This window comes from Asanoa sp. NPDC049573, assembly GCF_040676615.1.
GTDB lineage: Bacteria > Actinomycetota > Actinomycetes > Mycobacteriales > Micromonosporaceae > Asanoa.
Map to the genome: position 1 here is coordinate 733,844 of NZ_JBFAPI010000001.1, position 45,673 is coordinate 779,516.

A 45,673-nucleotide genomic window follows, 5' to 3' on the forward strand; every position below is an offset into this window, starting at 1 on the left:
TCACCGACGGCCAGCAGGCCCGCACCGACCTGGTGCACGCGCAGCTGGCCTTCGTCGCCAACCGGGGCAACGATGCCCCGGTCCTGCTGGTCCAGGCCGCCCAACGGCTCGCCCGGGTCGACCCGGCGCTGTCCCGGGCGACCTACCTCGACGCGCTGTCCGCCGCGATCTTCGCCGGTCGCCGGGCCGCACCGGGCGGCACCGTCCGCGACGTGGCCCGGGCCGCGCGTGCCGCGCCACCCGCGCCGGACCCGGGCGTCGCCGACCTGCTCATCGACGGCACGGTGGCCGCCTACACCGACGGGTACGCGGCCGGCCTGCCGGCACTGCGCGAGGCAATGCGCGACCTCGGCACCGGCCGGTCGGCGGCGGAGCTCGACGTGCTCTGGATGGCCAGCACCACCGCGCTGCGGATCGCGGACGACGAACGGTGGGACGTCCTGTCGGCCCGGCATCTCGAACTGGCCCGGGAGCGGGGCGCGCTCAGCGAGTTGCCGTTGGCCCTGACGAACCGCGCCTACCTGCTGTTGTTCACCGGTGACCTGGCCGGCGCGGCGTCGCTGACGGCTGAAGCGATGGCGGTCACCGAGGCGACCGGCAGCAACCTGGCGCCCTACAGCGCGCTGGGTCTGGCGGCCTTCCGCGGCGACGGTCCGGCGGCGGTCGCGCTGGTCGACGCCACCCGGACCGACGTGACCCGGCGCGGCGAGGGCATCGGGATCACGTTCGCGGAATGGGCGAGCGCGCTCGTGCACAACGGACTGGGGGACTACCCGACGGCGCTGGAGGCCGCCGGCCGGGCCACCGCCTACCAGGCCGACCAGGGCGCGGGGATCTGGGCATTGGTCGAGCTGATCGAGGCCGCGACCCGGTGCGACGCGGCCCCGACGGTGGCCGACGCGTTCGACCGGCTGGCGGAGATGATGACGGCGAGCGGCACCGACTGGGCGCTCGGCATCCAGGCCCGCTCGCAGGCGCTGCTGACCGGCGGTGACGCCGCCGACGGCCATTACCGGACCGCGATCGTCCACCTCGAACGGACCCGGCTGCGGGTCGACCTCGCCCGGGCGCACCTGCTCTACGGGGAGTGGCTGCGCCGCGAGCGCCGTCCCACGGACGCCCGCGAGCAACTGCGCAGGGCACACGACATGTTCGACGCCATGGGTACGGCCGCGTTCGCCGAGCGGGCCGCGCGCGAGCTGCGGGCCGCTGGTGGGAACAGCAACCCGCGGGTGCCGGCGCCGCAGGGCGAACTGACCGTGCAGGAGGCCCAGATCGCCCGGATGGCCGCCGACGGCCTGTCCAACCCCGAGATCGCCACCCGGCTGTTCATCAGCGCGCGCACCGTCCAATATCACCTGCGCAAGGTCTTCACGAAGCTCGGCATCACCTCACGCAGCCAACTCGACCGGGTCCTACCCGCCGGCTGAGGTTGAGTGACCACGGACTACTGCTGGAGTCGGGAAATGATGTCGGCGTGAAAGGTCAGCGTGTATTTTCCGATCCGGAGTTGGTCGTTGGGGGTGAGGAGAAACTGCTCGCCGACGACCAGGCTCTTGGCATTCAGATACGTGCCGTTGGTGCTTCTCAGATCCTCGATGGTGAAGTTGACTCCGGTGCGCGAAATGCGCGCGTGGCTGCGCGAAACCGATTCGTCGGTCAGCTGGACACGAGAATTGTGATCGCGGCCGATGGTGATCGGCGTGTCCTCGAAATCCCAGCGTGCACCCTTGCCGGGCCCCCGGGTGACCTCGAGGGTCGCGCGTGCCAGCATGAGATCCTCGTGCATCGGCGTCGCGAGGCCCTTTCCGCTGGTCTTGACGACCATGTCCTGGACGCGCGAGAGCAGTTGGCTGACGTCTGCCGCGGTCCATTTGGTGTGTAGTTGTTCGACGGTCTCATCTGGATCGACGCCGTCCGCCCAGGTGGCCATCATGTGAATGAGCCGTTCCGCGATGGACCACGGCAGGAGATGCTCGCCCCGCAGCGCCTGGAGCGCGAAATTGCCGGCGATCGTCGCGGCCGGGTCATCCTGACTGCCCAGCGCCAGGTTGAGATAGAAAAGTTTCGGCGAACCCGACTGCCGATAGAGGTCGCGAACCGCGGAGGTGAAGTCTCTTATTCCTTCTGGCAGGTCATCAAGAGGCGGCAATGGCGGCTCTGGTCCCACCGCACCTCCTTCATGATCGAGCCCGTCGATCCGTGGCAGTGAACATATTAGACTGTCGCAGGAGACGCTGCTCCACCGGAAAAGCCGATCTTTGCCCCGTTTTGGGCCCGTTCCATCACCGTGTTCAATCAGGATCGCCGGCCCCAGAAAGGATCGTGGCGATGTTTGACGTGGCGATTGCGGGGCTTGCGAAGGGGATCGCGACCCGCGCGGTCGGCGACTGGCTCAAGCAGCGAACGGCGCGTGCGCGGCAGGGCCAGAGTCTGACGAGTCTCATCGAGATCACCTTTATCGATCGATACGCGCGCAAGGACTTTCAACGCCAGTTCGAGGCGATCTGCGACCAGGTCGAGCAGCGACTGCTGTTGACCTGGGACGGCAAGTTCCAATACCTCGACGCCACCGAGCGGCGCGCATGCGTGCTCGCGGTCACCGACATCGTCGCGCGGCAGAGGGTGACCGACCGCACGCTGATGGCCGCTGATATGGACGCGGTGAAGCTCGCCGCCCAGCTTCGGGAAAATGGCAAACCTCTCGAGGGCTACGGGCTCAGCGCCGAGGGCGACGCTTTTGCCGCGCGGTTGCTCGTCGACAGCTGCGAATATCTCATTCAGCTCGCGCAGGTGCTTCCCGAGTACGCGGCGCGGGTCGACGCGCAGATTCTTGCCCGCCTGTCGACCCTCTCGGAGCAGGTGCGGCAGATGTTGGAGCGGATGCCGCGGTCCGTCCGCGACGATACGCCCGATGACGACGCGGAGTTCCTGCAGAAATATCTGGCGTTCATCAGCAAGGACCTCGATTCGCTCGACCTGATCGGCGTCGATGTTCCGGACGCCATCAACAGAGCGACGCTCAGCGTCGCCTACCTGAGCCTGACCGTGTCGAGTGCGGCCACGCGTTCGGTGATCGGCGGGTCGGAGAGCAGCGGGCGTGCGGCGGACGCGAGCCTCGTCGCCAGCCGGCGGATCCGGGTCGAGGACGCGCTGGCGAAGAGCCGGCGGTCCTTGATCATGGGCGAGGCCGGCTCCGGCAAGACGACCTTGCTCAGGTGGCTCGCGGTCACGGCTGCCCGGTCCACCTTCACCGACAAGCTCCGCGGTTGGAACGACCAGATCCCGCTACTGGTCCCGTTGCGCCACTTCGACAACACCGGCCTGCCGGCGCCGTCTGATCTGTTGCGCCTCTGCTCACCGGCGATCGCGGCGGGCGAGCCATCGGGCTGGACCATGCGCCAACTCGCGTCCGGCAGGGTCCTGCTGCTGGTCGATGGAATGGACGAGTTGGGTCCGACTCAACGGCGGAACGCGGCTTCCTGGTTGCGACAACTGTCTCACCTCCACGATCTCAACATCGTCGTCACGAGCCGCCCGGCGGCCGTCGCCGCCGATCGGTTGAGCGACGCGGGCTTCGAGAGCGTGATGCTGGAGCCGATGAACCGTGAAGACGTGCGGGTTTTCGTGCGGCAATGGCACCAGGCGGTCTGGCACGCGGGTCGCGAGCGTGCGTCGGCGCCCGATCGCGCCACCATGGACGTCGCGGAGCGCAGCGTTCTCGGACAACTGGACGCCCGCCCCCACCTACGCAGACTCGCGACCACACCGCTGCTGTGCGCACTGGTCTGCGCGTTGAACATCTCGCGCCACAGCCGGCTGCCGCGCGATCGGATGGAGATCTACAAGGCGGCCATGGAGATGCTCGATCGCCGCGAGGTGGAACGGGGCCTGACCAGCGCGAGTGCCGCGCTGCTCTCGCCACGCCAGCGCCAGTACCTGTTGCAGGGGCTGGCGTGGCGGCTGGCCGAGCGCGCCAAGTCGGAGATGCCGAAGGGCCGCGCTGTCGAGTGGCTGGCCAACCGGCTGCGGCATCTGCCGATGGCGAGCCAGGCCCCATCGGCCGAGGAGGTGCTCGACGACTTCATCGCCCGAAGTGGAATCATCCGGGAGCCGGTCGCTGGACGAATCGATTTCATCCACAAGTCCTTCCTCGAGTTTCTGGCGGCGAAGGAGGCCACCGACGAGCTTCATGTCGACATCCTCATCGACAAGGCGCATCTGGATTGGTGGCGCGAGCTCGTCGTCATGGCCGCCGGCCACGCCAGCACCAAGGTGCAGGCCGAACTACTGGATGGCGTGCTGGGCCGGGCCCGGAGCGAACCGCGGCGCTCGCGACAGCTCGCGCTGGTAGCGATCGCCTGCATGGAGACGTCGACCTATCTCTCCGCCGAGATACGCGAAGACCTGGACCGGGCGATCGACGCGGTGCTGCCGCCCCGCAACATCGCCGAGGCGCGGTCACTGGCGTCGGCGGGCGGGCACGTGTTGAAACGCCTGCCGACCGACCCGGCCGAACTCTCGGCCTCGTCGGCGGCCGCGGTGGTGCGCACCGCCGTATATGTCGGCGGCTCCGACGCGATCGCGTTCCTGCGTCACTTCGGCCATGACGAGCGCCCGGCCGTCGTTGCCCAACTCGTCGCCGGATGGGATTACTTCGACGCGGACTCCTATGCCGCCGAAGTGCTGGCGCCGTCGCCGCTGATCAACGGTTCGATCGAGATCGCCGACGTTCGGCAGCTGCATGCCGCGCGCCACCTCCGACACCTCGAGCGGTTGGCCGCCGTTGCCGAACCGGCGGAGATCGCTGAACTCGCCGACGTCCCCGAACTGTCCGCTCTTGTCATCCGTCGCCGGCCGGAGGTCGCCGCCACCAGCCTTTCGCAGGTCGCGAAGCTGACATCGCTGCGAACCCTCGTGGTCGAGCCCGCCATCGCGGCGGACGAACTCGCGCGCCTGGGAGCGTTGACATCGCTGCAGCAATTGCACGCGGTGTTCACGGTCTCGCCGTCAAGCCTCGACTTTCTTGCCGAGTTCTCCGACCTCAGGTCGGTCGGCCTGCGCGTGCTCGACCAGGTGGGCGACCTGTCGGTGCTCACAGCGCTGCCACACCTGCGTGAGATCGCCCTCTGGCACCTCAGCGTTGATGCCACCCTGCCCGCCGCCGAACTCGCGCGAACGCTGGAGGATCTCACCCTCGTCGAGTACTACGGTGACGAGGTCGCGACGATGATCTCCTCCTTGTCGGCGCTGCGACGGCTGCGGGTCTTCCAGAGCGACGGGTTGACGTCGCTCCGGCCGCTGACGTCGTTGCCTTTGCTGGAACTCTGGCTCAGAGACTGCGGTGGGCTAAGCGATCTCGACCAGCTGAGCGAGATCAAGACACTGGAAACCCTGGTGTTGATCGATTGTCCGACCGGGGACCTCGGATTCCTCGCGAGGCTGCCCAGGCTGCGGGACCTCTATCTGCGCGTCGACGATCCGTTCGACCTCGCCGATCTGGGCGAGCGGGCCCGTCGCCTGCGGGTGCACCTCATCGGCGGGCAGCAGCTCGCCGGCCGGTTCGACGACCGCAGGGCTGGTCCGGTCGAGGTGCGCAGGGCGTGGAACGTCCTGCCCTCGTGGGACCGGATGCGCGGTTGGCAGGCCCGCACCGCATAGCCGGAACACGACTGCGGATAGACGTCGCGTGCGGTGCCTACGCCCTGGGCAGGTGTTCCTGGCGGCCGACCCGGTAGGCCGCGGCCAGCAGGACCGCGAAGGCCGGGTCGAGGTCCGCCGGCGCCCTGAGGCGGAAGGCGTGCAGCACGTTGCGGGCCGAGAGGACATCGACTCGGTGGATCGTCGGATGCGCGGCCGCGCGGGCCAACACGAGGTGGCCGTCCGGGCCGTGCCGACGCGGCATGAAGGCCGCGAAGCTCACGGCGGCTCTGGTCTTCTCCGGCAGCATCTCGACCGGCCCGCGGGCCTCGACCACCGCGCACGAAGAGATCGCAGCCCGCGAAATGGGTCTGATTCGCGGGCTGCGAAGGTGCGGCCGCTGGTGGGCAGGCCTACAGCGGCCGGTCGCTCATCGGGCCGCGGTGTCCTTGGTGAAGCACTTGCTGATGTTCTGCTCGCCCGGGCGGCCCAGGAAGTCCATCGGCGACTTGCTCGACGGCTTGGCCTTCGGGTCGGCGTCCAGGTTGATCATCCAGAAGTAGATGCCGCCGAGGTCGCGGTCTTCCATCACTCGGCAAGCGGCGTCGAACCAGCGTTGCTGGATCTCCGGCTTGATCGAGCCGTTGGTGTGCGGCGACCAGGGCTCCTTGTAGGCGCCGGGGCGGGCGCCGATCGCGACCTCGGCCAGCACCAGGTCGGAGAGCTTGCCGTCGCCGCGGCCGTCGTCGAGCCAATCGTTCCAGCCGTCGACCAGCTTGGTCACCGTGGCGGTGTCGCTGACCCGGATCGGGGGGTAGGCGTCGACCGACAGCGTGATGCCGGTCGCCGGGCCGGTCTTCTTGAGGCGGTCGTGGTTGGCGCTGTAGTCGATCTCGCCCGAGAAGGCGGCCTTGACGCCGGTGGCGACCGTCTTCCAGCCCGTGGTGTTGCTCTCCAGCGAGGTCAGTTCGGTGCCGACGACGAACGTGGCGACCTTGGCGGCTGCGGCGACCTTGGCGTATTTGACCAGCATGTCGCGGTAGGAGGCGAACCACTTGGTGCGGTCGGCGGGGCGGATCGAGCCGCGCCACATGTCGGGGTCGTCCTTGGTCAGGTTGCGCTCGTTGAGCATCGGCCGGATGTTGGTGCGCAGGTCGCGCTTGTTGGCCTCGTCGAGCACGAGCGCCAGCCGGGCCGGCGACGGGGTGATCGGGTCGTCCATCCGGACCGCGTTGGCGTAGGCCGAGTCCATCACGAACGAGAACGAGATGGAGACCGCGTTGGCGCCGAGCGACACCACGTGGTCGAGGATCTTCTGGGCCTTCGCGCGTACGACCTGGTCGGTGTCGTTCGGGTTGTTCTCCCAGTAGATCGCGATGCCGTGCTGGCGCATCCCGGGCTGCCACGGGTCGCGCACCTTGGCCACCGTCGGCGCGTCGGGAGCGCCCGAAGCGGTCGAGCCCCCCGGGGGCGCCTGCGACAGCCGGGTCATCGGGTCGCCGCCGCCGGACGAGCAGCCGGCCGCCAGCAGCACCGCGGCGCAGCCGGCCGCGGCCCACCCGCGCACGAAGGCCCTCATATCGGCTTCGCGATGACGACGAACTGCTGCTGGCCGCCGCGCAGGTAGCGGATCAGGCCGCGGACGGCGCCGATCCCTTCCATCAGCGAGAAGATCGGCACCAGCAGGATGACCGCGATCCCTTCCCACCACCGGTATTTGGCGCGCCGGGAGACGCTCACGTTGATCCGTAGCCCCTCGGAGTAGAGCCAGATGGCGTAGGCCATGTTGAGCGCCCAGATCGGCAGCACCAGCAGCGTGATCGGCACCGTGTCGAACGAGCCGAGCACCCAGCCGATCAGCAGGATCGTGCCGATGTGCTGCAGCGGGCTGATCACCCAGGTGAACGTCGAGTAGCCGATGTAGAGGCGGTCGCGCAGCGGGATCCGCTCGTCGAGCGCCAGCCCGATCAGGCCCCAGGCCCATCGCTCGCGTTGGCGGAAGAAGTCGCGCACGGTCGCCGGTGAGGCGCCGTAACAGCGGCCGGCGAACCAGGCGCTGCGGCCGGGGTAGCGGCGGCTGAAGACGAGCGCGAACTGGGCGTCTTCGACGATCGCCTCGGGACCGAAGTCCCAGCCGATCTCGGCCTCCACCGAGGCCCGCACGAGCAGCAACTCGCCGTGCACGCCGCCGAGCGGGTGGCCACTGCCGGTGAACGCCGAGTAGACCGTGACGTCGGCGATCGGCCGGCTCGCGTCGGCCAGCCAGGTCAGCTTGCTGCGGGCGTGCTCGCGGGGGTAGGTCAGGATGCCCTGCGCGAGGTGGCAGGCCTTGTCGCCGAGGCCGCGCTGCTGCTCGATGAGGCGGGCGATGGCGATCGCGGTGTCGAGGCCGACGCCGGTGTCGTCGTCCATGTGGAGCACCCAGACGTCGTCGCGGTCTTCGTGCTGGGCGATCCGCAACTCGTGGGCGTAGTTGTTGGCGCGCGACTTGAACTTGGTGCGGTTGACCGTGTGGTAGCTGCGCGGCACGGTGACGACCCGGATGTAGCGGCTGATCTCGCCCAGCTTGTGGATCTTCTCAGCGGCCTCGCAGCCCTCTTCGATGACCACGTCGACGCGCAGCTTCGGGAAGCACTCGGGCAGGTAGGTGATGTAGGAGTGGACGACCCGGTCGAGGGCCGGGTAGGTGTCGTTCCGGCCGATCGTCGGCACCACCACCACGAGCCGGTCGCGCGAGCGGATGACCGTGCCGTCCGCGGCGGTGAGCCGGTCGCGGCGCAGCCGCCGCCGGGTGACCAGGGCGCCGACCAGCCCGACGATCGTGCCGATCACCGGGTAGGTCCAGAGGATCGTCACCACGGCGCCGAGCGGGCCGGTCGAGTGGACGCTGAGCAGCAGGGTGATCGTCAGCACGGCGACGAACCAGACGGCGAGCGGCCACATCCGCGGCAGCCACCCGGCGTGCCGCTGCGCCATCGTGGTCGCCCGGGTCGTGATCGGCATCCGGACGGCCGGCATGACCTGTGTCTCGCCGTGGTGGGGGTGCTGCTGCTGGCGCGGGATGATCTGGGTGCGCTCACCCGGGTCGTCGCTGCGGGTGGCGGCGACGTGCGTGGTCACGAGGGGTCCTTCCGGGTCAGCAGCGCGACGGTGTAGCCCGTCGTCCACCAGCTGCCGGCGACATCATAACGTTCCTGCAGGACGGCCTTCTTGGTTCCGTCGAGCTCGTCGAGCGGCTCCTGGTAGTCGCCCAGCCGCAGCACCCAGATCCGCTTCGTGTCGCCGAGGCGGGCGGCCACGTCCTGGTGCTCGCTGGAGACCATCCAGCCGTCGGTACGCATCGGGCGGTCGACCAGCAGGTCGGTGGGGCGCTTCCCGGGCGGCAGGTAGTGCGCGATGACGTCGCGGTTGAGCACACCCGGGCCGCGGTCGGTGAGCCCGTAGACGATCCCGTCGCCCTGCTCGTAGTCGTGTTCGATCAGCGCGACGACGGCCTTGGTGTCCTGGTAGCGGAACGCGGGCTTGCGCACCTCGACCTGACCCGGCAGGGCGAGCACGGCCAGCGCGGCCATCGTCGCGATCGCCGTGACCAGCCCGCGCTTGGCGAGCAGGATGCCGACCAGCACGGCCCAGCCGACGATCGTGTAGAGCACGTAGCGCTGCTGCCAGATGTGGGTGACCGAACCGAGCGCCATCAGCAGCGCCACCGGCAGCAGGCCGAGGCAGATCGCCACCACCGCGCCGCGCTCGCGGGAGATCGCCGCCATGCCAAGACCCATGATCGCGCCACCGATCAGCGCACCGCCGAAGAACTCCAGGCCGTAGGCCTCGATGCCGTGCAGGTCGGTGAAGGGGATCCAGCCGATCTGGGTGCCCTGTTGCCGCCGGCCGATCAGCACGATGGGAATCAGCGGTAACAGCCCGGCGAACGCGCTGGGCGTCCAGCGCCACAGCAGCTTGCGGTGGGTGATCAGCACCGCCAGGCCGTGCGCGGCGAGCATCAGCAACGCGACCAGGTGCATCAGACCGACGGCGGCAACCGCGGCGGCGTACGCGAGCGCGATGCCGAGCGTGAAGCCGCCGAGCATCCGGATCAGCAGCAGCGTCGCCACCGCCGCGAAGAAGGTGGCCAGCGCGTAGGGCCGGGCCTCCTGCCCGAACCGCGTGGTGATCGGCAGGATCGCGAAGGTGAGCCCGGCGAGCAGGCCGATCTTGTGCGAGCCCAGCCGGTTGCCGATCAGGCCGACGACCGCCGCGGCGCCGGCCATCGCCAGCGTCGAGGGCAGCCGCAGCGACAGGTCGGAGTCGCCGAAGACGGTCGTCCAGAGGCGGATCAGCACGTAGTAGGGGCCGATCGTCGCGTCGGTGCCCTTGAGCTGGAGCCACAACTCCGACCAGGAGACGGTGGTGTTGCCCCAGGTGGCCAACTCGTCGGCCCACAACCCGGCGCGGGTCAGGCTGATCAGGCACAGCGACAGGGTCGCGAGGGCCGGGGCGATCCAGGCGATCCGCGACTGCCAGGCCGCCCGGCGCCGGCGGCGCTCCTCTTCCTCCTGGCTCGGCGACTTGGGCAGCAACATGGTCGCGTCGGTCGGCGGGTCGAACGTGTTGACCATGCCGACCCGCCGGGGCAGCGGAATGTGCACCTCGCCGTTGGGCGTGGTCACCGGGAGCTGGGAGCGGGCCGGGCTAGTCATTCGGCCCACACGCGATGCCGTCGCCGTCGCGATCCAGGCCGTGCCGGTCGCGCCCGCCCGTGATCTTGAGCTGCTTGAACCCGCGGTCGCGGAGCCAGGCACATTTGTCGGTCACGCCGGACGGAAACTGCCATGGCACACAGACATCGCGGTCGCCGTAGGCGTGGTCACAGCCGTCGGTGCCCTCGGGGATGGTCACACCGGCGGTCGGCGACGGCCCGACCGCCCGCGGCTTCGCGTTGGGCTGGTCGGCGAACTCGTGGATGTAGGGCGGCGGCGCGCTGGCGGCGCCGGCCGGCTGCGGCTGGTCGCCGCCCGGGTCCGGCGCGGGGCCGCCCCCGGTGTCGGCGGCGGTGTCGTCGGCCGGCGCGGCGGCGGTGCTGCCGTCCCGCCAGAGGCCACCTCCGTCGCCACCGCCGGCCACGAGCAGGGCGGCGACGCCGACGACGAGCACCACCAGCACCGCCGCGATGCCGATGCGATCACGGCGGCTGCGACCCCGCACCCACCCGGCGAGGGCCTGGTACCAACGACTCATCCGAGCTTGACCCACTTGGCGACCGACGGCACACCGCTGGCGTTGTGGACGAAGAGCATGTACCACCCGGGCGGAGCCATGTTGGGGTTGCTCGTCACGTTCAGGTCGATGGTGTTGGTGCCCTTGATCGACAGCGGCAACTCGACGAACCGCTGGTTGGGGTCGGACGAGTGGGTCACGGCCGCCGGCCGGATCAGCGAGGCCCGGGTGATCGCCGAGTCGGTGGTGATCCGCTGCGTGCTGCCGTACGCCCAGTTGGTGTTGGCCACGGTCTTGATCTGCGGCCGGGCGCCCTTGAACAGGTAGGGCGGCGAGTAGATGGAGATCCGGGTGTCGAACGTGGCGTTGCCCGGGTTGTCGCCGACCGCCATCACCCGCCCGTCGGGCAGCAGGAACGCCGACGAGTGGTAGGTGCGCGGCACCGGGTCGGTGGCCATGCCGGACTTGAAGGTGTTGGTGGTCGGGTCGAAGATCGACGCCTCGAAGACGGGGTCGGCCCGGTTGTGCATGCCGCCGCCGGTCTCGAAGACGGTGCCGTCGGGCAGCGCCACCAGCGAGACGTACATCTTGCCCTGGTCACCGGTCTGCGGCGCGCCGCCGGTCAGCGTGCCCTGCGGCAGCAGCGGACCGGGCTGGTAGCGCGGGCTGGCCGCCTTCAGGTCGATGATGTCGGTCGACCGGCCGGCGGTGGCGCCCGTGTCGCCGTTGCCGCCGCCCACGGTGAGGACGCGCTGCTGCTGGGCGGGCGGGAGCAGCACGCTCATCGACTGGTCGCGCTCGTCCTTGTTCTGCAGGCCCGGGACGTCGGTGATGGTGCCGGCGCCGTAGTTGTAGATGGACGCGCCGGTGCCGGGCAGGCCGTTGCCGAACGTGTGGCTGCCGGTGTAGAACAGCCGGCCGTCCTGCATCAGCACCATCGACGGGTAGAGACCCCACCATGCCCAGGTCTGCTTCGTCTGGTCCATCGGCAGCCACTTCTTCTGGGCCGCGCTGAAGTAGTCGGTGGTCGTGGTGCCGGTGGAGTCTTCGCCGAGGCCGCCGAGCGAGATGATGTCGCCGTTGCCGAGCATCGTGGCCGACGGGTACCAGTGGCCGGCCAGCATGTCGTTGACCCGGGTGTATTTGTTGGTGGCCGGGTCGAAGATGTAGGAGTTCTTCAACCCCTTGTAGCCCACGGTGCCGTCGGCGCTCGGATAGTCCTTGTTGCCGCCCATCACCAGCACCTTGCCGTCGCTCAACTGCACGTGCCCGGAGCAGAACAGGTCGACCGGCGTGGCGACGTTGGTGAAGGTGCCGTTGGCCGGGTCGTAGACGGCGGTCTTGAACGTGCCCGCGGCGAACGCGTTGGGGTCGTTGCCGGAGCCGGCCACGAGCAGCACCTTGCCGTTGTTGAGCACCACCGAGTGGATGCCGCGCACGGTCGCCTGGTAGGGCATGACCGCCCATTTGCCCTTGGTGCACCCGGTGGCGTCGGTGCAGCCCTTGGGGGTGGCCGGCGCGGTGACCGCGCCGTACATCGCGTAGTCGTCGGTGATCAGCGTGCCGACGCCGTAGATGCTCACACCCCAGGTGATCTGGTCGGTGTTGGCCGGAATCGGGGGAGTGCGCACCGTTTTGTGGGCCCAGGCGGTGGTGGCCGGAAGCGTCGCCGGGTCGAGCCAGTACTGCCAGCCGGCCTGCGTGTCGTGACGGAACAGCGTCATCGCGTTGGCCGCGGTGGTCGACTTGTAATAGACCGAAAGGTCGTATTGGCTGCCCACGCTGACACGGGGCGCGCACTGCCCGTTCTCCAGCATCATCGCCTTGCGGTCACCCGAATTGAGGGCGGTGATGGCGATCTTCAGGGCCTTGCCGCCACTGTGCGCGTCGGCCGTGGTGCCGATCGTGAAGGCGTTGTCGCCCTGACCGGACTTCTCCCAGCAGGTGGGGAAGCCGTCGGTGCCGACCTGCTCCACGCCAGGGTTGGACACGAGATTGGTCACGGCGGCCTGCGCCGGTCTGGCGACCAGGCCGACGGTCAGCAGGAGAGTGAGGGCGAGCAGCCGGCCGAGTCCACGGCGGAGCTCCGGGCTGAACAGCGGAACGGCTCTAGCGGGAGGCACTGCGTCTCCTGTCGATCCTCGTCTACCTGGGCCGTTCCGCAGGTTACCGGTCATCGCCGTCCTGGCCAACATGGGTTTGTCTGTCGCATTCCGATGCACACAGCGGGTACGTCGTTGCCTCCGAACCGTTGCGTTGCAGGGCGATTGGTCGGTATTCGCCGGGATTGCGCGGGCTGGCCGTGGTCCGCGATCCGCGGCAACCTCGGCGCGCACTCTCTCCGTCCCTTCAGCATGAGGTGCAGATGAACCGGATGGCGGTCGCCGACGAGGCGGCGTTCCACGACCACGTGAGCGCGCGCATGCCCGGCTGGCGGCGCATGTGCCGCGACTGGCATCTAGCCGACGACCTCGTGGCAACCACTCTCTTCGGGGCCACCATCCGGTCCGAGCCGCCGCCACCATACACAGTGGACGCACTGTCCGCCCGGGCCGGATGTTGACGGTCGACCAGGTGCTGGCCGTCGCCACCGACCCCGGGGTGTCCTTCTACCCCTGAGCCGCCGCGAGCCGGGCGAGTTCCTCGTGGTCCCAGGTGAACGAGCCGTCGCGCAGGGCCGACAGAACGCCTTCGACCCAGGTCAGCTCGGCCTGGGTCATGGCGTGGCCGTATTCGGCCTCGATCATGACGATCCGGGGCAGCGGGTAGCCGCCCAGCTCGGCCTCGTGCTCGGCGAGCTGCGTGGCCAGCCGCTCGCGTCGCTCCTCCAGCAGGTTCATCGTGGTCTGCGGGGTGAGCATCAGCAGGAACGAGAGCGCGGCCGGGAACTCCGGGAACTCGTTGCGCGGGGTGGAGACGATCTCGGCAAGCCATTGCCGCGTGGCCGCCCGCCCCGCGTCGGTGATCTCGTAGGTGGTGCGCTCGGGGTAGCGCTCGTCGCGGTCGGTGCCGCTCGCGGTGATCAGCCCGGCCTCGTCGAGTCGCTCGATCATCCGGTAGAGGCTGGCGCGCTGGCCGACGTTGACGACCTTGTCCTTGCCCCATTGCTTGACGAGCCGCTGGATCCCATAGGGATGCATGGGTCCGTTTTCCAGCAGGCTGAGGATCGCGAGCGCCAACGGCGAGCGGCGGAAGGTCGATGTCACCGCTCCACGGTAGCAGTGAAATCAGTTTCATCAAGACTAGTTGCAGTGCAACTAGAATCCGTGCAACTATCTTCCCATGACGAACACCGCTAACGCGCCGCTGACGATGACCACCGGCTCGGTCGAATCACGTGACGGCACCCGCATCGGCTACCTCAAGGTCGGCCACGGCCCGGCCGTCATCCTGCTGCACGGCAGCATGGAATCCGCCCGGAGCCACACGCTGCTGGCCCAGGAGCTGGCCGCCGACTTCACCGTCTACCTGCCGGACCGCCGCGGTCGCGGGCTGTCCGGTCCGCACCGCCCCGACCACGGCATCGACACCGAGATCGACGACCTGGCGGCCCTGCTCGACGCGTCCGGCGCGGAGCGGGTGTTCGGCGTCAGCGCGGGCGGCGTGATCGCCATCGAGGCGGCCCGCCGGCTGCCGGCGATCCGCAAGGCCGCGCTCTACGAGCCGGCGCTGATCACCGACGGCGGCACCCGGCACACCGCCTGGCTGAGCCGCTTCGAGCAGGAGATGGCCCGCGGCGACGTGGCCGCCGCGATGATCACCAGCATGTACGGCCTGGAACTGGCGCCGCCGGTCTTCAGGATCATGCCGCGCGGGCTGCTGGCCGCGCTCACCACCAAGCTGATGAACGCCGAGGACAGGAAGGCGGCCCCTGACGACATCACGATGCGCAAGCTGGCACCGACCATCTACTACGACGGCGTGCTCCTGGCCGAGCTGTCGGGCGCGATCGACTCGTTCCGCGACGTCAAGGCCGACGTGCTGCTGATGGGCGGCTCCAAGGGCCTGGGCTGGCTCGCACCGGCCCGCGACGCCCTGGCCGCGACCCTCCCGCACAGCCGCCGCGTCGAGTTCCCAGGTTTCGACCACGGCGCGTCCAGCGACCCGAGCAACACCAACCAGAGCGGCAAGCCGGAGATCGTCGCCCGCGTCGCCCAGGAGATCCGCTCCTTCTTCGCGGGTTAGGCCGTGTCCTGTCGATCGTCGCGGCCTGCGACGGGCCGTCTCGGCTCACGATGATCGACAGGGCCTACTGCCTCCAGGCGCGCAGCTTCTCCGGGTTGCGGATCGCCCACAGGTGGCGGATGTGGTCGCCGGCGATGTCGAAGGCGACCACGGCCGCGGTGGCCCCGTCTACCCGGGCGACCAGGCCCGGCTGGCCGTTGACGGTGCGTTCCAGCAACGCCATGCCGGGCACCAGGGCGGCGATCTGGGCGGCATAGCGGATCACCTGGTCGCGGCCGTGGATCGGGCGGAGCACGGTGTTGACGAGGCCGCCGCCGTCCGCGACGACGGTCGCGTCTGGGTCGAGCAGGCCGACCAGGGCCTCGATGTCCTTGGCCTCCCAGGCCCGCCTGAACGCGCGGACGATCCCGGCCTGCCGGGCGGTCGGCGCAGCCGGGCCGCGCGCCGCGTCGACCCGGCGGCGGGCCGAGGTGGCCAACTGCCGGCAGGCGGCCGGGCTGCGGCCGAGGATCCCAGCCACTTCCCCGAACGGATAGCGGAACACGTCGTGCAGCACGAAGGCGACGCGCTCGGCCGGTGTCATCGACTCGAGCACGACCAGGAACGCCATGTGGACGGACTCGTCGAGGGTGACCCGGTCGGCCGGGTCGACCGAGGCGCCCCACTCCGGCAGCGGCTCCGGGATCCACTCGCCGACATAGCGTTCCCGGCGGGCCCGCGCCGAGCCGAGCAGGTCGAGGCAGACCCGGCTGGCCACCGTCGTCAGCCAGGCGGCGGGGTTCTCGATCGCCTCCTGCCGCGGGCGCGACAGCGCATACCAGCGGGCGTAGGTCTCCTGCACCACGTCTTCGGCGTCGGACAGCGAGCCGAGCAGCCGGTAGGCCAGGTTGATGAGCTGGCTCCGCTGGTCGGTCATCGCGTCCCCCACCGGCCAATCCTCACCAGCGAGGCCACCCGGTGCTATGTCCCAGGTCACCTACTCGTCTTCCGCGAACACCTCCTCGCGGCGCCTGCGGATCGTCGGCAGGATGGCGACCGCGAGCGCCGCGACGGCGAGGGTCAGCAGCACCGCGGAGATCGGGCGGGTCAGGAACACCGACGGGTCGCCGCGCGAGATGATCAGCGCCCGGCGCAGGTTCTCCTCGAGCAGCGGGCCGAGGACGAAGCCGAGCAGCAGCGGCGCCGGCTCGCACCCGCACTTGATCAGGATGTAGCCGAGGATCCCGAAGAAGGCGATCGCGTAGACGTCGTACGCGTTGAACGCCAGCGAGTACGTGCCGATCGCGGCGAACAGGATGATCATCGGGAACAGCACGTTGTAGGGGATCCGCAGCATCCGCACCCACAGCCCGATCAGCGGCAGGTTGAGCACCAGCAGCATCGCGTTGCCGATCCACATCGACGCGATCAGACCCCAGAACAGCGCCGGCTCGTCGTTGATGACGTTGGGCCCGGGCGTGATGCCGTGCACGATGAACGCGCCGACCATCAGCGCCATCACCGGGTGGGCGGGCAGGCCCAGGGTCAGCAGCGGGATGAACGAGGTCTGCGCGGCCGCGTTGTTCGCCGACTCCGGGCCGGCGACACCCTCGATCGCGCCGTGCCCGAACTCCTTCCTGCGCCGGGAGATGCGCTTTTCGACGGCGTACGAGGTGAACGACGCCAGCACGTGCCCACCGCCGGGCAGGATGCCGAGCGCGGCGCCCAGGCCCGTGCCGCGCAGGATCGGGCCGGCGCTGCGGCGCCGGTCCTCCTTGTCGGGCCAGAGGTTGCGCACCTTGCTGACGATGGCGGTGCGGCTCTGCTCGCTCTCCAGGTTGCGCAGGATCTCCGCGACGCCGAACAGGCCGACGGCGACGGAGACGAAGTCGATGCCGCCGTAGAGTTCGCGCTGCTCGAACACGAACCGCGGCGTGCCGGTGTAGATGTCCTGGCCGACCGTGCCGAGCAGCACGCCGAGCGCGATCATCGCGAGCGCCTTGAGCGCCGAGCCGCGGGCCAGCGCGATCGACACGATCAGGCCGAGCAGCACCAGCGAGAAGTAGTCGGCCGGGCCGAACCTGAGCGCGACGTCGGCCAGCGGCGGTGCGGCGACGGCCAGCGCGACGGTGGCGACCGTGCCCGCGAAGAAGGATCCGACGGCCGCGACGGCCAGGGCCGGCCCGGCGCGGCCCTGCTTGGCCATCTCGTGACCGTCGAGCGCGGTCACCGCGGCGGACGACTCACCGGGCAGGTTGATCAGGATGGCGGTGGTGGAGCCGCCGTACTGCGCGCCGTAGTAGATGCCGGCCAGCATGATCAGCGCGGTCACCGGCTCGAAGCTGAAGGTGATGGGCAGCAGCATCGCCACCGTGGCCGTCGGCCCGATGCCGGGCAGCACACCCACGGCCGTGCCGAGCAGCACGCCGACGAAGCAGTAGAGGACGTTCTGGACCAGGAAGGCGGTCGAGAAGCCCAGGGCGAGGTTGTCGAGAAGGTCCATGCCTCAATCCGGGTGGCGCGTCAGAACGGCAGCCACGGGCCCCATAGGGGGATCCGCAACTGGAGGCCGACGACGAAGATGAGCGTGCTGGCCAGGGTCAGCCCGACGGCGACGGCCGCGGCCGCCAGCAGCCGCACCTTGGCGCTGGCCAGCGTGGTGAGGAAGGCGGTGACCACGCAGGTCGGGATGAAGCCGAGCCCACGCACGGTGAAGCCGAAGAACACGAGCGCCAGCGCGATGGCCGCGACCGCCCGCCAGGGGACCACGCCGAACGCGATCACCTCGCCGGCGATGAGGCCCTTCACGACGATCCCGAGGCCGAGGGCGGCGACGATCAGGCCAACCGCGAGCGGGAAGAAGCCGGGGCCCATCCGCAGTGGGGTGCCCAGCCCGTAACTGAGCGACCCCACGGCGAACGCGCCACCGATCAGGACGAAGATTCCCCCGGCGAGAATGTCCGGGAGGGACCGGCGGCGTTCCACGTCAGGAGGCCGTAACCCCGGCGTCGGCGATGATCTTCGCCCAGGTTTTCAGTTGCTCGTCGAGCTTGGCCGTGTGCGCCTCGGGCGTCGCGTCGGTCGCGGGCACGGGCGCCGTGCCGAGCTTGGCCATCTCGTCGATGACGGTCTGGTCGGCCAGCGCCACCTTCAGCGCCTCGGACAGCTTCTGGACCACCTCCGGCGGCGTGCCCTTCGGCGCGTAGAGGCCGTGCCAGACGCTGACCTGGAGCGCGGGCAGCCCGGCCTCGGCCGTCGTCGGCACGTCGGGCAGGCTCTTGACCCGCTGCGGCGTGGTCACGGCGTACACCTTGACCTTGCCGGCCTTGATCTGGCCCGTGGTGTTGGTGGTCTGGTCGCACATGAAGTCGACCTGGCCGCCGACCAGGTCGGTCAGCGCCGGCCCGGTGCCCTGGTAGGGGACCTCCTGGAGCTTGACGCCGGCGGCCGACTGGAACAGCAGGCCGCACAGGTGGGACGCGGCGCCGATGCCGGCGTTGGCCAGGGTGACCTTGTCGGCGTTGGCCTTCACGTAGCCCTCGAGCTCGGTGAGGCTGGCCGGCGGGAAGTCCTTGCGCGCGACGATCGTCATCGGCACCTCGGTGACCAGGCCGATCGTCTCGAAGTCTTCGAGCGGCTTGTAGCCCAGGTCCTTATAGAGGGCCGGCGCCGTCGACATGCCGATGTGGTGCATCAGCACGGTGTAGCCGTCGGGTTTGGCCCGGGCGACGTCGCCCGCGCCGACGGTGCCGCCGGCACCCTCGACGTTCTGCACGACGATCCGGACGCCGAGCTTCTTGGCCATCGGCTCCGAGATCATGCGGGTGACGGTGTCGGTCGGGCCGCCCGCGCTGAACGGCACGATGATGGTGATGTTCTGGTTCGGGTAGCCGCGGGCCGCGCCTGTTCCCGCCCTGCCTCCGCCGGTCTCGGAACAGGCGGCGACGAGCGAAATGGCGCCGATCACGGCGATCGCCCGCACGGCCGACCGATGCCCGCTGAACGTTCCCATGTCGAGGTCTCCTCGTCAGCACGTGGATCAACGTCGATTTATACGCGGCACCAGTCTCGGCCGGTGGGCGCGGGAATGGTGTCAGAGGAATCCCAAGAAGTCGAGGCTCACGCATGCGTGGATCCGGACCGTACAATCCCGCGGTATGCGGATCACCGTCATCGAAGACGATGACCGCGTCGCGCGCGGTCTGGTGACCGTCCTGGCCCAGGCCGGTTTCGAGGTGCACCGCATCGCCACCGCCGCGGAGGCCGTGCGGGCCGCTCCGTCCGATGTGGTCCTGGTCGACCTGGGCCTGCCCGACGGCGACGGCCTCGACGTCATCCGCAAGCTGCGCGACCGGCCGGAGACCGCCGTCATCGCGGTGACCGCGCGGTCCGAGGAACACGAGCGGGTCCGCGGCCTGCGGGCCGGCGCCGACGACTACATCGTCAAGCCGTTCGGCGTGCCCGAACTGCTGGCCCGGATCGACGCCGTGCTGCGCCGCACCCGGGCCGCCCGGGCCCAGCGGCACGCCGGCGGGCCGCTGGTCGTCGGCCCGCTGCGGATCGGGATCGGCACCCGCGAGGTGAGCGTCGAGGGCACGCCCGTGTCGCTGACCCGCAAGGAGTTCGAACTGCTGTCGCTGCTGGCCCGGCGGTCGCCCGACGTGGTCAACCGCGACGTCATCCTCGACCAGATCTGGGGTGCGACCTGGGAGTCGTCGAGCCGCACCCTCGACACCCACATCGCGGCCCTGCGCCACAAGCTCGGGCCCGACGTGTTCATCCGCACCGTCCACGGGGTCGGCTATCGGCTCCTGGCCGACCAGCCGGAGCTGATCGGCTGACCCCGTGCACCGTCGCCTGCTCGTCGTGCTCGTACCCCTGGCCGTGCTGCTGGTCACGGCGCTCGGGGTGCCGCTCGGCGTGACCGTGGCCGAGCGCGAGATGCAGGAGGTCTACGTCGACCGCCTGGACGATGTCGGCCGGTTCGCGTCGCTGGCCGAGACCGCGCTGTCGACGGGCCGCACCGAGGCCCTGGACCAGGAGCTGACCCGCTACCACGCGCTCTACGGCATCCCGGCCGCGGTGATCGACACGTCGGGTGCGGTGCTGCTCGGGCCGGCCGGCGCCTACGAGGAGGCGGCGCGGGCCGAGCCGGACCTGGGTCGGATCGTGACCGCTGCGCTGGCCGGCACCCGGTCGGCACCGTCCGGCGAGTGGGCGCCCTGGGATGACGCCGCGCTGGTGGTCGCCGAGCCGGTCGGCCGGGACAGCGAGGTGGTCGGCGCGGTGGTCTCGATCTCCGACCTGTCCAGGACCCGGGAGCGCGTCCTCGTACGCTGGGCCCGGCTCGCCGGCCTCGGCCTGCTGCCGTTGCTCGGGCTGATGGCCGTCGCCTGGCCGGTGTCGGCGTGGGTGCTGCGGCCGGTGCGCAAGCTCGATGTCGCCACGGCGCGGATCTCCGCCGGCGACCTCAGCACCCGGGCCGACGCCGAGGCCGGCCCGGTCGAGTTGCGGCGGCTCGCGGCGTCGTTCAACACGATGATGGACGCCGTGGAGAACTCCGCGCAGCGGCAGCGGGCGTTCGTCTCCGACGCGTCGCACCAGTTGCGCAACCCGTTGACCAGCCTGCGGCTCGCGGTGGAGAGCCTGGAGCCGCACCTGCGGCCGGCCGGCGCCGGGCAGCAGGCCTACGACGTGGCCGTCGAGGAGCTCAAGGCGATGCAGCGACTGCTCAACTCGCTGCAGGCCAGCGCCCGGATGGAGAGCATGCGCACGGCGTCGCCGGTCGACCTGGACGCGGTGCTGGCCACCCGGGTCGAGCGGTGGCGGGCGTTGACGGCTGCGGCGGGCCAGACCCTGGCCGTCGACGTGCCGCCGGGGCTGCGGCTGCTGGAGCCGCCGGGCGGCCTCGGCAGCGTGCTCGACGAGCTGATCAGCAACGCGTTGCGGCTCTCGGGCGCGGGCCTAGTGGAGGTGTCCGCCCTGGCCGGGCCCGGCGACGTGGTCACGATCGCGGTCCGCGACGACGGCCAGGGACTCGACGCGGCCGAGCGGGGCAAGGCGCTGGCCCGCTTCTGGCGGTCGCCGCGCCACCAGAACGTCGCCGGCACCGGCCTGGGCCTGGCGATCTGCGCCGACCTGGTGGCGGGGGCCGGCGGCCACCTGCGGCTCGAGGAGGGCCTGCCCCGGCCGGACGGCTCCGGCCGCGGTTTCGCCGCGGTCGTGACGCTGCCGGTGGTCGCCTGACGCGCGTGGTCGCTCAGCGTTTGTGGTCGCGGAACCAGGCGGCCGAGCCAGGGTGCAGCGGGATGGCCGCGGTGGAGATGCCGGTGCGCACGTTGATCTGCCAGGCCTCTGGTATGGCGGCGGCGTCGTCGCGGCGGGCCGAGGTGATCGCGCCGGTGTGGGTGAAGATGGTGTCGGTGATCGCGTAGACCAGGTCCTCGGGCAGGTCGTCGCGCACCAGCAGCACGTTGGGCACGGCGACGGTGCGGGTGGCCGGCACACCGTCGTACGCCGTCGACGGGATCATCGCCGGCGCATACGGGCCCGGATAGGTCGAGCCGAGCGCGTCGGCCTGTTCCTGCAACGGGATCAGCCGGATCGGCCGGGACCGGGCCAACTCGGTGATGGCCGGTGTCGGCACGCCGGTCAGCGAGAACATCGCGTCGATGGCACCGTGCTCGAGGGCCGCCGCCGACTCGGCCTGGCTGAGGTTGCGGCCGTCGGCCCGCACGGAGCCGAGCGCCAGCGCCCGCAGCGCGGTGAACTGGGTGCCGGAGTCGCGGGCACCGAGGGAGACGCGCCGGCCCTCGAGGTCGCCGAACCGGGCGATCGCCGACGACGCCAGCACCACCAGGTGCAGGTGGCTGTCGTAGAGGCGGCAGACCGCCGAGATCCCGTCGGGCACGTTGCCGTCGGTGGTGATGACGGCGTCGAGACTGGACAGTCCAAGATGGACGTCGCCGGCCCGCAGCAGCCGGATGTTGTCGGTGGACGCTCCGCTCGGCACCGTCGTCACCGTGGCGCCGGGCACGTGCTCGGTGATGTGTGCGGCCAGCGCGCCGCCGATCCGCCGGTAGACCGCACCGGCCGGCCCGGTGGCCAGCCGCAGGTGGACCTCGGTGGGCTCGGGGTCGCGGGTGCATCCGGCGAGCAGCCCGCCGGCGGCCAGCAGCAGCGCGCGCCGGCGCAGCCTCACGTCCGGGTCGTGCCGCATGCGGAGATGATACGGACATCCGTCGATCGGAGGAGATGCCGCCGGCCCAGCGACCACTATCTTGATCCGGTCTGTGGCCAACGGGGCGGCAGCACACGAGTGCGCTAGAGGCGGCATGAACCCCTACCAACCTGACCCTGCCTACCCACCGCCGCCCGGCGAGGCGGGTGGTGTGCCGCCCGGTGGCTACCTGCCGCCGACGCAGTTCGGTGCCCAGCCCGCCGATCCGTTGGTGAGCCCCGACTACAGCGGCTGGTGGAGCCGGGCCACCACGATCGTCCGGCGGGGCTGGAAGCCGCTGGCCGGGCTCCAGGCCATCGGGCTGGTGTTCGCGCTGCTCCTGCAGGCGCCGGCCGGCATCTACGTGGCGTTCGCCTCCGACGACCTGCGCCAGTCGTTCCCCGAACCCGGCACCACGGGTGGTCAGGTCGACTTCACGCCGCTGCTCGTCGCGATCGGCCTGGGCGCCGCCGCGGCCCTGCTCGGCGTGCTGGTCACCTCGATGGTCACGCTCGCGGTCGTGCACGTCGGCGTGAGCGTCGCGATCGGCGCTCCGGCCCGGATCGACGACGCGCTGCGCCTGGCCGCCCGGCGGCTCTTCCCGCTGATCGGATGGCAGTTGCTGACGATCCCGATCTACCTGGTCGGGCTCTGCCTCTGCCTCCTGCCGGTGATCTACGTCGGTGCGGTCTTCACCGTGCTGCCGGTGGTGGTCGCGGCCGAGCGCACCAACGCCGTCGGCCGCTGCTTCACCCTGTTCCACCGCGACCTGGGCCTGTCGGTGGCCCGGATCGCCACCCTTCTCGGACTGAGTTTCGCCGCCGGTCTGGTCGGCCTCGCGTTCAGCGGCATCATCGAGGCGGCGGTGAACGCGGGTTCGAGCACCGCCGCGACGGTGGTCGGCGTGATCGTGTCGACGCTGGTCAGTGCCGTGCTGAGCGGGGCGGTGGCGATCCTGGGCGCGCCGTTGACGCTGACCGCCTACGCCGACATGCGGGCCCGGGTCGAGCCGTTCAACGCGATGGTCATCGCACAGGAACTCGGCGTCGTGCCGCCGGCGTCGCCATGGTCGGAGCCCTGGCCACCCACCGCGCAGGCGTAGGGCTCACGCTTCTCGCGGCTCGTCCGTGTCGACGTTTCGCCGGACACGGGCGAGCAGCGGCGGGGAGTACCACGCCGCCTCGCCACCGAACCAGCGCAGCAGCGCCGGCGTCGGCGGGCGCACGCCGGCGAGCGCGTAGAGCGCGATGCCGACCAGTCCTCCGAAGACGGACAGGCCGAGGCAGACCCACAGGGCCGTCCGGATGCCCGCGGTCGCGCTGCTCCCGACCGACATGGCGACGTAGAGCAGCACCGGCGCGATCATGAACGCCGCGACGGCGCGCATCAGTTCGATGATCGCGAACACCCGCTGCAGGGCGGCGTTGCGCAGCGAGAAGCCGGCGATGAACAGCGCGGGCGTGACCGACGCGCCGACGCCGACGCCGATCAGGCCGGTGGCGACCAGCGTGACGATCGTGCTGGGCGGGAGGGCGACGGCCAGCAGCGCGACACCCGCGCTCAGGCAGGCCAGGCCGATCAGCGCGAAGTAGTGCAGCGCCTTGGTGGTGAACAGCACCGCGAACAGGATCGCGGTGATGAACGCTCCGCCGAACTCGGGCAGATAGAGCAGGCCGAGCTTGAGCGGCGAGTAGCGGTCCTCCAGCAGCACGCTGCTCAGCGTGATCGCCGAGACCGAGGCGGCCGCCGCGCAGATCGCCACCACGATGCCGGACACCGGCATCGTGGTCGTGAGCGGACGGATGATCAGCAGCGGCCGCTTGGCGTGGTACTGCTCCACCAGCAGAGCGACGATCACCAGCACGCCGCCGATCAGCGGTCCCAGCGTCTGCGCCTCGATGCTCTGGTGGGTGAGCAACTGCGCGGAGCCGTAGAACGCGGCGACGCAGCCGACGGCGGCCAGCGTCACGGCCAGTGGCGAGCGGGTCGAGGTCAGGTCGGCCGGCGGCACGTCCTCGAAGGTGAGCAACACGAGCAGCAGCGCGAGGATCGAGATGCCGGCGACGATCCAGAACAGCGGCCGCCAGTCGTCGAAGTCGGCCTGGATGCCGCCGATCAGCGGTCCGAGGGCCACCGCGCCGAAGATCGAGAGGTTCAGGATCACCGCCGTGTAGCGCACCTTCGACGGTGGGAAGCCGGTGACCAGCGGCGGCACGGCCGCGATCAGCAGCAGGCTCGTGCACAGGCCCTGCAGGACGTGCCCGGTGATGAACATGATCGCCCCGGTCGCCGACGCCGCGAGCAGCGAGCCGGCCACCAGGACGGTGGCGTAGATGATCAGCATGCGGCGCTGTGGCAGGTGCTGGGCAAGTTGCACCGACAGCACCGTGCCCAGCGCGTAGCCGGCGTTGGCCAGGCCGGTCGCCAGGTTGGTCTGTTCGACGTTCATGCCCAACTGCCGGGCCAGGATCGGGGTGATGGGCCCGAGCGCCGCGGAGAGCACCAGGTAGGGGATCAACGCGGTGACCACCATCGCCGCCACCACCGCGTAGTGGCCCGCGAAGGGTCCCCGCCACGTCATTCCCCGGACCCGCGCCATCAGGGTGCTCGCCGAGCCCGCGACGCCGTATCCCATCGGGTACTCCTCCACGGCCGCGGCGCTGGCCAACGGATACCAGATTTGCCCCGATATAGGGGTCTCACCCAAATTACCGCCTCTTAGGAGGTCTACGAGCGGCATTGTCCATAAAGGTTTTCGCGTGCTGTAGATCACGAGAGGGGGCGCGACCCCGGGTCCGGCCGCTACAGTCCGACCGCTGGTTAGGACAGGCTTAGCTAAGGACTCGGGTGCGTCGTCGTTTGGTGCTGCTGGCCGGGGCGCTGCTGCTCCTGCTGGTCGTGTTGACCAGCCTTGCCGTGGGCAGCAATCCGTTGAGCCTGGCCCGCGTGTGGCACGCGCTGGTCGCGCCGGACGGCGGTGAAGCGGCCACTGTGGTCTGGGACCTGCGGGTGCCGCGCACGCTGCTCGGCCTCGTCGTCGGTGCCGCCCTCGCCGCCGCCGGTGTGCTCCTCCAGGCGCTGACCCGCAACCCGCTGGCCGAGCCGCGGATCCTGGGCATCAGCGCCGGCGCCTCGCTCGGCGTGGTGGTGGCCATCACCGTGTTCGGCATCGGATCGCTGACCGGCTACGTCTGGTTCGGCATCGCCGGCGCGCTCGGCTCGGGTCTGCTGGTGTTCGGCGTGGCCGCCCGTGCTCGCGAAGGCGCCTCGCCTGTCACCCTGGCCCTGGTCGGCGCCGCGCTGGACGCGAGCCTCGGCGCGGTCACCGCCGGCCTGCTCAGCGCCGACGCGCGCACGTTCGAGGAGTACCGGTTCTGGGTCGTCGGCGGGCTCACCGGCCGGGACTCCGCGGTGGCCCTGCAGGTGCTGCCGTTCCTGCTGACCGGCCTGCTGCTGGCCGCCGTCGTGGCCCGCGGCCTCGACTCGCTGGCCCTGGGCGACGACGTCGCGAAGGGCCTCGGCACCCGGGTCGGGCTGACCCGGATCGGCGGCGGCGTGGCCGCGGTGCTGCTGACCGGTGCCGGCGTGGCGGCCGCCGGGCCGATCGCGTTCGTCGGGCTCGCGGTGCCGCACCTGGCCCGCTACCTGGTCGGCTCCGACCAGCGCTGGGTGCTGGCCACCTCGGTGCTCCTCGGGCCGAGCCTGCTGCTGGCCGCCGACGTGATCGGCCGGGTGGTGGTGCCGCCCGGCGAGGTGTCGGCCGGGATCGTCACCGCGCTGATCGGCGCGCCGCTGCTGGCCGTGCTGGTCAACCGGGCCCGGGCGGTGGCCGCATGACCCTGCTGCGGATCGGTGCTCTGGCCCTGCTGGTGCGCCGCCGGGCCGTGCTCGTCTCGCTCCTGCTGGTGGTGCTGGTCGCCGCGGCGCTGGTGCTCGCGGTCTCGCTCGGCAGGCCCTATGTGGCACCCGGCGACGTGCTGACGTCGCTGTCCGGTGCCGGCACGCCCTACGACGTGGTCGTCCAGCGGCTGCGGCTGCCCCGGGCCGTGCTCGCCGTCGCCGTCGGTGTGCTTTTCGGCGTGGCCGGCGCGCTCATCCAGAGCGTCGCCCGCAACTCGCTGGCCAGCCCCGACGTCATCGGCATCACCCAGGGCGCCGGGCTCGCCGCGACCGTGGCCCTGACCAGCGGCGCCACCGCGGCCGTGATCGCGCCGGCGGCGCTCGCCGGTGGGCTGGTGGCGGCCGCCGCGGTGCTCGCGCTCGGCGCCCGGCACGGCCTGGCCGCGCAACGGTTCGTGCTCGCCGGTGTCGCCGTCGCCATCGCGCTGCGCGCGCTGACCGAGATCGTGATGCTCTCGGCCGAACCGATCGACGGGCAGCGGGCGCACATCTGGCTGGTCGGCACGCTGGCCGGGCGTGGCTGGACCGAGACCCTCGCGTTGACCGGCACCCTGGTGGCGTTGCTGCCGGTGCTCGTCTGGGCCGGCTGGGCGCTGCGCACCAGCGCGCTCGACGACGACACCGCCCGCGGCCTGGGCGTACGCCCGGTCGCCAGGCGGGTCGGCCTCGCCGCCGCCGGCGTGCTGCTCGCCGCGATGGTCACCGCGCAGGTCGGCGCCGTCGACTTCGTCGCCCTGGTCGCGCCGCAGGTGGCCCGCCGCCTGGTGCGGACCGAACACCCGCCGCTGGTCGCCGCGGGGCTCACCGGCGCGCTGCTGGTGGTGCTCGCCGACCTGGTCGGCCGGTTGCTGTTCGCGCCGACCCAGTTGCCGGCCGGGGTCGTCACCGCCGCGATCGGCGGCCCGTACCTGCTGTTCCTGCTCGTCCGGAGGAAGCCGTGAAGCTGACCGCGAAGGATCTCGCCGCGGGCTACCAGGACCGCCCGGTCTTCGCGGGGCTCGACCTGGAGCTGCCCGACGGCGCGTTCACCGTGATCGTCGGCCCGAACGCCTGCGGCAAGTCGACCCTGCTGCGCACCCTGGCCCGGCTGCTCCCGGCGCGCAGCGGCAGCGTGCTGCTGGACGGCACGGACATCACCACGCTGCCCACCCGCGAGGTGGCCCGCCGCCTGGGCGTGCTGCCGCAGAGCCCGCTGGTGCCCGAAGGCGTCACGGTGGAGGACCTGGTCGGTCGCGGCCGCCAGCCGCACCAGCGCTGGTGGCACCAGTGGTCGGCGGAGGACACCGCCGCGGTGGCCGGGGCGATGGACCAGGCCGGCGTCGCCGACCTCGCCACCCGGCCGGTCGACCACCTCTCCGGCGGCCAGCGCCAGCGGGTCTGGATCGCCATGGCGCTGGCCCAGCGGACCGAGACGCTGCTGCTCGACGAGCCGACCACGTTCCTCGACCTGGCACACCAGGTGGAGGTGCTCAACCTGCTCACCCGGATGCGCGACGGCGGTCGCACGATCGTCGCCGTCCTGCACGACCTCAACCAGGCCGCCCGCTACGCCGACCACCTGGTCGCCATGCGCGACGGCGCGGTGGTGGCCGCCGGACCACCCCGCGAGGTGGTCACCGTCGACCTCGTCCGGGAGGTGTTCGGCCTCGACTGCGTGGTCGTGCCCTGCCCGGTCAGCGACGCGCCGCTCGTCCTGCACATCTGACCGAAGGAAGTTCTCAGTGAACCGACGATCCGTACGCCTGCTCGCCGCTCTCGCCGTGACGGCGGCGGCCCTGACCGCGTGCTCCAGCGATCCGGTGCCCGCGGCGACCGGCGACGGCGGCACCCAGCAGATCACCCACGCGATGGGCACCACCACGGTCCCGCTGCACCCGAAGCGGGTCGTCGTGCTCGACACCGACAAGGTCGACACCGCGGTCAGCCTGGGCATCATCCCGGTCGGCGCGACCCAGCCCCCGGAGATCGACACGTTCCCGGCCTACCTCGGCGACCTGTCGTCGGTGAAGAACGTCGGCGAGATCTCCGAGCCCGACCTGGAGGCGATCGCCGCACTGCGACCCGACCTGATCCTGGGCAGCAAGTTCCGCCAGGAGAAGTTCTACGACGAGCTGTCGGCGATCGCGCCGACCGTGTTCACCGAGAAGGTGGGCATCACCTGGAAGGACAACTTCCTGCTCGACGGCAGGGCGCTGGGCCAGCGGCAGAAGGCCGAGGACCTGCTCGCCGGCTACGAGCGGCGGGCCAGGGACCTGGGCGCGAAGATCCCGAACGCGGCCGGCATCAAGGTCTCGATCGTGCGGTTCATGCCCGCCGAGATCCGGGTGTACGGCCCGGACGGCTTCTCCGGCATCGTCGTCGGCGACGTGGGCCTGGGCCGCCCCGAGCGCCAGAAGCTGGCCGGCAAGGACGACAAGCGGTTCGACAAGGTCAGCCCGGAGCGGATCGCCGACCTCGACGGCGACGTCATCTTCGTCACCGCGCAGGGGCCGACCGCCGAGGCGCAGCGGAAGAAGGTCGTCGACGGCAACCTGTGGAAGGACCTGTCCGCGGTCAAGGCCGGCAAGGCGTGGGACGTGCCCGCCGAGGTCTGGATGACGGGCATCGGCGTCACCGCCGCCAACAAGATCCTCGACGACATCCAGAGCCACTTGATCACCGCCTGAGCGCGGCCGGTACGGTGCAACGATGAGCGCGTCACCTGGTGAGATCGCCCGCGAGCTCGAGGTCGACCCGGTTTTCGACGCCGGCGACGAGATCGAGCGGCGGGTGGCGTTCCTCGCCGACGCGCTCATCGGCACCGACACACAGGCCCTGGTGCTCGGGGTGAGCGGCGGCGTCGACTCGGCCACCGCGGGCCGGCTGTGCCAGTTGGCCGCCGAGCGAGCCCGACGGTCCGGGCACGACGCCGCCTTCGTGGCCATGCGGCTGCCCTACGGCGTCCAGCATGACGAGTCCGACGCCCAGGCCGCACTGGCCTTCATCCGCCCCGACCGCACCATGACCGTCGACATCGGACCGGCCAGCGACGCGAGCCTGCGCGCCCTGCTGGCCGGCGGCCTGGTGGTGCGCGACCCCGACCAGCAGGACGTGATCCTCGGCAACATCAAGGCCCGCGAACGGATGATCGCGCAGTACGCGGTCGCGTCCGCCACGCACGGCCTCGTCGTCGGCACCGACCACGCCGCCGAGGCGATCACCGGCTTCTTCACCAAGCACGGCGACGGAGCCGCCGACCTGGTGCCGATGACCGGTCTGACCAAGCGGCGCGTACGTGCCCTCGCCGAAGCCCTCGGCGCGCCGCCCGCCTTGATCCACAAGGTGCCGACCGCCGACCTCGAGTCGCTGCGCCCCGGCCGGCCGGACGAAGAGGTGCTGGGCTTCAGCTACGACGACATCGACGACTTCCTGGAAGGCAAGCCCGTGCCGCCCGACGTGGCCGAGGCGATCGCGCGGCGCTTCGAGCTCACCGCGCACAAGCGCCGCCTCCCGCTCGGCCCCTCCTGACCAACGCGCAACCAAAGGTTGCGGATCGGGTGATCCCGCGCTAGCGTGAGAAGCAACCAATGGTTGCGATAGCCGGGAGAGCCCATGGAGTACGCCAGCATCGAGCGCGAGATCCACGTCGACGCACCGCCGGAGGTGGTGTTCGAGGTGGTCAGCCAACCGGAACACATCAGGGACTGGTGGTACGCCGACACCGACGTGCGGCCCGTGCCGGGCTCGACCGGCGAACTCGTGTGGGCCGACGGCGACAACCCGCGCGCCAACGCGGTTCCGATGAGTGTGGTCGCCGTCGAGCCGCCGCGGCTGTTCAGCTTCCGCTGGACGCACGGCGCGGGGGAGACCGCGGCCGACGGCAACTCGATGCTGGTGACGTTCGAACTCGTGCCGTCCGGCGCGGGCACCCTGCTGCGGCTCACCGAGACCGGCTTCCGCGAGCGGGGCTGGGAGATCGCGGCGCTGGAGAAGCAATACCAGGAGCACGTCGTCGGCTGGGACACCTTCGTGCCCCGGATCGCCGCCGTGGCCGAACGTCTGGCGGCCTCGCGATGACGGCCGCGATAGACGACGAGCTGTGGTCGGCGATCGGCGACCCGACCCGCCGCCGGATGCTCGACCTGTTGCTGGCGAGCGGGTCCTGGACCGCGACGTCGCTCAGCGAACGGCTGCCGGTGACCCGGCAGGCGGTGGCCAAGCATCTCGGCGTGCTCGACCGCGTCGGGTTGGTCGAAGCCGTGCCGGCGGGGCGGGAGAAGCGCTACCGGGTCGACGAGGCGCAACTCGGCCGGGCCGTGGCACAGCTCACCGCCGTCGGCGACACCTGGGACGCCCGGCTACGGCGGATCAAGCAGATCGCCGAGGCCATCCAACACACGACCGCACAAGAGGAGAAGCGCAATGGTTGACATCCTGCACCGGGTCGGCGTCGTCGGTTCGAAGGACGACGTCTACGCGGCCATCACCTCGCCCGACCGCCTGGCGGCCTGGTGGACCGAGGACACGACGGGCGACGGCGACGAGGGCGGCGTACTGAAGTTCCAGTTCCTGCCCGGTGGTTTCGACATGAAGGTGCTCGAGACCAGGCCGGCCGAACGCGTGCTGTGGGAGGTGGTCGACGGTCCGGCCGAGTGGATCGGCACGCATGTCCGCTGGGACCTGCACACCGAAGGCGACTACACGATCGTCATGTTCAGCCACGAGGGATGGCGCGAGCCGGTGGCCTTCATGAACCACTGCAGCACGAAGTGGGCGACCTACCTGATGAGCATGAAGCAGTTGGTGGAGACCGGCACCGGCGCCCCGGCGCCGAACGACGTGCAGATCAGCAACTGGCATTAGGCCCCGCGGCCGTCATGATCTGCCCGATCCGGTCGAGCGTCGCCGTCAGCGCGGCCGGATCGGTGGTCATGCCGGCCACCAGCGGGTCGACGTCGCGCAGGCCGGCGCGTTCGAGCAGGCGCTTGTCGTTGGTCACCCACTCGCCGCGGGCGGCCAGCACGGCGTGCGCCGTCTCGTGACAGGCGCGCGCCGCGGCTCCGGCGCAGTCGAGGGCCGCACCTCGCGGTGCGAAGTTCGTGCGGGCGTACGCCAGCGTCAGCTCCGCCCGGCTCCACCAGGCCCGGGCCGCGTGCTCGCGCAGCGCGGGCGGGTAGTCCGGGCGGGGCAGCGACCCGTGCAGCACCTGGTTGCCGGCCAATTCGGCGACGACGATGTAGGTCGGCACGCCGGCCAGGTGGAACAGCAGGTTCTCGATCCGGAACCGCCCGGCCCGGGCCTCGGCCAGGTGGTGCTCGACGTCGGCCAGGTCGCGGTAGTGCACGTCGACCCGCCGTCCGTCCACGGTCAGCCAGGCGCCGCCGTTGAACACGCCGCCACCCCAGCCGCCGAGTTCCGAGACCTCGCCCGGCCAGCCCAGCGCGCGCAGGTCGGCCGGGTCGAACGGGCCGCGGTAATAGACGGCGAAGTCCCAGTCGCTGTCCGGTCGGTGGGTGCCCGCGGCCCGGGAGCCGCCCAGCGCCACGGCGCGCACCGCCGGCAGGCCGGCCAGCCGGTCGGCGATGTGGCGCGGCAGGTCGGCGTCGCTGAGGACCATGGGCGCCATTGTCCGCGGTGTTCAGCGGCGGCGCGAGGCCGGGTCCAGCAGAGCCGGCGGGGTGTAGACCTTCTCGTGTGCCGCGAGGTCGACGCCGGGAGCCACGATCGCGTCGATCGCGTCGAGCACGTCGGCGGGCAGCACGGTGTCGGCGGCGGCGAGCTGCGAGGTCAGGTGCTCCAGCGTGCGCGGGCCGATGAGCGCGGTGGTCACCGCCGGATGCGCGGTCACGAAACCGAGCGCCAACTGGATCAGCGTCAGGCCGGCCTGGTCGGCGACCTTGGCGAGCCGCTCGACGGCGTCGAGCCGGGCGCGGTTGGCGGGAACGGTCAGGTCGAAGCGGTCCGGCAGGATCGCCGCGCGGTGGGTGGTGATCTCCTGGCCGGCCCGGACCGCTCCGGACAGCCAGCCCGAGGCCAAGGGGCTCCACGCCAGCACGCCGAGGCCGTACTGCTCGGTCACCGGCAGCACGTCGGCCTCGATGCCCCGCTGCAGGATCGAGTAGCTGGGCTGCTCGGTGACGTAGCGGCTCAGGTGGTTGGCGCGGGCCGCCCACTCGGCCTGGACGAGACGGTAGGCCGGGAAGGTCGAGGAGCCGAAGTAGCGGATCTTGCCGGCCCGCTGCAGGTCGGTCAGTGCCGCGAGGGTCTCCTCGTCGCTGGTGGTCGGGTCCCAGCGGTGGATCTGGTAGAGGTCGACGTGGTCGACGCCGAGCCGGCGCAGGCTGTCGTCGAGCGCGGTGACCAGCCAGCGCCGGGAGCTGCCCCGGTGGTTGCGCTCCTCGCCCATCGGCAAGGTGGCCTTGGTGGCGAGCACGATGTCGTCGCGGCGCCCGGCGATGGCCTTGCCGACGAACTCCTCCGACTGGCCGTTGCTGTAGCGGTCGGCGGTGTCGATGAGGTTGATCCCGGCCGCGAGCGCGGCGTCGATGATCGCCGTCGCGTCCTCCTGGCCGGTGCGCCCGATGGCGCCGAGGTTCATCGCGCCGAGCGCGAGCGAGCTGACCTGCACACCGGTGCGGCCCAAGGTGCGGTACTGCATGAGGGGTCTCCTCCGTGGTCGTGCCCCGGTCGTTCTGGCATCATTGGCCGAAGCGGAACGTTGCTCCGCTCAACGATACGGAGCGTTGTTCCGTTTAGCAAACCCGAGGAGGTGACGACCGTGGCCGACCGGAAGCGGGCCGATGCCCGGCGCAACGAGCAGGTGCTGCTGGACGCCGCGGCCGCCGTCTTCCTGTCGAGCGGGGTCGACGCGCCGGTCCGCGACATCGCCGCCAAGGCGGGCGTCGGGATGGGCACCATCTACCGGCACTTCCCGAACCGGGCCGAACTGGTCATCGCCGTCTACCGACACCAGGTCGACGCCTGCGCCGAGGTCGGGCGGACCCTGCTGGCCAAGGAGCCGACGCCGTACGCGGCGCTGACCGTCTGGGTCGATCTCTTCGTCGACTTTCTGGTCACCAAGCACGGCCTGGCCGCGGCGCTGCAGTCCGAGACCGCCCGGTTCGAGACCCTGCACGACTACTTCGTCGACAACCTCGTGCCGGTCTGCGGCGCGCTGCTCGACGCCGCCGTCGAAGCGGGTGAGATCCAGCCGGGCGTCGACCCTTACGGCCTGATGCGGGGCATCGGCAACCTGTGCGTGGGCGTCGGCGGCGACCCGCGATACGACGCGCGCCAGTTGGTCGGGCTGCTCATCGCCGGCCTCCGCCGGCACCCGGCGACGTAGCCTCCAGCAGATCCAGCGACGGGTCGGCGGTCAGCATCGCGTGCTGGAGGCGCTGGATCCGCTGTGAGGGTTCGAGGCCGAGGTCGGCCTGGAGTGTGCCGCGCAGGCGGTGGAAGGCCTCCAGCGCGTCGGTGCGCCGCCCCGCCCGGTAGAGGGCGAGCATGTACTGCGCCTGCAGGTCCTCGTTGAGCGGGTGCCGGGCCGCGAGCCAGCCGAGTTCGCCGAGCGCCGCCTGGTGGCGGTCGAGCCGCAACTCGGCCTCGATCCGCTGGCGCCACAGGCACAGCCGGCCTTCTTCGAGGCGCTGCACCTCCACCTGGAGCACCGGCCCGAGCTTCACGTCGACCAGCGCGCCGCCCTGCCACATCGCCAGCGCCTGGCCGAGCAGCAGCGCACCCTTGACGTCGTCGCCCTCGCTGAGCGCGAGCCGGCCCTCGGCGGCGCGCTGCTCGTACTCGTGCAGGTCCAACTCGCCCGGACCCACGTTGAACCGGTAGCCGCCCGAGGCGGTGACCAGAACCTGGCTGGCCGCGCCGCCGTCCAGGACCGCCGTCAGCATCCGGCGGATCTTGAGGATGTAGGTCTGCAGCGTGGTCTGCGCGCTGGCCGGTGGCTCGGCGCCCCACAGCTCGGCGATCAGCGTGTCCACCGGCACCACCAGGTTCGCGTGCAGCAGGAGCAGGGCGAGAACCTTCCGTGGCTTCGGCGCTGTCAGCTGATCGATGGCGTAGCCCGGCGTGCCCCGCACCAGCAGCGGACCAAGAACGTGGTAGTTCATCGCGCCCCCGTATCCCGTCGCTGTGAAGAACCTTAAGACCCACAGCCGACATATGGAACTAATTCGGTTGGATCGGACTATCGCCGCGCTGGGGCACAGGTACCCGTCTCGGCCTCTAGCGACATTCCAGGCGGGCTCAAGTGGAGCCCTGCGACGGTCGTGGAGCCGACTGCTACCCCCGGCCTGAAGGAGTCCGCCGTGCCCGAAGCTGAGATCCGCAAGGGTCGGTCGCTGCCCGGGTTGCTCCGGCGGGCGGCGGCGATCGCACCGGGCCGCACCGCGATCCGGTACGGCGCCCGCGCGATGTCCTACCGCGAGCTCGACGCCGCCGTCGACGGCTTCGCCGTGGCGCTCGCCGGCCTGCGGCCCGGCACCGTCGTCGGCGTCACGGCCGCGCTGCATCCCGCCTTCCCGATCGCCTACTTCGGCGCCATCCGGGCCGGGCACGTGTGCGCCGTCGTCGAACCCTTCCTGAGCGAGGACGAACTCGACCACGTCGTCGGCCTCGCCGGCGTGGAACTGCTGGTGGCGACCGCGGGGATGGCCGAACAGCTGCGCCGCGTCCGGCTGGAGCACTACGGCCTGGCCGACGTGGTCTACCTCGACCAGCCCGGGCATCCGGGCGGGCGGACGGTGGCCAACCTGGCCCGGACGCACGCCGGGCGGCCACACGAGGCGCGGCCGGACCCCGGCGAGGTCGCCTGCCTGCGGTTCAGTGGCAGTCCGCCGGCGGTGGTCCCGCTGACCCACCGCAACCTCACCGTCGGCGCCGCCCAGGCGGCCCGGGCCTACGGCTTCGGTCCCGGTTCGACGGTGGTCAACCACCTCCCGGCGTACGAGCCGGTGTATCTCAACGCGGCCGTCCGCGCGACCGCGACGCAGGTGCTGTGCGCCGACCCCGACCCGGCCGGCGGCGTGACGCAGGCCGGCCGCGAGGCCGCGACGCACTACTGCGGGCAACCCGTGCGGCTGGCCCGGCTGGCCGCCGACCCGCGCCCGACACACAAGCGCACCCCGACGGTGCGCGCGGTCATCTCCAGCGGGTCCGCCCTCGCCCCGGCCGCCGCGGCCCGGCTGCGGGACCGGGTCGGCGCGCCGCTGGTGCAGTGGTACGGCACCGCCGAGGCGCCGTTGACCCACTGCGACCGGATCGACCGGCCAACGGCCGGCTCGGTCGGCCATCCCGTGCTGGGCACCGACTGCCTGGTGGTGAGCCTGGACGGCCGCCATCCGGCGACGCCCGGACGGCCGGGAGAGGTCCGGGTCCGCGGTCCGCAGGTGTCCGCCGGCGCTGCCGACGCCGACGGCTGGCTGCGGACCGGGGACCTCGGCTACCTAGACGCCGACGGGGTGCTGTTCGTCGTGGAGCGGGCCGCGGACCGACCGGTGGGAGCGATCCGATGACCGAAACCCAGGAGTGGGCCCTCTGCCGCAAGTGCCGCGCCGTCGTCTACGGCAAGCGGTTGGCCCGCAACCATGGCGTCTGCCCGCAGTGCGGCGCCTGCTTCCCGCTGACCGCCCACCAGTGGCTGGACCTGCTCGCGGACCGCGACACGCTGCGGCTGATCGAGACCGACCTGCCGGCGGCCGACCCGCTGTCGTTCAGCGACGGCGTGCCCTACACCGAGCGGCTCGACCAGGCGCGGCAGGCGACCGGGATGGCCGAGGCGGTGGTCTGCGCGCGGATGTCCATCGGCGACACGCCGGTGGTGGTCGCGGCGATGGACTTCCGGTTCATGGGCGGCAGCCTCAGCGGCGCCGTCGGTGAGCTGATCACCCGCGCCGCCGAGACCGCCCTCGCCGAGCGGCTGCCGCTGGTGACCGTGACCGCCTCGGGCGGCGTGCGGATGCAGGAGGGCGTCGTCGGCCTGATGCAGATGGCCAAGACCGCCCAGGCGATGCAGCAACTCGACGAGGCCGGCCTGGTCACCGTCTGCCTGATCACCGACCCGACCTACGGCGGGGTGGCCGCGTCGTACGCGATGCTCGGCGACATCGTGATCGCCGAGCCGGGCGCGCGGTTCGGCTTCGCCGGGCCCCGGGTGATCGCGCAGACCATCCGCCAGGAACTGCCGGCCGGCTTCCAGACCGCGGAGTTCCTGCTGGAGCGCGGCTTCGTCGACCTGGTCTGCCCCCGGGCCCGGCTGCGCGAGCGGCTCGGCCGGGTGCTCTCGGTCGGCGCCCGGCGCAACTGCCCCGGCAACGTCGGTCCGGCCGAGCAGGTGGTGATCCGCGACCCCGACCGGCTGGCGGAGCAGGACGCCTGGCAGGCGGTACGCCGGGCCCGCCACGTCGGCCGGCCGACCACCTCCGACTACCTGCGCCTGATCCTCGACGACTTCGAGGAGTTGCACGGTGACCGGGTCGGCGGCGACTGTCCCGCGATCGTCGGCGGTGTGGGCCGGCTCGGCCGGGAGTCCGTCGTGGTGATCGGGCACGAGAAGGGCCACACGCCTGCGGAACTGGCGGCGCACAACTTCGGGATGCCCAACCCGGCCGGTTACCGCAAGGCCGCGCGGCTGATGCGGCTGGCCGCCAAGTGGGGGATGCCGGTGGTGACCCTGGTCGACACGCCCGGCGCCTACCCGGGCGTGGACGCCGAACTGCAGGGCCAGGCCACCGTGATCGCCGAGACGCTGCGGCTGATGGGCGGCCTGCCGGTGCCCCTGGTCACCGTGGTCACCGGCGAGGGCTGCAGCGGCGGCGCGCTCGCCATCGCGGTCGCCGACCGCGTGTTGATCATGGAGAACGCGATCTACACCGTGATCAGCCCGGAGGGCTGCGCGGCGATTCTCTGGAAGGACTCGGCCGCGGCGCCCGCCGCCGCGCGAGCGCTGCGGGTCGACGCCCGCTCGCTGCTCGCACTCGGCGTGGTCGACGGCGTGGTGCCGGAGCCACCCGGCGGTGCCGAGTCCGACCATCCCGAGGCCGCGGCGCTGGTCCGGGCGGCGATCCGGGCCGAGCTGAGCGACCTGGCCACCCGCGACCCGGCCCGCCTGGTCGCCGAGCGGCGCGCCCGCTTCCGCCGGTTCGGCGGCCAGTCCGCACCCGCGCCCGCTCTTTCCCACCCTGGAGGCCCCCAATGACGTCATTGCTGGAACCGGCGCAGTCGGACCGTCCGGCGCCGCTCGCGGAAGCGCTCGACGAGGTGCGGCGCAGCGCCCAGTCACTGCTGGCCGATCTCGGCGACCGGCCCCGCGCCCTGCGGATCCGCGCGGGCGACGTGGTGGTCGAGATGGAGTGGACCGAGCAGCAGCGGTCCGCGGCGACCGCGGTGGTCGCCGCCGCACCCGACGCGCCGCCGGAACCGAAAGCGGCGCCGGTCGGCAGCGACATCAGCGCGCCCATCGTCGGCACGTTCTACCGCGCCCCGGAACCCGGCGCCGCGCCGTTCGTGTCCGAAGGCGACCAGGTCCACAAGGGACAGCAGGTGGGCATCGTCGAGGCGATGAAGCTGATGATCCCGGTCGAGGCCGAGACCGACGGGCGGATCGTCGCGGCCATCGCCGCCGACGGCGCACCGGTCGAGTTCGGCGAGCCGCTCTTCCGCGTCGAGCCCAGCGCACAGTAGGGAGGTCCTCGTGTTCCACACCGTGCTCATCGCCAACCGTGGCGAGATCGCCCTGCGGGTCGCGCGTACGTGTCGCGAACTGGGCCTGCGCGTGGCCGCCGTCTACTCCACCGAGGACCGGGACAGCGCCGTCGTGCGCTTCGCCGACCAGGCCGTGTGCGTCGGCCCCGGGCCGGCCCGGCACAGCTACCTCTACCTGCCGGCGATCATGGAAGCGGCCCGGCAGACCGGCGCCGACGCCGTGCACCCCGGCTACGGCTTCCTCTCCGAGCAGCCCGACTTCGCCGAGGCCTGCGCGGCCGCCGGCCTGACCTTTGTCGGCCCGCCGGCCGGTGTGATCGACCAACTCGGCGACAAGTCCACCGCCCGCGCGGCGATGGCCGAGGCCGGGCTGCCGCTGCTGCCCGGCACGATCGAGCCGGTCGCCGACGCCGAGGCGGTGGCCAAGGTCGCCGCCGACATCGGTTATCCGGTCATCGTCAAGGCGGTCGCCGGCGGCGGCGGTCGCGGGATGCAGGTGGTCAACGACCCCGACGACCTGCCCCGGCAGTACCGGGAGATCCGCTCGACGGCACAGTCGCTGTTCGGCGACGACCGGGTCTACGTCGAGCGCTACCTGCCCGCCGCCCGGCACGTCGAGGTGCAGGTGCTCTGCGACCAGCACGGCAACGGGCTGCACCTGGGCCAGCGCGACTGCTCGGTGCAGCGGCGGCGCCAGAAGATCATCGAGGAGTCGCCGGCGCCCGGACTGCCGCCCGAGGTGGTCGAGCAGATGGGCGGCGCCGCCGTGCGCGGCCTGCTCGCGGCCGGTTACGTCGGCGCGGGGACCGTCGAGTTCCTGGTCGACGACCAGCAGCGGTTCTACTTCATGGAGGTCAACTGCCGGATCCAGGTCGAGCACCCGGTGACGGAGATGACCCACGGCATCGACATCGTCCGCGAGCAACTGCGGATCGCGGCGGGGGAGCGGATCGCCGCGACGCAGCAGGAACTGGCGGCGCGCGGCTGGGCGATCGAGTGCCGGATCAACGCCGAGGACCCGACCCGCGACTTCATGCCGACCCCGGGCGCACTGACCACACTGGACTTCCCGGGCGGCCCGTTCGTGCGGGTCGACACCGCCGCGGTGGCCGGCGGCCGGATCTCCGCCGCCTACGACCCACTGCTCGCCAAGATCGCCGTCTGGGCGCCGGACCGGCCACAGGCGATCTCGCGGATGCGTCGGGCACTGTCCGAACTCGTCGTCGAGGGGCCGGGGGTGAGCACCAACCGTGACTTCCTGCTGACAGCGCTGGATCACCCGCTCTTCGTCGCCGGAACGCACGACACGTCGCTCGTCGAGCGGCTCAATTCGCAACCACGGGAGGAACAATGAGTTTCACCATCGACGACCTGATGTCGCTGCTGGTCAGCAAGGTCGGACTGCCCAAGGAGATGCGTACGGAGGATCCACACAAGACCTTCGGCGACCTGGGCCTGGATTCGCTCGCATTCCTCCAGCTCCAGTCGGAGCTGCAGGCCATGTACGGCTTCGAGCTGCCCGACGACCGCCCGCTGGCGCAGACCGTCGGCGACATCACCGCCGAGATCAACAAGCGGCTGGCAAAGGAGCCCGCGGCATGAGCGAGCGAAGCGAGCGTAGTCAACTCAGCCGCCGGCGCTCATGCGCCTCCGAGCGAAGCGAGGAAATGGCATGAGCGCGCCGACTATTGGACACGTCGACAACTCGGTGCTGATCAACGCCGGTCTCGACGTCGTCTGGGACGCCACCAACGACGTGGAGAACTGGCCGGACCTGTTCACCGAGTACGCGTCGGCCGAGATCCTCGAACGCGACGGTGACACGGTGAGGTTCCGCCTCGCGATGCACCCGGACGAGAACGGCAAGGTCTGGAGCTGGGTCTCCGAGCGCACCGTCAACCGGGCCGGCCGCCGGGTGGTCGCTCGCCGGGTGGAGCCCGGGCCGTTCGAGTTCATGAACATCGAGTGGACCTACGAGGTCGAGGGGCACGGCACCCGGATGCGCTGGGTGCAGGACTTCCGGATGCGTCCGGACGCCCCGATCGACACCGCCGCGATGACCGACCGGATCAACGCCAACACGGCGATCCAGATGGACGTGATCCGGCAGAAGGTCGAGAAGCTGGCCGCCGACCAGCAGGCCGGCAACCCGCACGCCGGCGCCGGCGTCGGCGGCCCGGCCCAGCCGAAGCGCGAGATCCGGGTCGTGTCGGTCGACGACGTGGCGGCCAACCGGCGCCGGGGCGGCGACATCCGCACCATCCTGTCGCCGGCCACCGTCGGTTCGACGTCGGGCTTCATGGGCACGCTGCGGCTCGCCCCGGCCGAGGTCGTCACCGAGCACTGGCACCCGTACTCGGAGGAATATCTCTTCTGCGTCGAGGGTGCGATCACAGTGCGGCTGGACGGCCGGGAACTGCCGCTCCCAGCCAACCACGGCGTACACATCCCGATCGGGGTCAAGCACCGGCTGATGAACAACGGTGACACGCCGGCCTTCCTGGTCTTCGCGCTCGGCCCGCTGGCGCCGCGGCCGGAACTCGGCCACGTCGACACCGAGGCGCTGCCCGGGGAGGGCCCGTGACCAGGCGGACCGTCGTCACCGGGGTCGGTGTGGTGGCCCCCGGTGGCGTCAACCGCACGGCGTTCTGGGAGATGCTGACGGCCGGGCGCACGGCGACCCGGCGGATCACCTTCTTCGACCCGGCCGACTTCCGGTCGCAGATCGCCGCCGAGTGCGACTTCGACCCGATCAAGGCCGGCCTGACCTCCCAGGAGGTCTACCGCAACGACCGGTTCACCCAGTTCGCCCTCGCCGCGGCCGACGAGGCCCTGGCCGAGAGCGGCCTGGACCTGGACGCGACCGACCGGGACGCGGTCGCGGTGAGCATCGGCAGCGCGGTCGGGGCCACCACCCGGCTCGAGGACGAGTACGTCAACGTCAGCAACCACGGGCGGGACTGGCAGGTCGACGAGCGCTACGCCAGCCGGTTCCTCTACCAGGCTCTGGTGCCCAGCAGCGCGGCGACGGAGGTGGCCTGCCGGTACCGGGTGCACGGGCCGGCCGCCGTCATCTCCACCGGCTGCACGTCAGGCCTGGACTCGATCGGCTACGGCCACCAACTGATCGAGGACGGCGACGCCGACGTGGTCATCGCCGGTGCCGCCGACGCGCCGATCTCGCCCATCTCGATGGCGTGCTTCGACGCGATCCGGGCCACCTCGGCCCGCAACGACGACCCGGAGCACGCGTCGCGCCCGTTCGACGCCACCCGGGACGGCTTCGTGATGGGCGAGGGCTCGGCGGTGCTGATCCTGGAGGAGTTCGAGCACGCCCGGCGGCGGGGTGCCGAGATCTTCTGCGAGGTCGCCGGGTTCGCCAACCGCAGCAACGCGTTCCACATGACCGGGCTGCGGCCGGACGGGCTGGAGATGGCCGAGGCGATCACCGACGCACTCGGCCAGGCCCGGCTCGACCCGACTGCGGTGAGCTACGTCAACGCGCACGGGTCGGGCACGAAGCAGAACGACCGGCACGAGACGGCCGCGTTCAAGCGCAGCCTCGGGCAGCACGCGTACGACGTGCCGGTCAGCTCCATCAAGTCGATGGTCGGGCACTCGCTCGGCGCGATCGGGGCGATCGAGCTGGCCGCGTGCGTGCTGGCCATCCGCTACGGCGTGATCCCGCCGACCGCCAACCTGGAGAACCGCGACCCGGAGTGCGACCTGGACTACGTGCCGAAGAACGCGCGCGAGCAACGGGTCGACGTGGCGCTCTCGGTGGGCAGCGGCTTCGGCGGCTTCCAGTCCGCCGCCGTCCTTCGGAGGTGGTCAGCATGACCAGGGCCGTCATCACCGGCATCGGGGTTATCGCGCCCAGTGGGCTGACCGCGGAGGAGCACTGGCAGTCGACGCTGGCCGGCGACCTGCGGGTGGCCTGCCACGACGACCGGTTGCAGGGCCAGGTGTCCGGCTTCGCCGCCGAGGGCCTGGTCGACCCGCGACTGATCATCCAGACCGACCGGTGGAGCTGGATGTCGCTGGCCGCGACGCGGATGGCGCTCGACGACGCCAAGTACGACCCGGCGGGGCACGACCCCTACGCCACCTCGGTCGTGCTGGCCAGCGGTTCCGGCGGCAACGAGTTCGGCCAGAAGGAGATCCAGGCACTGTGGAGCAGGGGCCGCGCGGCGGTCAGCGCCTACCAGTCGATCGCCTGGTTCTACGCCGCCAGTGTCGGGCAGACCTCCATCCTGCACGGCACCAAGGGGCCCAACAGCGTGCTCGTCTCCGAGAGCGCCGGCGGCCTCGACAGCCTGGGCATGGCCCGCCGGATCATCCGGCGCGGCACCCCGGCCGTCATCGCCGGCGGCACCGAGGCGCCGCTGTCCCCGTACGCGCTGGTCTGTCAGCAGACCAGCGGCCGGCTGACCGCCAGCCGCGACCCGCGGGCGGGCTACAAACCGTTCGACGCCGAGGCCAACGGCTACGTGCCCGGCGAGGGCGGTGCGGTGCTGGTGGTGGAGGACGCCGCGACCGCCGCGGAACGCGGGGTGCGGCAGGTGTACGGCGAGATCGCCGGCTACGCCGCCACCCACGACGGGCATCATCCGGAGGAACCCGCGCCGGACAGCGCCCAACTCGCCCGGGCCATGCGCAAGGCGCTCGCCGACGCGAACGTCACACCCGACGAAGTCGGGTTCGTGGTCGCCGACGGCGCCGGCACCCCGGCCCTGGACGCGCTGGAGGCCGCGGCGATCCAAGCGGTCTTCGGCCGGCCGGTGCCGGTCACCGCGCCACAGGGTTTCGTCGGCCGGCTCTGCTCCGGCGGCGCGGCGCTCAACGTGGCGACCGCGCTGCTCGCCCTGCGGGACGGCATCGTGCCGGCGGTCGGCAACCTCAGCCGGCCCGGTCACGACCTGGACCTGGTCCGCGAACCGCGCCGGCTGGCCGCCGACGTGGTCCTGGTCAACGCCCGCGGCTTCGGCGGGTTCAACAGCTCGATCGTGCTCAAGCGCTATCCCGAGGAGGGTCTGCAGCATGCCCGATGACAGTCCAGTGCGGACCATCCTGCGAATGCGGGCCCGGGAGGGCTGCGCGGAGGAGTTCGAGCGGGCCTGGCGGTCGGCCGCGGCGCACATCAGCCGGGTGCCCGGCAGCCTGCGCCAGGAACTGATCCGCGACGTCGACGACCCGCGGACCTTCCTGATCGTCAGCGACTGGGCCGACTCCGCCGCGCTCGAGGCCTTCGGGCCCAGTGCCGCGCGCGAGCGGCTCACCGCGGCGCTGCGCGACCTGCGCGAGTCCGGCGAGAAGGCCACCTACGAGGTGCTGGAGACGGTGCTCGGGGCGGGGCCGCGGATCCGGGTCGACGTCACGGTCACCGTGGCCGAGGGCGAGGAGGAGGCGTACGAACGCGCCTATCTCAAGGTCGCCGAGCGGATGCGGGGGACACCGGGGCACGTGCGGGAGGAACTGCTGCGCGAGCCCGGCACCGGGACCTACCACATCTTCGCGGAGTGGGAGGACGAGGCGTCGTTCAACGCCTGGACCGACGACCAGGCCCACCTGGACCAGACCGCGCCGCTCATCCAGTACATCTGCGAGAACTTCAAGCGGACCACGTACCACATCGCGGCTCGTCCCGAGGACGACCTGCCGGTGGCGGCGCAGGCCTCCGTCACGGCCCGCCCGCGGCCGCGGGCCCAGCCGCAGCCCCAACCGCAACCACAACCGCAGCCGACGCCGCGGCCGGTCGTCCAGGAAGGGTCCACGGTGGACAGATCAACCGACGTTCTCGTCGTGGGAGCCGGCCCGGCGGGCCTGACCGCGGCGATCGAGCTGGCCCGGCGCGGTGTGCCCTGCCGGCTCATCGAGAAGCGCCCCGACGGCAACGTGGCCGCCGACAAGGCGATCGGCGTGCAGTGCCGCACGATGGAGATCTGGGAGAACATCGGCGTCGCCCGCGAGGCGATGGACCTGGGCGTCTGGCTGCACGGCCAGACCGTCTACGTCAACGGCCAGCAGACCCACCAGGTCGACTGGGACCTGCCGGAACTGCCGTTCGCCCACGTCGGCCTGCCGCAGTACGAGACCGAGCGGATCCTGGAGAACTGCCTCGCGAGCCACGGCGTACGCGTCGAGCGTGGCCACGAGTTGCAGGCGTTCACCCAGGACGCCGACGGGGTGACCGCGCAGGTGCTGCGCCCCGACGGCAGCGTCGAGACGGTGCGGTCCCAGTACCTGGTCGGCACCGACGGCGCACACAGCACCGTGCGGCAGAGCCTCGGGCTGACCTTCGAGGGCGGCATGGGTATGTTCCCGCAGCTGTTCATGCTGGGCGACGTCGACCTGGACTGGTCGATGCCGGAGGGCCACCTGCTGCGCTTCATCCAGGTCGAGGACGAGGAGATGCGCGGCATGCTGGTCTGCGTGCCGCTGCGCGGGCCGGGCCGCTACCGGGTGGCCACCCTCGCGCCGCCGCGGCTGCAGGCCGAGATCGGGTCGGGAGCCATCCCGCCCGGCTTCTCGCAGGAGTACGACCCGCCGACGTTGGCCGACATCCAGGCCGTCCTGGACCAGTTGGCACCGGCCGGCACCACCGCGAGCAACCTGCGCTGGTCGTCGATCTTCCGGATCAAGCACGGCATCGTCGACCGCTACCAGGTCGGCCGGGTGTTCGTCGCCGGCGACGCCGCGCACCTGCACCCGCCGGCCGGCGGCCAGGGCATGAACACCGGCATCCAGGACGCCTGGAACCTGGGCTGGAAGCTCGCGCTGGCGGTTCGCGGCGCCGCGGCACCGGGGCTGCTCGACAGCTACGAGGCCGAGCGCCGGCCGGCCGGCAAGGCGATCGTCGACCGCGCGGTGAAGATCGCGTTCACCGACGAGATGGACATGGACGACGAGCGCGAGCAGTTCATGCTCGAGATGCAGATGACGCTGTCGTACGCCGGCAGCCCGCTGGTCGGCTCCTCGGGCGACCTCTTCGACGGCGGCCCGCAGCCCGGCGACCGGGCGCCCGACGTGCGCGACCTGAGCCGCTTCGGCGTCGGCCACCAGGTGCGGCTCTTCGAGCTGACCCGGGGCACCGCACACACCCTGCTGGTCTACGCCGACGGCTCGACCGGCGGCGACGAGTACGCCGGCTTCGAGAAGCTGGCCGAGAAGGTCCGCGGCTCGGTCAACATCTACGTCGTGGCGAGCCCGGACGCGACCGTGCCGGGCGCCCTCGACCTGCCGGTCCTGCGGGACGCCTCCGGCGCCTTCCGGGGCGCGTACGGCCTGCGCGGCACGGGCGCCTACCTGATCCGCCCCGACGGACACGTCGGGTTCCGCAGTTCGCCGGTCGCGGCCGCCGCGCTCGACGAGCACCTCGCCCGCATCTTCGCGTAGGGGGAAGAGAAATGAACCGGTCCGTCATCGTCGCCCGCATCAAGCCCGGCGAGGAGCAGTCCGTCGCGCGGATCTTCGCCGAGTCCGACGCCACCGACCTGCCGCACGACCTCGGGGTCAAGACCCGGTCGCTCTACTCGCTCGGCGACCTCTACCTGCACGTCATCGAGTTCCGGGACGACCCGTCGGAGGCGCTGCGCAAGGGCCCGGCGTTGCCCGGGTTCAAGCAGATCAGCGAGGACCTGCGGGCCTACATCCAGCCTTACGACCCGAAGACCTGGAAGTCGCCGGCCGACGCGGTGGCCCGCGAGTTCTACACCTGGCGCGGCTGAGCGTCTATCGGAGAAGGGCACCCCGCCGCGGCGTCGGCGTGGGGCGTTGGCCCGGCCGCGTTCCCAGCCGGTGACATGTCGGCTTCCGCTCCCGGGAATGCCTGTGTGGAGGCCG

At 71.4% G+C, this 45,673-nt stretch carries 43 protein-coding genes and 1 pseudogene (1 of these 44 only partly in view); 27 read left to right on the top strand and 17 right to left on the bottom strand.

What is annotated here, in order from left to right:
• Positions 1 to 1,430: the 3' portion of an AAA family ATPase gene (locus AB0J74_RS03375; RefSeq protein WP_363443850.1), read on the top strand. The gene continues 1,324 nt to the left of window position 1, outside the view; only the last 1,430 of its 2,754 coding nucleotides appear in the window; its start codon lies off the left edge, out of view; its stop codon occupies positions 1,428 to 1,430.
• A gap of 17 nt (positions 1,431 to 1,447) precedes the next feature.
• Here the strand turns inward: AB0J74_RS03375 and AB0J74_RS03380 are convergent, their stop codons facing one another.
• Positions 1,448 to 2,170, bottom strand: coding sequence for an FHA domain-containing protein (locus AB0J74_RS03380; RefSeq protein WP_363443853.1), 723 nt, complete (start codon positions 2,168 to 2,170; stop codon positions 1,448 to 1,450).
• A gap of 161 nt (positions 2,171 to 2,331) precedes the next feature.
• Between AB0J74_RS03380 and AB0J74_RS03385 the strand changes: the two genes are divergently transcribed.
• On the top strand, positions 2,332 to 5,661 hold the full coding sequence (locus AB0J74_RS03385) for an NACHT domain-containing protein (protein ID WP_363443856.1): 3,330 nt from the start codon (positions 2,332 to 2,334) through the stop codon (positions 5,659 to 5,661).
• Positions 5,662 to 5,698: 37 nt separating this feature from the next.
• Here the strand turns inward: AB0J74_RS03385 and AB0J74_RS03390 are convergent, their stop codons facing one another.
• The 6 genes from AB0J74_RS03390 to AB0J74_RS03415 form a co-directional block, all read right to left on the bottom strand.
• On the bottom strand, positions 5,699 to 5,977 hold the full coding sequence (locus AB0J74_RS03390) for a hypothetical protein (protein WP_363443859.1): 279 nt from the start codon (positions 5,975 to 5,977) through the stop codon (positions 5,699 to 5,701).
• A gap of 93 nt (positions 5,978 to 6,070) precedes the next feature.
• Positions 6,071 to 7,219 (bottom strand): hypothetical protein, encoded by a 1,149-nt coding sequence (locus AB0J74_RS03395; RefSeq protein WP_363443862.1) that lies wholly within the window; start codon positions 7,217 to 7,219, stop codon positions 6,071 to 6,073.
• Positions 7,216 to 8,760: a glycosyltransferase family 2 protein gene (locus tag AB0J74_RS03400; RefSeq protein ID WP_363443865.1), complete on the bottom strand. Its 1,545-nt coding sequence runs from the start codon at positions 8,758 to 8,760 to the stop codon at positions 7,216 to 7,218. Before AB0J74_RS03400 ends, AB0J74_RS03395 begins: the two co-directional genes overlap by 4 nt.
• A complete protein-coding gene (locus AB0J74_RS03405; protein WP_363443868.1) occupies positions 8,757 to 10,337 on the bottom strand; it encodes a glycosyltransferase family 39 protein in 1,581 nt (526 codons plus the stop codon). Before AB0J74_RS03405 ends, AB0J74_RS03400 begins: the two co-directional genes overlap by 4 nt.
• Positions 10,330 to 10,875 carry a hypothetical protein gene (locus AB0J74_RS03410; RefSeq protein ID WP_363443871.1) on the bottom strand — a complete coding sequence of 182 codons (546 nt, stop codon included), beginning with the start codon at positions 10,873 to 10,875 and terminating at the stop codon, positions 10,330 to 10,332. The genes AB0J74_RS03405 and AB0J74_RS03410 overlap by 8 nt, the downstream gene beginning before the upstream one ends.
• Positions 10,872 to 12,977 carry a galactose oxidase early set domain-containing protein gene (locus AB0J74_RS03415; RefSeq protein WP_363443873.1) on the bottom strand — a complete coding sequence of 702 codons (2,106 nt, stop codon included), beginning with the start codon at positions 12,975 to 12,977 and terminating at the stop codon, positions 10,872 to 10,874. The genes AB0J74_RS03410 and AB0J74_RS03415 overlap by 4 nt, the downstream gene beginning before the upstream one ends.
• Before the next feature lie 242 nt (positions 12,978 to 13,219).
• Here AB0J74_RS03415 and AB0J74_RS03420 point away from each other — a divergent pair, with 242 nt between their 5' ends.
• Positions 13,220 to 13,417 (top strand): hypothetical protein, encoded by a 198-nt coding sequence (locus AB0J74_RS03420; RefSeq protein ID WP_363443876.1) that lies wholly within the window; start codon positions 13,220 to 13,222, stop codon positions 13,415 to 13,417.
• A gap of 46 nt (positions 13,418 to 13,463) precedes the next feature.
• Here AB0J74_RS03420 and AB0J74_RS03425 read toward each other — a convergent pair whose 3' ends face one another.
• Positions 13,464 to 14,060: a PadR family transcriptional regulator gene (locus AB0J74_RS03425; RefSeq protein ID WP_363443879.1), complete on the bottom strand. Its 597-nt coding sequence runs from the start codon at positions 14,058 to 14,060 to the stop codon at positions 13,464 to 13,466.
• A 76-nt stretch (positions 14,061 to 14,136) separates the two neighbouring features.
• Between AB0J74_RS03425 and AB0J74_RS03430 the strand changes: the two genes are divergently transcribed.
• Complete coding sequence (locus AB0J74_RS03430) at positions 14,137 to 15,039, top strand: alpha/beta hydrolase (RefSeq protein WP_363443882.1); 903 nt, start codon at positions 14,137 to 14,139, stop codon at positions 15,037 to 15,039.
• A 64-nt stretch (positions 15,040 to 15,103) separates the two neighbouring features.
• Here AB0J74_RS03430 and sigJ read toward each other — a convergent pair whose 3' ends face one another.
• The 4 genes from sigJ to AB0J74_RS03450 are packed head-to-tail and all read right to left on the bottom strand — an operon-like array spanning position 15,104 to position 19,030.
• A complete protein-coding gene (sigJ, locus tag AB0J74_RS03435; RefSeq protein ID WP_363443885.1) occupies positions 15,104 to 15,967 on the bottom strand; it encodes an RNA polymerase sigma factor SigJ in 864 nt (287 codons plus the stop codon).
• A 48-nt stretch (positions 15,968 to 16,015) separates the two neighbouring features.
• Positions 16,016 to 17,521, bottom strand: a complete 1,506-nt coding sequence (locus AB0J74_RS03440) for a tripartite tricarboxylate transporter permease (protein WP_363443889.1) — start codon at positions 17,519 to 17,521, stop codon at positions 16,016 to 16,018.
• Positions 17,522 to 17,541: 20 nt separating this feature from the next.
• Positions 17,542 to 18,003: a tripartite tricarboxylate transporter TctB family protein gene (locus AB0J74_RS03445; protein ID WP_363443892.1), complete on the bottom strand. Its 462-nt coding sequence runs from the start codon at positions 18,001 to 18,003 to the stop codon at positions 17,542 to 17,544.
• Position 18,004: 1 nt separating this feature from the next.
• The gene (locus tag AB0J74_RS03450; protein ID WP_363443895.1) at positions 18,005 to 19,030 is read right to left on the bottom strand and encodes a tripartite tricarboxylate transporter substrate-binding protein; all 1,026 of its coding nucleotides are present in this window, start codon (positions 19,028 to 19,030) and stop codon (positions 18,005 to 18,007) included.
• 145 nt (positions 19,031 to 19,175) lie between these two features.
• Here AB0J74_RS03450 and AB0J74_RS03455 point away from each other — a divergent pair, with 145 nt between their 5' ends.
• Both AB0J74_RS03455 and AB0J74_RS03460 read left to right on the top strand, forming a co-directional pair.
• Positions 19,176 to 19,859: a response regulator transcription factor gene (locus tag AB0J74_RS03455; RefSeq protein ID WP_363443898.1), complete on the top strand. Its 684-nt coding sequence runs from the start codon at positions 19,176 to 19,178 to the stop codon at positions 19,857 to 19,859.
• Positions 19,860 to 19,863: 4 nt separating this feature from the next.
• Entirely contained in the window at positions 19,864 to 21,264 is a 1,401-nt protein-coding gene (locus AB0J74_RS03460) for a HAMP domain-containing sensor histidine kinase (protein ID WP_363443901.1), read from the top strand.
• Positions 21,265 to 21,277: 13 nt separating this feature from the next.
• Here the strand turns inward: AB0J74_RS03460 and AB0J74_RS03465 are convergent, their stop codons facing one another.
• On the bottom strand, positions 21,278 to 22,237 hold the full coding sequence (locus AB0J74_RS03465) for a TAXI family TRAP transporter solute-binding subunit (RefSeq protein WP_363443904.1): 960 nt from the start codon (positions 22,235 to 22,237) through the stop codon (positions 21,278 to 21,280).
• A 115-nt stretch (positions 22,238 to 22,352) separates the two neighbouring features.
• On the opposite strand from AB0J74_RS03465, the gene AB0J74_RS03470 reads away from it, so the two are divergent.
• Positions 22,353 to 23,339, top strand: a complete 987-nt coding sequence (locus AB0J74_RS03470; RefSeq protein WP_363443907.1) for a hypothetical protein — start codon at positions 22,353 to 22,355, stop codon at positions 23,337 to 23,339.
• 3 nt (positions 23,340 to 23,342) lie between these two features.
• On the opposite strand, the gene AB0J74_RS03475 is transcribed toward AB0J74_RS03470, so the two are convergent.
• The gene (locus AB0J74_RS03475) at positions 23,343 to 24,872 is read right to left on the bottom strand and encodes an MFS transporter (protein WP_363443909.1); all 1,530 of its coding nucleotides are present in this window, start codon (positions 24,870 to 24,872) and stop codon (positions 23,343 to 23,345) included.
• A 212-nt stretch (positions 24,873 to 25,084) separates the two neighbouring features.
• On the opposite strand from AB0J74_RS03475, the gene AB0J74_RS03480 reads away from it, so the two are divergent.
• The 8 genes from AB0J74_RS03480 (at position 25,085) to AB0J74_RS03515 (ending at position 30,979) form a co-directional block, all read left to right on the top strand.
• Positions 25,085 to 26,074: an iron ABC transporter permease gene (locus AB0J74_RS03480; RefSeq protein ID WP_363443912.1), complete on the top strand. Its 990-nt coding sequence runs from the start codon at positions 25,085 to 25,087 to the stop codon at positions 26,072 to 26,074.
• Complete coding sequence (locus tag AB0J74_RS03485) at positions 26,071 to 27,078, top strand: iron ABC transporter permease (protein ID WP_363443915.1); 1,008 nt, start codon at positions 26,071 to 26,073, stop codon at positions 27,076 to 27,078. Before AB0J74_RS03480 ends, AB0J74_RS03485 begins: the two co-directional genes overlap by 4 nt.
• On the top strand, positions 27,075 to 27,842 hold the full coding sequence (locus AB0J74_RS03490; RefSeq protein ID WP_363443917.1) for an ABC transporter ATP-binding protein: 768 nt from the start codon (positions 27,075 to 27,077) through the stop codon (positions 27,840 to 27,842). The genes AB0J74_RS03485 and AB0J74_RS03490 overlap by 4 nt, the downstream gene beginning before the upstream one ends.
• Before the next feature lie 16 nt (positions 27,843 to 27,858).
• Positions 27,859 to 28,803, top strand: a complete 945-nt coding sequence (locus tag AB0J74_RS03495; RefSeq protein ID WP_363443920.1) for an iron-siderophore ABC transporter substrate-binding protein — start codon at positions 27,859 to 27,861, stop codon at positions 28,801 to 28,803.
• A 22-nt stretch (positions 28,804 to 28,825) separates the two neighbouring features.
• Entirely contained in the window at positions 28,826 to 29,644 is an 819-nt protein-coding gene (gene nadE / locus AB0J74_RS03500; RefSeq protein WP_363443923.1) for an ammonia-dependent NAD(+) synthetase, read from the top strand.
• An 84-nt stretch (positions 29,645 to 29,728) separates the two neighbouring features.
• A complete protein-coding gene (locus AB0J74_RS03505; RefSeq protein WP_363443926.1) occupies positions 29,729 to 30,193 on the top strand; it encodes an SRPBCC domain-containing protein in 465 nt (154 codons plus the stop codon).
• Positions 30,190 to 30,546: a winged helix-turn-helix domain-containing protein gene (locus AB0J74_RS03510; RefSeq protein WP_363443929.1), complete on the top strand. Its 357-nt coding sequence runs from the start codon at positions 30,190 to 30,192 to the stop codon at positions 30,544 to 30,546. The genes AB0J74_RS03505 and AB0J74_RS03510 overlap by 4 nt, the downstream gene beginning before the upstream one ends.
• Positions 30,539 to 30,979, top strand: a complete 441-nt coding sequence (locus AB0J74_RS03515) for an SRPBCC domain-containing protein (protein WP_363443932.1) — start codon at positions 30,539 to 30,541, stop codon at positions 30,977 to 30,979. Before AB0J74_RS03510 ends, AB0J74_RS03515 begins: the two co-directional genes overlap by 8 nt.
• On the opposite strand, the gene AB0J74_RS03520 is transcribed toward AB0J74_RS03515, so the two are convergent.
• Together AB0J74_RS03520 and AB0J74_RS03525 are read right to left on the bottom strand one after the other, a co-directional pair.
• Positions 30,963 to 31,733: a nucleotidyltransferase domain-containing protein gene (locus tag AB0J74_RS03520; protein WP_363443934.1), complete on the bottom strand. Its 771-nt coding sequence runs from the start codon at positions 31,731 to 31,733 to the stop codon at positions 30,963 to 30,965. The two genes, AB0J74_RS03515 and AB0J74_RS03520, sit on opposite strands and share 17 nt — an antisense overlap.
• 21 nt (positions 31,734 to 31,754) lie before the next feature.
• Complete coding sequence (locus AB0J74_RS03525; protein WP_363443937.1) at positions 31,755 to 32,774, bottom strand: aldo/keto reductase; 1,020 nt, start codon at positions 32,772 to 32,774, stop codon at positions 31,755 to 31,757.
• 120 nt (positions 32,775 to 32,894) lie between these two features.
• On the opposite strand from AB0J74_RS03525, the gene AB0J74_RS03530 reads away from it, so the two are divergent.
• A complete protein-coding gene (locus AB0J74_RS03530; RefSeq protein WP_363443940.1) occupies positions 32,895 to 33,461 on the top strand; it encodes a TetR/AcrR family transcriptional regulator in 567 nt (188 codons plus the stop codon).
• On the opposite strand, the gene AB0J74_RS03535 is transcribed toward AB0J74_RS03530, so the two are convergent.
• The gene (locus tag AB0J74_RS03535) at positions 33,427 to 34,239 is read right to left on the bottom strand and encodes an AfsR/SARP family transcriptional regulator (RefSeq protein ID WP_363443942.1); all 813 of its coding nucleotides are present in this window, start codon (positions 34,237 to 34,239) and stop codon (positions 33,427 to 33,429) included. The genes AB0J74_RS03530 and AB0J74_RS03535 overlap by 35 nt on opposite strands.
• A 198-nt stretch (positions 34,240 to 34,437) precedes the next feature.
• Between AB0J74_RS03535 and AB0J74_RS03540 the strand changes: the two genes are divergently transcribed.
• The 11 genes and pseudogenes from AB0J74_RS03540 to AB0J74_RS03590 all read left to right on the top strand — a co-directional run bounded on the left by AB0J74_RS03540 (position 34,438) and on the right by AB0J74_RS03590 (position 45,558).
• Entirely contained in the window at positions 34,438 to 35,643 is a 1,206-nt protein-coding gene (locus tag AB0J74_RS03540; protein WP_363443945.1) for an AMP-binding protein, read from the top strand.
• Positions 35,640 to 37,325 carry an acetyl-CoA carboxylase carboxyltransferase subunit alpha/beta gene (locus tag AB0J74_RS03545; protein WP_363443948.1) on the top strand — a complete coding sequence of 562 codons (1,686 nt, stop codon included), beginning with the start codon at positions 35,640 to 35,642 and terminating at the stop codon, positions 37,323 to 37,325. The genes AB0J74_RS03540 and AB0J74_RS03545 overlap by 4 nt, the downstream gene beginning before the upstream one ends.
• The gene (locus AB0J74_RS03550; RefSeq protein ID WP_363443950.1) at positions 37,322 to 37,810 is read left to right on the top strand and encodes a biotin/lipoyl-containing protein; all 489 of its coding nucleotides are present in this window, start codon (positions 37,322 to 37,324) and stop codon (positions 37,808 to 37,810) included. Before AB0J74_RS03545 ends, AB0J74_RS03550 begins: the two co-directional genes overlap by 4 nt.
• A 10-nt stretch (positions 37,811 to 37,820) precedes the next feature.
• Positions 37,821 to 39,185 carry a biotin carboxylase N-terminal domain-containing protein gene (locus AB0J74_RS03555; protein ID WP_363443953.1) on the top strand — a complete coding sequence of 455 codons (1,365 nt, stop codon included), beginning with the start codon at positions 37,821 to 37,823 and terminating at the stop codon, positions 39,183 to 39,185.
• On the top strand, positions 39,182 to 39,433 hold the full coding sequence (locus AB0J74_RS03560; protein ID WP_363443956.1) for an acyl carrier protein: 252 nt from the start codon (positions 39,182 to 39,184) through the stop codon (positions 39,431 to 39,433). The genes AB0J74_RS03555 and AB0J74_RS03560 overlap by 4 nt, the downstream gene beginning before the upstream one ends.
• A gap of 88 nt (positions 39,434 to 39,521) precedes the next feature.
• Positions 39,522 to 39,959 (top strand): annotated as a pseudogene (locus tag AB0J74_RS03565) (SRPBCC family protein); the annotation flags it as partial.
• Between the two features lie 69 nt (positions 39,960 to 40,028).
• A complete protein-coding gene (locus AB0J74_RS03570) occupies positions 40,029 to 40,415 on the top strand; it encodes a cupin domain-containing protein (RefSeq protein ID WP_363444092.1) in 387 nt (128 codons plus the stop codon).
• Positions 40,412 to 41,671 carry a beta-ketoacyl-[acyl-carrier-protein] synthase family protein gene (locus tag AB0J74_RS03575; RefSeq protein ID WP_363443959.1) on the top strand — a complete coding sequence of 420 codons (1,260 nt, stop codon included), beginning with the start codon at positions 40,412 to 40,414 and terminating at the stop codon, positions 41,669 to 41,671. Before AB0J74_RS03570 ends, AB0J74_RS03575 begins: the two co-directional genes overlap by 4 nt.
• Positions 41,668 to 42,882, top strand: coding sequence for a beta-ketoacyl synthase N-terminal-like domain-containing protein (locus AB0J74_RS03580; RefSeq protein WP_363443962.1), 1,215 nt, complete (start codon positions 41,668 to 41,670; stop codon positions 42,880 to 42,882). Before AB0J74_RS03575 ends, AB0J74_RS03580 begins: the two co-directional genes overlap by 4 nt.
• On the top strand, positions 42,872 to 45,226 hold the full coding sequence (locus tag AB0J74_RS03585) for an FAD-dependent monooxygenase (RefSeq protein WP_363443965.1): 2,355 nt from the start codon (positions 42,872 to 42,874) through the stop codon (positions 45,224 to 45,226). Before AB0J74_RS03580 ends, AB0J74_RS03585 begins: the two co-directional genes overlap by 11 nt.
• An 11-nt stretch (positions 45,227 to 45,237) precedes the next feature.
• Entirely contained in the window at positions 45,238 to 45,558 is a 321-nt protein-coding gene (locus tag AB0J74_RS03590; RefSeq protein WP_363443968.1) for a TcmI family type II polyketide cyclase, read from the top strand.
• The last annotated feature ends 115 nt before the right edge of the window (positions 45,559 to 45,673 follow it).

Coding starts and splice junctions, on each gene's coding strand:
- AB0J74_RS03385 (WP_363443856.1), top strand. CDS start 2,332: ATGTTTGACGTGGCGATTGCGGGGCTTGCGAAGGGGATCGCGACCCGC.
- AB0J74_RS03395 (WP_363443862.1), bottom strand. CDS start 7,219: ATGAGGGCCTTCGTGCGCGGGTGGGCCGCGGCCGGCTGCGCCGCGGTG.
- AB0J74_RS03405 (WP_363443868.1), bottom strand. CDS start 10,337: ATGACTAGCCCGGCCCGCTCCCAGCTCCCGGTGACCACGCCCAACGGC.
- AB0J74_RS03410 (WP_363443871.1), bottom strand. CDS start 10,875: ATGAGTCGTTGGTACCAGGCCCTCGCCGGGTGGGTGCGGGGTCGCAGC.
- AB0J74_RS03420 (WP_363443876.1), top strand. CDS start 13,220: ATGAACCGGATGGCGGTCGCCGACGAGGCGGCGTTCCACGACCACGTG.
- AB0J74_RS03430 (WP_363443882.1), top strand. CDS start 14,137: ATGACGAACACCGCTAACGCGCCGCTGACGATGACCACCGGCTCGGTC.
- AB0J74_RS03440 (WP_363443889.1), bottom strand. CDS start 17,521: ATGGACCTTCTCGACAACCTCGCCCTGGGCTTCTCGACCGCCTTCCTG.
- AB0J74_RS03450 (WP_363443895.1), bottom strand. CDS start 19,030: ATGGGAACGTTCAGCGGGCATCGGTCGGCCGTGCGGGCGATCGCCGTG.
- AB0J74_RS03455 (WP_363443898.1), top strand. CDS start 19,176: ATGCGGATCACCGTCATCGAAGACGATGACCGCGTCGCGCGCGGTCTG.
- AB0J74_RS03465 (WP_363443904.1), bottom strand. CDS start 22,237: ATGCGGCACGACCCGGACGTGAGGCTGCGCCGGCGCGCGCTGCTGCTG.
- AB0J74_RS03470 (WP_363443907.1), top strand. CDS start 22,353: ATGAACCCCTACCAACCTGACCCTGCCTACCCACCGCCGCCCGGCGAG.
- AB0J74_RS03475 (WP_363443909.1), bottom strand. CDS start 24,872: ATGGGATACGGCGTCGCGGGCTCGGCGAGCACCCTGATGGCGCGGGTC.
- AB0J74_RS03485 (WP_363443915.1), top strand. CDS start 26,071: ATGACCCTGCTGCGGATCGGTGCTCTGGCCCTGCTGGTGCGCCGCCGG.
- nadE (WP_363443923.1), top strand. CDS start 28,826: ATGAGCGCGTCACCTGGTGAGATCGCCCGCGAGCTCGAGGTCGACCCG.
- AB0J74_RS03505 (WP_363443926.1), top strand. CDS start 29,729: ATGGAGTACGCCAGCATCGAGCGCGAGATCCACGTCGACGCACCGCCG.
- AB0J74_RS03510 (WP_363443929.1), top strand. CDS start 30,190: ATGACGGCCGCGATAGACGACGAGCTGTGGTCGGCGATCGGCGACCCG.
- AB0J74_RS03515 (WP_363443932.1), top strand. CDS start 30,539: ATGGTTGACATCCTGCACCGGGTCGGCGTCGTCGGTTCGAAGGACGAC.
- AB0J74_RS03520 (WP_363443934.1), bottom strand. CDS start 31,733: ATGGTCCTCAGCGACGCCGACCTGCCGCGCCACATCGCCGACCGGCTG.
- AB0J74_RS03525 (WP_363443937.1), bottom strand. CDS start 32,774: ATGCAGTACCGCACCTTGGGCCGCACCGGTGTGCAGGTCAGCTCGCTC.
- AB0J74_RS03535 (WP_363443942.1), bottom strand. CDS start 34,239: ATGAACTACCACGTTCTTGGTCCGCTGCTGGTGCGGGGCACGCCGGGC.
- AB0J74_RS03545 (WP_363443948.1), top strand. CDS start 35,640: ATGACCGAAACCCAGGAGTGGGCCCTCTGCCGCAAGTGCCGCGCCGTC.
- AB0J74_RS03550 (WP_363443950.1), top strand. CDS start 37,322: ATGACGTCATTGCTGGAACCGGCGCAGTCGGACCGTCCGGCGCCGCTC.
- AB0J74_RS03560 (WP_363443956.1), top strand. CDS start 39,182: ATGAGTTTCACCATCGACGACCTGATGTCGCTGCTGGTCAGCAAGGTC.
- AB0J74_RS03580 (WP_363443962.1), top strand. CDS start 41,668: ATGACCAGGGCCGTCATCACCGGCATCGGGGTTATCGCGCCCAGTGGG.
- AB0J74_RS03585 (WP_363443965.1), top strand. CDS start 42,872: ATGCCCGATGACAGTCCAGTGCGGACCATCCTGCGAATGCGGGCCCGG.
- AB0J74_RS03590 (WP_363443968.1), top strand. CDS start 45,238: ATGAACCGGTCCGTCATCGTCGCCCGCATCAAGCCCGGCGAGGAGCAG.